At 74.6% G+C, this 55,807-nt stretch carries 53 protein-coding genes and 1 pseudogene (1 of these 54 only partly in view); 21 read left to right on the top strand and 33 right to left on the bottom strand.

Features of this window, described 5'->3' with window-relative positions; translation table 11 throughout:
* Positions 1-192: the 5' end (the start) of a DUF8017 domain-containing protein gene (locus AQJ66_RS07125; protein WP_061918138.1), read on the bottom strand. The gene continues 792 nt to the left of window position 1, outside the view; only the first 192 of its 984 coding nucleotides appear in the window; the start codon lies at positions 190-192; its stop codon lies beyond the left edge, outside the window.
* 71 nt (positions 193-263) lie between these two features.
* Between AQJ66_RS07125 and AQJ66_RS07120 the strand changes: the two genes are divergently transcribed.
* From AQJ66_RS07120 to AQJ66_RS07110, 3 genes are all read left to right on the top strand, one after another.
* On the top strand, positions 264-716 hold the full coding sequence (locus AQJ66_RS07120) for a DUF4442 domain-containing protein (RefSeq protein WP_208611294.1): 453 nt from the start codon (positions 264-266) through the stop codon (positions 714-716).
* Positions 717-1,050: 334 nt separating this feature from the next.
* Positions 1,051-2,304, top strand: coding sequence for a hypothetical protein (locus AQJ66_RS07115; RefSeq protein ID WP_061918134.1), 1,254 nt, complete (start codon positions 1,051-1,053; stop codon positions 2,302-2,304).
* A gap of 138 nt (positions 2,305-2,442) precedes the next feature.
* Complete coding sequence (locus AQJ66_RS07110) at positions 2,443-3,090, top strand: DedA family protein (RefSeq protein ID WP_061918132.1); 648 nt, start codon at positions 2,443-2,445, stop codon at positions 3,088-3,090.
* Positions 3,091-3,107: 17 nt separating this feature from the next.
* Here the strand turns inward: AQJ66_RS07110 and AQJ66_RS07105 are convergent, their stop codons facing one another.
* Positions 3,108-3,635: a gamma carbonic anhydrase family protein gene (locus tag AQJ66_RS07105; RefSeq protein ID WP_061918365.1), complete on the bottom strand. Its 528-nt coding sequence runs from the start codon at positions 3,633-3,635 to the stop codon at positions 3,108-3,110.
* Between the two features lie 108 nt (positions 3,636-3,743).
* Here AQJ66_RS07105 and AQJ66_RS07100 point away from each other — a divergent pair, with 108 nt between their 5' ends.
* Positions 3,744-4,508: an acyltransferase gene (locus AQJ66_RS07100; RefSeq protein ID WP_061918130.1), complete on the top strand. Its 765-nt coding sequence runs from the start codon at positions 3,744-3,746 to the stop codon at positions 4,506-4,508.
* A 2-nt stretch (positions 4,509-4,510) separates the two neighbouring features.
* Here the strand turns inward: AQJ66_RS07100 and AQJ66_RS07095 are convergent, their stop codons facing one another.
* A complete protein-coding gene (locus tag AQJ66_RS07095) occupies positions 4,511-5,368 on the bottom strand; it encodes a DMT family transporter (protein ID WP_061918128.1) in 858 nt (285 codons plus the stop codon).
* A 111-nt stretch (positions 5,369-5,479) separates the two neighbouring features.
* Between AQJ66_RS07095 and AQJ66_RS07090 the strand changes: the two genes are divergently transcribed.
* The gene (locus tag AQJ66_RS07090; RefSeq protein WP_061918126.1) at positions 5,480-6,052 is read left to right on the top strand and encodes a helix-turn-helix domain-containing protein; all 573 of its coding nucleotides are present in this window, start codon (positions 5,480-5,482) and stop codon (positions 6,050-6,052) included.
* A 32-nt stretch (positions 6,053-6,084) separates the two neighbouring features.
* The gene (locus AQJ66_RS07085; protein ID WP_061918124.1) at positions 6,085-6,642 is read left to right on the top strand and encodes a YbaK/EbsC family protein; all 558 of its coding nucleotides are present in this window, start codon (positions 6,085-6,087) and stop codon (positions 6,640-6,642) included.
* Between the two features lie 245 nt (positions 6,643-6,887).
* On the opposite strand, the gene AQJ66_RS07080 is transcribed toward AQJ66_RS07085, so the two are convergent.
* Positions 6,888-7,934 (bottom strand): cation diffusion facilitator family transporter, encoded by a 1,047-nt coding sequence (locus AQJ66_RS07080; protein WP_061918122.1) that lies wholly within the window; start codon positions 7,932-7,934, stop codon positions 6,888-6,890.
* Between the two features lie 58 nt (positions 7,935-7,992).
* Here AQJ66_RS07080 and AQJ66_RS07075 point away from each other — a divergent pair, with 58 nt between their 5' ends.
* On the top strand, positions 7,993-8,367 hold the full coding sequence (locus tag AQJ66_RS07075) for an ArsR/SmtB family transcription factor (RefSeq protein WP_061918120.1): 375 nt from the start codon (positions 7,993-7,995) through the stop codon (positions 8,365-8,367).
* Positions 8,368-8,431: 64 nt separating this feature from the next.
* On the opposite strand, the gene AQJ66_RS07070 is transcribed toward AQJ66_RS07075, so the two are convergent.
* Positions 8,432-10,069: an APC family permease gene (locus AQJ66_RS07070; RefSeq protein WP_061918118.1), complete on the bottom strand. Its 1,638-nt coding sequence runs from the start codon at positions 10,067-10,069 to the stop codon at positions 8,432-8,434.
* A gap of 202 nt (positions 10,070-10,271) precedes the next feature.
* A complete protein-coding gene (locus AQJ66_RS07065) occupies positions 10,272-10,691 on the bottom strand; it encodes a CoA-binding protein (RefSeq protein ID WP_061918116.1) in 420 nt (139 codons plus the stop codon).
* 144 nt (positions 10,692-10,835) lie between these two features.
* On the opposite strand from AQJ66_RS07065, the gene AQJ66_RS07060 reads away from it, so the two are divergent.
* The 5 genes from AQJ66_RS07060 (at position 10,836) to AQJ66_RS07040 (ending at position 17,096) form a co-directional block, all read left to right on the top strand.
* Positions 10,836-11,573 carry a hypothetical protein gene (locus AQJ66_RS07060; protein ID WP_061918363.1) on the top strand — a complete coding sequence of 246 codons (738 nt, stop codon included), beginning with the start codon at positions 10,836-10,838 and terminating at the stop codon, positions 11,571-11,573.
* The gene (locus AQJ66_RS07055; RefSeq protein WP_061918113.1) at positions 11,570-12,154 is read left to right on the top strand and encodes a SixA phosphatase family protein; all 585 of its coding nucleotides are present in this window, start codon (positions 11,570-11,572) and stop codon (positions 12,152-12,154) included. Before AQJ66_RS07060 ends, AQJ66_RS07055 begins: the two co-directional genes overlap by 4 nt.
* 35 nt (positions 12,155-12,189) lie before the next feature.
* Positions 12,190-12,816: a YigZ family protein gene (locus tag AQJ66_RS07050; RefSeq protein WP_061918111.1), complete on the top strand. Its 627-nt coding sequence runs from the start codon at positions 12,190-12,192 to the stop codon at positions 12,814-12,816.
* Positions 12,817-12,945: 129 nt separating this feature from the next.
* The gene (locus AQJ66_RS07045) at positions 12,946-14,109 is read left to right on the top strand and encodes an exonuclease SbcCD subunit D (RefSeq protein WP_061918109.1); all 1,164 of its coding nucleotides are present in this window, start codon (positions 12,946-12,948) and stop codon (positions 14,107-14,109) included.
* Positions 14,106-17,096, top strand: a complete 2,991-nt coding sequence (locus AQJ66_RS07040) for an AAA family ATPase (protein WP_061918107.1) — start codon at positions 14,106-14,108, stop codon at positions 17,094-17,096. The genes AQJ66_RS07045 and AQJ66_RS07040 overlap by 4 nt, the downstream gene beginning before the upstream one ends.
* Positions 17,097-17,103: 7 nt before the next feature.
* On the opposite strand, the gene AQJ66_RS07035 is transcribed toward AQJ66_RS07040, so the two are convergent.
* Positions 17,104-17,550 (bottom strand): Lrp/AsnC family transcriptional regulator, encoded by a 447-nt coding sequence (locus AQJ66_RS07035; RefSeq protein ID WP_061918105.1) that lies wholly within the window; start codon positions 17,548-17,550, stop codon positions 17,104-17,106.
* Positions 17,551-17,689: 139 nt separating this feature from the next.
* Between AQJ66_RS07035 and AQJ66_RS07030 the strand changes: the two genes are divergently transcribed.
* Positions 17,690-18,205, top strand: coding sequence for an immunity 21 family protein (locus AQJ66_RS07030; RefSeq protein ID WP_061918103.1), 516 nt, complete (start codon positions 17,690-17,692; stop codon positions 18,203-18,205).
* Positions 18,206-18,217: 12 nt separating this feature from the next.
* Here AQJ66_RS07030 and AQJ66_RS07025 read toward each other — a convergent pair whose 3' ends face one another.
* From AQJ66_RS07025 to AQJ66_RS07005, 5 genes are all read right to left on the bottom strand, one after another.
* Positions 18,218-19,456, bottom strand: a complete 1,239-nt coding sequence (locus AQJ66_RS07025) for a cytochrome P450 (protein ID WP_061918101.1) — start codon at positions 19,454-19,456, stop codon at positions 18,218-18,220.
* A 68-nt stretch (positions 19,457-19,524) separates the two neighbouring features.
* Positions 19,525-20,916: an NAD(P)/FAD-dependent oxidoreductase gene (locus AQJ66_RS07020; RefSeq protein WP_061918099.1), complete on the bottom strand. Its 1,392-nt coding sequence runs from the start codon at positions 20,914-20,916 to the stop codon at positions 19,525-19,527.
* Positions 20,906-21,151, bottom strand: a complete 246-nt coding sequence (locus tag AQJ66_RS07015) for a ferredoxin (RefSeq protein ID WP_061918097.1) — start codon at positions 21,149-21,151, stop codon at positions 20,906-20,908. The genes AQJ66_RS07020 and AQJ66_RS07015 overlap by 11 nt, the downstream gene beginning before the upstream one ends.
* 1,235 nt (positions 21,152-22,386) lie before the next feature.
* Positions 22,387-24,078: a DUF885 domain-containing protein gene (locus tag AQJ66_RS07010; protein WP_061918095.1), complete on the bottom strand. Its 1,692-nt coding sequence runs from the start codon at positions 24,076-24,078 to the stop codon at positions 22,387-22,389.
* 33 nt (positions 24,079-24,111) lie between these two features.
* The gene (locus tag AQJ66_RS07005) at positions 24,112-24,603 is read right to left on the bottom strand and encodes an Lrp/AsnC family transcriptional regulator (RefSeq protein ID WP_061918093.1); all 492 of its coding nucleotides are present in this window, start codon (positions 24,601-24,603) and stop codon (positions 24,112-24,114) included.
* A gap of 60 nt (positions 24,604-24,663) precedes the next feature.
* Here AQJ66_RS07005 and AQJ66_RS07000 point away from each other — a divergent pair, with 60 nt between their 5' ends.
* Positions 24,664-25,863: a trans-sulfuration enzyme family protein gene (locus tag AQJ66_RS07000; protein WP_061918091.1), complete on the top strand. Its 1,200-nt coding sequence runs from the start codon at positions 24,664-24,666 to the stop codon at positions 25,861-25,863.
* A 76-nt stretch (positions 25,864-25,939) separates the two neighbouring features.
* Here AQJ66_RS07000 and AQJ66_RS06995 read toward each other — a convergent pair whose 3' ends face one another.
* The 3 genes from AQJ66_RS06995 to pdxR form a co-directional block, all read right to left on the bottom strand.
* A complete protein-coding gene (locus tag AQJ66_RS06995) occupies positions 25,940-27,367 on the bottom strand; it encodes a GNAT family N-acetyltransferase (protein ID WP_061918089.1) in 1,428 nt (475 codons plus the stop codon).
* Positions 27,368-27,577: 210 nt separating this feature from the next.
* Positions 27,578-29,164: an alkaline phosphatase D family protein gene (locus AQJ66_RS06990; RefSeq protein ID WP_061918087.1), complete on the bottom strand. Its 1,587-nt coding sequence runs from the start codon at positions 29,162-29,164 to the stop codon at positions 27,578-27,580.
* A gap of 116 nt (positions 29,165-29,280) precedes the next feature.
* A complete protein-coding gene (pdxR, locus tag AQJ66_RS06985; protein ID WP_061918085.1) occupies positions 29,281-30,711 on the bottom strand; it encodes a MocR-like pyridoxine biosynthesis transcription factor PdxR in 1,431 nt (476 codons plus the stop codon).
* Positions 30,712-30,940: 229 nt separating this feature from the next.
* On the opposite strand from pdxR, the pseudogene AQJ66_RS36995 reads away from it, so the two are divergent.
* A pseudogene (locus AQJ66_RS36995) lies at positions 30,941-31,699 on the top strand (EamA family transporter); the annotation flags it as partial.
* Positions 31,700-31,786: 87 nt separating this feature from the next.
* Here AQJ66_RS36995 and AQJ66_RS06975 read toward each other — a convergent pair.
* Together AQJ66_RS06975 and AQJ66_RS06970 are read right to left on the bottom strand one after the other, a co-directional pair.
* Positions 31,787-32,617, bottom strand: a complete 831-nt coding sequence (locus tag AQJ66_RS06975) for an alpha/beta fold hydrolase (RefSeq protein WP_061918083.1) — start codon at positions 32,615-32,617, stop codon at positions 31,787-31,789.
* A 120-nt stretch (positions 32,618-32,737) separates the two neighbouring features.
* Positions 32,738-33,391, bottom strand: a complete 654-nt coding sequence (locus AQJ66_RS06970; protein ID WP_061918081.1) for an NADPH-dependent F420 reductase — start codon at positions 33,389-33,391, stop codon at positions 32,738-32,740.
* Between the two features lie 243 nt (positions 33,392-33,634).
* On the opposite strand from AQJ66_RS06970, the gene AQJ66_RS06965 reads away from it, so the two are divergent.
* Positions 33,635-34,396: a GntR family transcriptional regulator gene (locus AQJ66_RS06965; protein ID WP_061918079.1), complete on the top strand. Its 762-nt coding sequence runs from the start codon at positions 33,635-33,637 to the stop codon at positions 34,394-34,396.
* Between the two features lie 302 nt (positions 34,397-34,698).
* On the opposite strand, the gene AQJ66_RS06960 is transcribed toward AQJ66_RS06965, so the two are convergent.
* The gene (locus AQJ66_RS06960; protein ID WP_061918077.1) at positions 34,699-35,856 is read right to left on the bottom strand and encodes an ROK family transcriptional regulator; all 1,158 of its coding nucleotides are present in this window, start codon (positions 35,854-35,856) and stop codon (positions 34,699-34,701) included.
* 212 nt (positions 35,857-36,068) lie between these two features.
* On the opposite strand from AQJ66_RS06960, the gene AQJ66_RS06955 reads away from it, so the two are divergent.
* Entirely contained in the window at positions 36,069-36,506 is a 438-nt protein-coding gene (locus tag AQJ66_RS06955; protein WP_061918076.1) for a hypothetical protein, read from the top strand.
* A gap of 32 nt (positions 36,507-36,538) precedes the next feature.
* On the opposite strand, the gene mug is transcribed toward AQJ66_RS06955, so the two are convergent.
* The 9 genes from mug to AQJ66_RS06910 all read right to left on the bottom strand — a co-directional run bounded on the left by mug (position 36,539) and on the right by AQJ66_RS06910 (position 46,838).
* Positions 36,539-37,084, bottom strand: a complete 546-nt coding sequence (gene mug / locus AQJ66_RS06950; RefSeq protein ID WP_079060098.1) for a G/U mismatch-specific DNA glycosylase — start codon at positions 37,082-37,084, stop codon at positions 36,539-36,541.
* The gene (gene purB, locus AQJ66_RS06945) at positions 37,081-38,523 is read right to left on the bottom strand and encodes an adenylosuccinate lyase (RefSeq protein WP_061918072.1); all 1,443 of its coding nucleotides are present in this window, start codon (positions 38,521-38,523) and stop codon (positions 37,081-37,083) included. Before purB ends, mug begins: the two co-directional genes overlap by 4 nt.
* Positions 38,524-38,621: 98 nt before the next feature.
* Positions 38,622-39,410: an SGNH/GDSL hydrolase family protein gene (locus AQJ66_RS06940; RefSeq protein ID WP_061918070.1), complete on the bottom strand. Its 789-nt coding sequence runs from the start codon at positions 39,408-39,410 to the stop codon at positions 38,622-38,624.
* Between the two features lie 111 nt (positions 39,411-39,521).
* Positions 39,522-40,535, bottom strand: coding sequence for a hemolysin family protein (locus tag AQJ66_RS06935; protein WP_061918068.1), 1,014 nt, complete (start codon positions 40,533-40,535; stop codon positions 39,522-39,524).
* Positions 40,532-41,893 carry a hemolysin family protein gene (locus AQJ66_RS06930; RefSeq protein ID WP_061918066.1) on the bottom strand — a complete coding sequence of 454 codons (1,362 nt, stop codon included), beginning with the start codon at positions 41,891-41,893 and terminating at the stop codon, positions 40,532-40,534. The genes AQJ66_RS06935 and AQJ66_RS06930 overlap by 4 nt, the downstream gene beginning before the upstream one ends.
* A gap of 151 nt (positions 41,894-42,044) precedes the next feature.
* Positions 42,045-42,470, bottom strand: a complete 426-nt coding sequence (locus AQJ66_RS06925) for a GNAT family N-acetyltransferase (protein WP_061918064.1) — start codon at positions 42,468-42,470, stop codon at positions 42,045-42,047.
* Between the two features lie 44 nt (positions 42,471-42,514).
* Entirely contained in the window at positions 42,515-43,393 is an 879-nt protein-coding gene (locus AQJ66_RS06920; protein WP_061918062.1) for a TIGR03621 family F420-dependent LLM class oxidoreductase, read from the bottom strand.
* 60 nt (positions 43,394-43,453) lie between these two features.
* Entirely contained in the window at positions 43,454-46,021 is a 2,568-nt protein-coding gene (locus tag AQJ66_RS06915) for an ABC transporter permease (RefSeq protein WP_061918060.1), read from the bottom strand.
* A 4-nt stretch (positions 46,022-46,025) separates the two neighbouring features.
* The gene (locus AQJ66_RS06910) at positions 46,026-46,838 is read right to left on the bottom strand and encodes an ABC transporter ATP-binding protein (RefSeq protein WP_061918058.1); all 813 of its coding nucleotides are present in this window, start codon (positions 46,836-46,838) and stop codon (positions 46,026-46,028) included.
* Between the two features lie 150 nt (positions 46,839-46,988).
* On the opposite strand from AQJ66_RS06910, the gene AQJ66_RS06905 reads away from it, so the two are divergent.
* Positions 46,989-47,237, top strand: coding sequence for a toxin-antitoxin system, antitoxin component (locus tag AQJ66_RS06905; protein ID WP_061918056.1), 249 nt, complete (start codon positions 46,989-46,991; stop codon positions 47,235-47,237).
* Positions 47,238-47,241: 4 nt separating this feature from the next.
* Complete coding sequence (locus tag AQJ66_RS06900) at positions 47,242-47,616, top strand: hypothetical protein (RefSeq protein ID WP_061918054.1); 375 nt, start codon at positions 47,242-47,244, stop codon at positions 47,614-47,616.
* Between the two features lie 32 nt (positions 47,617-47,648).
* Here AQJ66_RS06900 and AQJ66_RS06895 read toward each other — a convergent pair whose 3' ends face one another.
* From AQJ66_RS06895 to bioB, 4 genes are all read right to left on the bottom strand, one after another.
* Positions 47,649-48,341, bottom strand: coding sequence for a class I SAM-dependent methyltransferase (locus AQJ66_RS06895; protein ID WP_061918052.1), 693 nt, complete (start codon positions 48,339-48,341; stop codon positions 47,649-47,651).
* Between the two features lie 530 nt (positions 48,342-48,871).
* Positions 48,872-49,597: a dethiobiotin synthase gene (gene bioD / locus AQJ66_RS06890; protein ID WP_061918050.1), complete on the bottom strand. Its 726-nt coding sequence runs from the start codon at positions 49,595-49,597 to the stop codon at positions 48,872-48,874.
* 1 nt (position 49,598) lies between these two features.
* Positions 49,599-50,879 (bottom strand): adenosylmethionine--8-amino-7-oxononanoate transaminase, encoded by a 1,281-nt coding sequence (locus AQJ66_RS06885; RefSeq protein ID WP_061918048.1) that lies wholly within the window; start codon positions 50,877-50,879, stop codon positions 49,599-49,601.
* Positions 50,872-52,107 carry a biotin synthase BioB gene (bioB, locus tag AQJ66_RS06880; protein ID WP_061918046.1) on the bottom strand — a complete coding sequence of 412 codons (1,236 nt, stop codon included), beginning with the start codon at positions 52,105-52,107 and terminating at the stop codon, positions 50,872-50,874. The genes AQJ66_RS06885 and bioB overlap by 8 nt, the downstream gene beginning before the upstream one ends.
* 148 nt (positions 52,108-52,255) lie before the next feature.
* On the opposite strand from bioB, the gene AQJ66_RS06875 reads away from it, so the two are divergent.
* On the top strand, positions 52,256-53,383 hold the full coding sequence (locus AQJ66_RS06875; RefSeq protein WP_061918044.1) for an 8-amino-7-oxononanoate synthase: 1,128 nt from the start codon (positions 52,256-52,258) through the stop codon (positions 53,381-53,383).
* Between the two features lie 52 nt (positions 53,384-53,435).
* Here the strand turns inward: AQJ66_RS06875 and AQJ66_RS06870 are convergent, their stop codons facing one another.
* Together AQJ66_RS06870 and AQJ66_RS06865 are read right to left on the bottom strand one after the other, a co-directional pair.
* Positions 53,436-53,660, bottom strand: coding sequence for a DUF397 domain-containing protein (locus AQJ66_RS06870; RefSeq protein WP_061918042.1), 225 nt, complete (start codon positions 53,658-53,660; stop codon positions 53,436-53,438).
* A gap of 9 nt (positions 53,661-53,669) precedes the next feature.
* The gene (locus tag AQJ66_RS06865; RefSeq protein ID WP_061918040.1) at positions 53,670-54,530 is read right to left on the bottom strand and encodes a helix-turn-helix domain-containing protein; all 861 of its coding nucleotides are present in this window, start codon (positions 54,528-54,530) and stop codon (positions 53,670-53,672) included.
* Between the two features lie 222 nt (positions 54,531-54,752).
* On the opposite strand from AQJ66_RS06865, the gene AQJ66_RS06860 reads away from it, so the two are divergent.
* Positions 54,753-55,211, top strand: a complete 459-nt coding sequence (locus AQJ66_RS06860) for an ATP-binding protein (RefSeq protein ID WP_061918038.1) — start codon at positions 54,753-54,755, stop codon at positions 55,209-55,211.
* Positions 55,212-55,807 lie beyond the last annotated feature (596 nt).

Below are 55,807 nucleotides of genomic sequence, written 5' to 3'. Positions count from 1 at the left end.
GCCGCCGCCCGGCCGCCGCGGCGGCACCGATGCGGGCCGGTCCCAAGGGGCGGGCTGCTGGTAGGGGTTCGGCTGCTGCGGGCCGGACGGCGCGGGACCGGGCTGCTGGTACGGGTTCGGCTGCTGGTAGCCGGGCTGCTGGTACGGATTGTGCTGCGGGCCGCTCCCCGGCGGCTGTTCCCCTGGCCACATGGGCCGAAACGATACAGCGGTGATCGGAGCGCACTGGCCACGCCTGCTACTGACAAGTAACATGCGGCCACATGAGCGCAGACCAGATGTCGATCGGCGAGATGCTCGCCGCCACCGTGCCGATGGCCCGGACGCTGAACCTGGAGTTCGTGGAGACCTCCGCGGACCGGGCCGTGGTGTCCCTGCCGGACCAGGGCGCGTACCACAACCACGTGGGCGGCCCGCACGCCGGAGCGATGTTCACGCTCGGGGAGTCGGCCAGCGGCGCCATCGTGCTGGCCGCGTTCGGAGACCAGCTCGCGCGCGCCGTGCCGCTCGCCGTCCGTGCCGAGATCGCCTACCGGAAGCTGGCGATGGGCGCCGTCACGGCGACCGCGACCCTGGGTCGTCCGGCCGCCGAGGTCGTGGCCGAACTGGACGCCGGGCAGCGTCCCGAGTTCCCGGTCTCCGTCGAGATCCGGCGCGCGGACGGCGCCGTGACGGGCGAGATGAGCGTCGTGTGGACGCTGCGCCCCAACGGCTAGGGAGTGACGGGGGGCGGGGGCCCGGTTCGGGCTCCTTCTTGGTGCCGGCCTGCTTGGTACGCGCACTAGTTGACCGCCGTACGACTTTTCACCTCGCGGACGATTCCGAATACCGACGGTAACTAGCTCTAATTCAGGCTGAGTTCCACCTGAGGCATTATCAGTTCTTGTTTCGCGCACGGACCCTGTGCGAGGGTGGGCCACTCCTCCGGGGGTACGGCCGAGCCGTCCGGTTCCGGCCTTTGCCCCTGCAGGTATGCACCAATCAGGCACTGCTTTCCGATGGGGCGCCTTTCGGATGCCGCCCTGTCGGCTGGAAAGGAATCGGTTTCCCGTGCAGTCCCCTCACCCCCCACGCCCGCCGTACCCGCCCCGCCCCGGCGCCCTGCCCGGGGAGTCCGACCGTGATCTCGTCGCCCTCCTGGGCGGCCCCCACGCCCGCCGGCACCACGCCGTCGCCCTGCTGCTGGACCGGCACTGGCGGGCCACCCGGGACTACGCCGTCGTCTGCCTGGCCGCCGCCGACACCTCCGCCCGGCTGGTGGCCACCGCCGCCTTCCACCAGGTGCTCGGCAGGCCGAACGGCGGGCCGGCAGCGGGCGCCCTGCGTCCGCACCTGCTGGTCGCCGTCCGCGAGACCGTCCGCACCTGGGCCGCGGACGAGAGCGCGTGCGTGGTCATGCCCGAACTGCGCAAGCCCACCGGGGGCCGGGGTCTACGCGCGGCGATGTCCGCGGCCCCCGAAAAGCGGCAGCTCGCCGAACACGCATTCCAGGCGCTTCCCGGCGCTGCGCAATGCCTTCTGTGGCATACGGAGGTGGAGGCGGAACCCATAAACGTACCGGCCGGTCTGCTGGGCGTCGACACGGCCACCGCCGCGACCGCCCTGGAACAGGCGCGGGAGCAATTCCGGGCCGGTTGCGTACGTGCCCACCGGGAACTCGCGCCCACCAGTGAATGCCGCTTCCACAACCGACTCCTGGATGTGCCCATGCGGCGCGGCGGCCCCCTGCTCCCCGATGCGCGGGGGCATCTGACGGCCTGCCGCCACTGCCGGCACGCGGCCGAACAGCTCGGTCGATTCGACGGCGGACTGGACGTCCTGCTCGCCGAGACCGTGCTCGGCTGGGGCGCGCGCCGCTATCTCGACTCCCGCCCGGCCCGCCGTGCCTCACAGGAGGCGCCGTCCGGGTCCGCCGGCGCGCGCCCGGCGGCACGTGCGCCGGGCGGACGGCACCGCACGGTGCCCGAAGGCCGGATCCGTGCGACGGCCGACGCGAGCAGGCGCCGTACGGCCCTGGCGGTGGGCGCCGGGCTCACCTCCCTCGCGCTGCTGGCCACGGTGCTCGTCGCGGAGGGATGGTCCGACGAGGGGAGCGGCTCGCGCGCCACCCCCGTCGGCCACTCCGCTCGCCCAGGCGCCGCCGCCCGGCCGGCGGGCGGCCCGCCACCGCCCCGCCGATGGCGCCCGCTCCGGTACACCGGACTGGTGGGCGCGGCCGTCCCACCGGGTGCGCCGCCGGTCTTCTCCCCGGTGACGCGCACCCTGGCCGCCGTGCCGACGGGCGCGAATCCGCTGCCGGGCTGAGCCCCGAAAGGCCCCGGGGGGCGTGGGCCGGGATCGCGCGACCGGGCGTGGTCACCCGGACCAGGTAGCCTTCCTTTGGGGCCGCTGACCACACGACGCCCCGGCAGGCCGAGGACAGCGACACGGGAGGAACCGGCGGTGCACGTCCAGGAATGGCTCGACACGGTGCCCGCTGCCGCCGTCTACGCCGTCGTCGCCCTGGTGATCGGTCTGGAGAGCCTGGGCATCCCGCTGCCGGGTGAGATCGTCCTGGTCTCCGCGGCGCTGATGTCCTCCCAGCACACCGGCATCAACCCGGTCGTCCTCGGCGCGTGCGCGACCGCGGGCGCCGTGATCGGCGACTCCGTCGGCTACGCGATCGGCCGCAAGGGCGGACGGCCGCTGCTCGCCTGGCTGGGCGCGAAGTTCCCCCGGCACTTCAGCGAGGGCCATGTCGCCACCGCCGAGCGCTCCTTCGAGAAGTGGGGCATGTGGGCCGTCTTCTTCGGCCGCTTCGTCGCCCTCCTGCGGATCTTCGCCGGCCCCCTCGCGGGCGTCCTCCACATGCCGTACTGGAAGTTCCTGATCGCCAACGTGCTCGGCGGCATCTGCTGGGCGGGCGGCACCACGGCCGTCGTCTACTACGTGGGCGTCGTCGCGGAGGGCTGGCTGAAGAAGTTCTCGTACGTGGGCCTGGCGGTGGCGGTCGCGATCGGCCTGGCCTCCCTGCTGATCGTCAAGCGCAGGGCGAAGAAGGCGCAGACGGCGGCGGACCGGGAAGCGGAACCGGTGGGCGCCGGGGAGTGACACTCCCCTTGCACGGCCTACTCGTGCACCTCGCGGTGCGCCCTGCCCAGGTCCGCGTACAGCGTGCCGTTGAGGGTGACGCCCTCGCGCTCCTCGGCGGAGAGTTCCCGCCTGACCTTGGCCGGCACCCCCGCCACCAGTGACCCGGGCGGCACCACCATCCCCTGCGGGACCAGGGCCTGCGCCGCGACCAGCGACCCCGCCCCGATCACGGCGCCGTTCAGCACGGTCGCCCCCATCCCGACGAGGCAGTCGTCCTCGACGGTCGCCCCGTGGACCACCGCGTTGTGCCCGATGGACACCCGCTCGCCGATCCGGACCGGGAACCCGGGGTCGGCGTGCAGCGTCACGTTGTCCTGCACGTTCGCGTCCGCCTCCACGGTGATCCGCTCCACGTCGCCGCGCACCACCGCCCCGTACCAGACACTGGCCCCCGCGTGCAGCGTGACGTCGCCGATCACCGACGCCGTGGGCGCCACGAACGCCCCCGGGTCCACCTGGGGCTCCTTGCCGCCGATGCCCACGATCAGCGCCTTGTGCGTCATCACCGTCTCCTCGAGTCCGTGGTACACCGCACGGTACGACACCGGCTGGGGTGAAGATCACAGCAGGCCGCCCTCCGCCGAGGGGCGACCGGTGAGTAACGTGAGCCCGTGCCGAAGCGCAAGAACACGTTCTCGTCCTGGCGACGCCAGCTGGTGCAGCGCGCCGTCCACTCGGGCTGGTCCTGGGTGCAGCGCACGGGTTCGGTGACGGCCCGGCAGCCCGGCCGGCTCCGCTTCGGCGCGATCGGCGAGGCCACCCGGCTGGCCTTCCCGCTCGGTACGGTCTTCGGCGAGCCCTGGATCCACCTCGGTTCCCACTGCATCATCGGCGAGCAGGTCACGCTCACCGCCGGCCTGATGCCCGACCTGGACCTCGGCCCCGACCCGATCCTGCGCATCGGCGACGGCGTCGTGCTCGGCCGGGGCAGCCACGTCATCGCCGACACCACCGTCACGATCGGCCGCGACTGCTACTTCGGCCCGTACGTCTACGTCACCTCCACCAACCACTCCTACGACGACCCGCACGAGCCCATCGGCAGGCAGTGGCCGCGGATGGAGCCGGTGGAGATCGGCCCGGGCTGCTGGATCGGCACCGGCGCGGTGATCCTGCCGGGCGCGCGGATCGGCCGGAACGTGGTCGTGGCGGCCGGCGCCGTGGTGCGCGGGACCGTGCCCGACCACGCGGTGGTCGCGGGGGCGCCGGCCCGGGTCGTACGGCGCTGGACACCCGCCGACGGGTGGCAGCCCCCGCTGCGGACCCCCGCGCCGGTCCCGCTCCCGGACGGGATCACCCCCGAGCAGCTGCGCGCCCTCGCCGAGCTCGACGAGGAGGGCGCCGAGCGGCTGGCCCGCCTCGACGCCGACGGCTGAGCTCAGCCCGTCGCCAGCAGCACGGTCCCCAGCAGGGCGAGGCCCGCCCCGGCCGCCTGGACGCCGCGCAGCCGCTCGCTCAGGAAGCCGCGCGCGGCCAGTGCGGTCACCACCGGATAGAGCGACGCCAGAACGGCCGCCACGGTGACCGGGCCGTGCCGGGCGGCGAGGGCGTACGTGCCGTTGGCCGCCACGTCCGCCAGACCGACGAAGGCCAGCGCCGGCAGCGCGGTGCCGCCGAGCCCCGCCTCCGGCAGCGCGGGCGTACCCCGCCGGACCGACGCGTACAGCGCGGCACCGCCCGCCACGACACTCGTCGCCCGCTGTACGAAGAGGGCCAGGAACAGGCCCGTGACATTCGTCGAGGCCTCCGTGATCAGCGCGAACAGCGTGCCGAAGCCCAGCGCGGAGGCCAGCGTGAGCAGGATCGTCCGGCGCTGCACGGGCGCGCCCCGCAGTTGCGGGCCGGCGGCGAGGACGACACCGGTGACGGCCACCGCGATGCCCGCGACCTGGACCAGCCCCGGCCGTTCGCCGAGGACCAGGGCCACGCCGACGGGCACGGCCACGCTGAGCGTGGCGAGCGGGGAGACGACCCCCATGGGTCCCAGCGCGAGCGCCTTGTAGAAGGCGAACAGGGCCGCCGGACCGGCCAGGCCCGCGCCGACCGCGAACCACAGGCGCGGGCCCGCCTCGCTCCAGCCGCCGGTCGCGACGACGACCGCGCCCAGCACGGCCGCCGCGATCGCCTGCGAGGCGACCACCACCGTCAGGGCGGGTGTGCGTCGGGTCAGCAGTCCGCCGCCGAAGTCGGCCAGCCCCCACAGGAGACTGGTGGTCAGCGCCAAGAATGCTGTCACGGGCCACCTCGCAGTACAGTGCGGTGAACGAACGGGTACACCTCACCGTAGTTCAACAAGAAAAACTTTGTCATTCAACATAGTGGACTCTGACGGAACCGTGGATGTGACGTGTCGGACCTCGACCTGCTGACCCAGTCCCTGGCGCGCAACGTCAAGCGCTGGCGCACCGAGCGCGGCTTCACGCTGGACGTGCTGGCCGCCCGTGCCGGGGTCAGCCGGGGCATGCTCATCCAGATCGAGCAGGCCCGCACCAACCCCAGCATCGGCACCGTCGTCAAGATCGGCGACGCCCTCGGGGTCAGCGTCACCACGCTGCTCGACTACGAGCAGGGCCCCAAGGTGCGTGTCGTCCCCGCCGACCAGGCCGTCCGGCTCTGGCACACCGAGGCGGGCAGCTACAGCCGGCTGCTGGCCGGCACCGAGGCCCCCGGCCCGCTGGAGATGTGGGAGTGGCGCCTGATGCCCGGCGAGCACAGCCCGTCCGACCCGCACCCGGCCGGAACGGCCGAACTCGTCCACGTCACCGCCGGCGTCCTCACCCTCACCGTGGACGGCGTGCCGCACCAGGTCCCGGCGGGCGCCAGCGCCACCTTCGAGGCCGACGCCCCCCACACCTACGGCAACGACGGCGGCGTACCGGTGGAGATGGTCATGGCCGTCTCGGTGCCGCCCGTGCGCTGAACGGCCGCCGCCGGTGCTGTTAGCGTGCGGGCATGCGCGCGCCCATCGGAGACTTCGACACCGCCGTACCCGCACCCGACTGCCTCGACGAGCTGACCGCCCCGGTCGCCCAGGCCGTCCGCCACTGGCGGGGCAGCGTCCCCGCCGACCGGATCGTCTACGTCGACACCGACCCGCGCTGGGCCGACACGGCCGTCTTCGTCGAGCACTACGGGCGCGACCTGCTGGAGCGGTCGGCGAACTGCGTGGTCGTCGCCGGCAAGCGGGGCGGCGAGACCACGCTCGCGGCCTGCCTGGTGCTCTCCACCACCCGGGTCGACGTCAACGGCGCCGTGCGCCGCCGGCTCGGCGCCCGCAAGGCCTCCTTCGCCTCGGCGGACACCGCGACCGGCGAGACCGGCATGGAGTACGGCGGCATCACCCCGGTCGGGCTGCCCGCCGGCTGGCCGATCCTGCTGGACCCGGCCGTGGTCGACCTGCCCTACGTCCTGGTCGGCAGCGGACGCCGGCGCGGCAAGCTCCTCGTGCCGGGCAAGGCCCTCGCCGAACTGCCCGGCGCCGAGGTGATCGAGGGGCTCGGGATCGCCTGAGCCCGGCCCGCCGTGTGGTGGGCCGGTGCCAGGTGCGGGTCCGTGTCGACCGGCACCGGCGCGGGGTCGGTGTGCGCCAGCGCGGCGTGCGGCAGGGGGTGTCCCGGCTTCGACGGCGATCACCGCCGGCTCGGCTCGCAGCGGGAGCCCGATCCACCGCGGCTCGCCCACGCCGCACACACCGGGCACCACCTGCTCGGCCCGGTCGGCGGCGGCTGGGGGTGGGGTGCGGGCGTCCGCGGAGGTCAGCCCGCCGTGTGGTGGGCCAGTGCCAGGTGCGGGTCCGTCTCGCCCGGCACCGGCGCGGGATCGGCGTGCACCAGCGCGGCCATGAGCCCCGGCACGGCGTGCAGCAGGGCGTGCTCGGCTTCGACGGCGATCGCGTGGGCCTCTCGGACCGTCGCCCCGCCGTCCACCACCACCGCCAGTTCGGCCCGCAGCCGGTGCCCGATCCACCGCAGCCGCAGCTCGCCCACGCCCCGCACCCCCGGCACCGCGCGCACCGCCTGCTCGGCCCGGTCCACCAGGGCCGGGTCGACGGCGTCCAGCACCCGCCGGAACACCTCCCGCGCCGCGTCCCGCAGCACCAGCGCGATCGCCGCCGTGATCGCCAGCCCCACCACGGGGTCGGCCAGGCGCCACCCGAGCGCCGAGCCGCCGGCACCCAGCAGCACGGCCAGCGAGGCGAAGCCGTCCGTGCGGGCGTGCAGCCCGTCGGCGACCAGCGCGGCCGAGCCGATCTCCCGGCCCACCCGCATCCGGTACCGGGCGACCCACTCGTTGCCCGCGAACCCCACCAGCGCGGCCACCGCGACCGCCGGCAGGTGCGCGACCGGACGCGGGTCGAGGAGCCGGCCGACCGCCGTCCAGGCGGCGAACGCCGCGGAGGCGGCGATGGTCAGCACGATCACCAGCCCCGCCAGGTCCTCGGCGCGCCCGTAGCCGTAGGTGAACCGGCGGGTGGCCGCGCGCCGGCCGAGGACGAAGGCGATGCCCAGCGGTACGGCCGTCAGCGCGTCCGCCGCGTTGTGCACCGTGTCCCCGAGCAGCGCCACCGACCCGGAGAGCGCGACCACCACCGCCTGCGCGAGCGCGGTCGCGCCGAGCACCGCCAGCGAGACCCACAGCGCCCGCATGCCCCGCGCCGAGGACTCCAGGGCGGGATCGAGCTTGTCCGCGGTCTCGTGCGAGTGCGGGGTCAGCAGATGGCCGAGGCGGTGGCGCAGGCCGGGGGAGGGGTGGGCATGGCCGTGCGGCGTCTCGTGGTGCCGATGGGTGTGCCGGTCGCTCACGGGGATCCCCTTCCGTACGGGAGTGGACGTGCGGCGCCCACGAGGCCATTATGTGCGTATGAGCGCACGCATGCACCTATCACCTGCGCATCATGAGCAGCAGCGCACCGCGGGCGACGAGCAGTTCGCCGTCGCGGCCGACCTCCTCGCCCTGCTCGGCGACCGCACCCGCCTCACCCTGCTGCACGTCCTGGCGGCGGGCGAGGCCGACGTCACCACGCTCACCGGGGCCTGCGGCGCCGCCCGGCCCGCCGTCAGCCAGCACCTGGCCCGGCTGCGGCTGGCCGGGCTGGTGACCACGCGCAAGGAGGGCCGCCGGGTGGTCTACGCGCTGCGCGACGGCCATCTGCGCCGGCTGGTCGACGAGGCGCTGAAGGTGGCCGACCACCGCCTCGCCGAACGCCTCACGAGTCCGCCGGACGCCCGGACATGACGGTGTCCCGTCAGCCGCGGCGGGGCTGCCGCCGGGCTGACGGGACACACGGGTCCGGGTGCGGTCAGTGCGCCGGGGCGTCCGTGACCACGACCTCGTCGATGCTGCGCTCGATCGCCTCGGGCTTCGACGCGGTGGCCTTGGCCCAGTAGTAGATGCCGAGCGAGAAGACGGCCACCACCAGGATGTCCCACCACAGTGCGATGTAGCCCCGGCCGCCGAAGCTGCCCAGCCAGGAGATCGCGCCCATGCCCAGCAGGTAGCCGGGCAGCCACTGCGCCGCCTTGAAGTCCAGCCGCGGGGCGTCCGGCAGGTTCTTGCGGATCGCGTACCAGGCGTAGGAGCCCAGCAGCACGTAGCCGAGCAGGATCGCGAAGCCGAGGCGCCACAGGGTGTCCCAGCCGGACCAGTAGATGATCAGGTCGGCGACCACGAACGACAGCGGCGCGACGATCTTGCCGGCGGGCAGCCGGTACGGACGCTCCATGTGCGGCAGACGGTCGCTGAAGACGCCGTACGCCAGCGGCGCGCCCGCGTACATCAGGACGCTGGCCGAGGTGATGAAGCCCACCAGCTCCTGCCAGCTCGGGAACGGCAGGAAGCAGATCACGCCGGTGACGAACGCGATGATCAGACCGAACCACGGCACGCCCCGGCTGTCCGTCTTGGCGAACAGCTTCGGCGCGTAGCCGTTCTTCGCGAGGCCGTAGGAGACGCGGGAGGTGGCGGTGGTGTAGATCAGGCCGGTGCCGCCGGGGGAGATGATCGCGTCGAGGTAGAGCACGAAGCCCAGCCAGCCGAGGCCGACCACGGTGGCCAGGCCCGCCCAGGGGCCGCTGATGCCGGGGAAGTCCAGCTTCGCCCAGCCGTGCGCGAAGGAGCTGTGCGGCAGCGCGACGATGAACACGACCTGCAGCAGGATGTAGATCACGGCGCCGATCGCGACCGAGCCGAGGGTGGCGCGCGGCAGGTCCCGCTTCGGGTCGCGGCTCTCGCCGGCCAGCTGGATCGCCTGCTCGAAGCCGAGCAGGGCGAAGATGATGCCGCTGGAGCTGATCGCGCCGAGCACGCCCTTGGCGCCGAACGGAGCGAAGCCCTCGGAGGTGAAGTTGCCCGGGTGGAAGTTGCCGATCGCGATGATGAAGATCGCCGCGAGGGGGACCGCGATCTTCCACCAGGTGGCGGCGCTGTTGGTGTGCGCGAGGGCGCGGACACCGAAGAAGTTGACGGCGACGAAGATCGCCATCAGGACGACCGCGGTGATGAAACCGCTGGTGGAAAGCGTGCCGTCGGCGTGCTGCAGGCCGTCGGCCCACTTCCAGTGCTTGGCGTACCCGATCATGGCCTCGACCTCGATCGGGGCCACGGTCGCCGCCTGGAGCCAGGAGAACCAGCCGAACGACATGCCGGCCAGGCCGCCGAACGCGTAGTGCGGGTAGCGGGCGGTGCCGCCCGCCACCGGGAACATGCCGCCGAGTTCGGCGTGCACCAGCGCCAGCAGCACGATGGCCACCGCGCCGATCACCCACGAGATGATCGCCGCGGGACCGGCCACCACGACCGCCTTCTCGGCGCCGAAGAGCCAACCGGACCCGATGATGGAGCCCACCGAGGCCCACATCAGTCCGATCAGCCCCACGTCCCGGCGCAGGCCGCCCGGGGCTTTCGTGGCAGCCGGCGCCGCATGGTCGACTTTCACCATGTCAAGTGGCCTCTCAGATCGTAAACGCAGGATTAACGAGCAAGGACGCCACAGGTTAGGAAGTCTTTCCGTGCCGACAGAAGAGCGGTTGCCAAAATTTGACCCGGGATCTTGCCCGTCTTGGGGAGAGCCTTGTCACAGGTCAGACCACGGGTCGAATGTCAATATTCAGCGGAGAATTGTGAGAAGACAGTGAGACAGGTCATGGCGTGGGTCGCGGCAGACGGGGAATTTCGATTGCCGGGCAGCGGTCCATGACCATGTCCAGACCCGCCGCCCGGGTCCGTTCGAAGGCCGCCTCGTCCACCACGCCCAGCTGGAACCAGACCGCCTTCGCCCCCTTCGCCACCGCCTCGCCGGCGACCGCACCGGCCAGCTCGCTGTTGACGAACACGTCGACCACGTCCACCTCGAACGGGATGTCCGCGAGCGAGGCGTACCCCTGCTCGCCGTGCACCGTCTCCGCCTTGGGGTGCACCGGCACGATCCGCTTGCCGAACCGCTGCAGGACCTGCGCCACCCCGTACGCGGCCCGGCCGCGGTTCGCGGACAGGCCGACCACCGCCCAGGTGTCGCCCAGTTCCGTCAGGATTTTGCGGACCGTCGCTTCGTCGCCGTACACACGCGCCTCCTCAAGGCCGCGGGGAAGATTCGTCCGGGCAACAGCGCCCGTCAGGGGCTGATTCCCGCGCCGGTACCCCGCCACAGCGCCCGGAATCGGCGCAAGGTGCCCGCGTACGGCCGCCCGCACGCCTACGCTCGGGCCGTGCTGCGCATCCTCGACGCCCGAACCGGTGAGCCCGTCGCCGCCGCGCCCGCCCGGCGCGGCCTGACCCGCATCGAGGCCCACGCCTCGGGCCTCGACCCGACGGCCCTGCGTGTCCTGCTCACCGCCGACCTCCTCGTCCGCGCCCTGGAGATCGGCGGCACCCCCGTCTGGGCGACCCTCAGCGCACCCCGTGACCAGGCCGAACTCCGCAGCGCCGCGACCACCCTCGCCATCCGCCCCTTCGAGGACGGCCGCGATCTGGCGACGGGCCTGGGGGAGGCCCAGGCGGTCCACGTCCTGGCGGAGGGCGACCGGGCGCCCGGGGCGGGGACGCTGCTGACGGTGGCTCCCGTGCTCTGGCCCGGGGGCCGGCCGCCGCTCGCGGCCCTCCTCTCCTCTCCCACCGCCCTGCGCCTCGCGCTGCTCTCCGTCCCGCGGAGCGAGCCGGTGCGGCTCGACGCCGGCGTGCTGGACGAGGCCGGACGCCGGCTCGCCCACTGGCGCCGGGCCGTGGCCGGCTGGGCGCGGCACCCCTCGCGGCCGGTGCCCGACCACGTGCGGGCGCGGCTGCGGGCCGCCTGGGAGGACGACCTCGACCTGCCCGCCGTGCTCCGCGTGCTGCGCGACGTGGAGAGCGCCCCGGACCTGCCGGACGGCGCCCGCTTCGAGACCTGCGCGCACGCCGACCGGTTGCTCGCCCTGGACCTCACGCGCGACATCGGGAGCCTGTCGTGATCGAGCGGGCGGGCGCCGGCCCGCTGCGGCGGCTGGTGGTCCTGCGGCATGCCAAGTCCGCCTGGCCGGAGGGCGTGGCGGACCACCGCCGCCCGCTCGCGCCGCGCGGCCTGCGGGACGCCCCGGCCGCCGGCCGGGCCCTCGCCGAGGCCGACTGCCTGCCGGACCTCGCCCTGTGCTCCACCGCCACCCGCGCCCGCCGCACCTGGGAACTGACCTCCGCCGAGTGGGGCACCCCGCCCCCGGTGCGGTACGACCGGCGGCTGTACGCGGCCGCCGCACCCGAGTTGCTCGAAGTGGTGCGCGAAACCCCGCGCGCTGTGGAGACGCTGCTGCTGGTCGGGCACAACCCGGGGGTGCAGGAACTGGTCCTGGCGCTGGCCGGGGACGGCCTCGACGACTCGCTCGACCAGGCGCGCGCGAAGTTCCCGACCTCCGCGATCGCCGTCCTGGCCTGGCGCGGCACCGGCTGGCAGGCCCTCGGCCCGGGCACGGCCCTGCTGACGTCGTTCACCGTGCCGCGCGGCGAGAAGGACCGGAAGAAGGAGAGGAAGGGGAAGAAGGGCGGGAGGAAGGGGTAGCGAGGGCGGTCCGGCGCGCCGCATAGGCTGGCGGGATGCAGGACGAGTACCGCACCGTCGCCCGCGCGGGCGTGCACGAGACCGAGATCAACCGCTCCCGCTTCCTGTGCGCGCTCGCCCCCGCCGCCACCGAGCAGGAGGCCCAGCGGTTCATCGCGGCCGTGCGCAAGGAGCACGCCGACGCCACGCACAACTGCTGGGCGTACGTCATCGGCGCCGACGCCTCCGTCCAGAAGGCCAGCGACGACGGCGAACCGGGCGGCACCGCCGGCGTCCCCATGCTCCAGATGCTGCTGCGCCGTGACATGCGGTACGTCGTCGCCGTCGTCACCCGCTACTACGGCGGCGTCAAGCTCGGCGCCGGCGGGCTCATCCGCGCCTACGGCGGAGCGGTCGGCGAGGCCCTCGACGTGCTCGGCACCCGCACCCGGCGCCGCTTCCGGCTGGCCACGGTGACCGTCGACCACCAGCGCGCGGGCAAGCTGCAGAACGACCTCAGGGCCACCGGACGCGAGGTGCGCGACGCCCGCTACGGCGAGGCCGTCACCCTCGGGATCGCGCTGCCGGACGCGGACGTGGACGCCTTCCGCGCGTGGCTGGCGGACGCGACGGCCGGCACGGCGGGCTTCGAACTGGGCGGGGAGGCGTACGGAGACGCATGACACACACCCTTGCAAAAAGCGGTATTTGTATCTAATCGGGCATAACGTTCCCGTGGGGGGCGGGGGATGACGGGCTGATACGGGAGTAACCGCCCGTGATGTCAGACCCGGCCGTTAGTCTCGGGGATCATGCGCATCCTGCACACGTCCGACTGGCACCTGGGCCGGTCCTTCCACCGGGTGAACATGCTCGGGGCCCAGGCCGGCTTCATCGGTCACCTGGTCGCCACCGTGCGCGAGCGCGCGGTGGACGCGGTGGTCGTGTCGGGGGACGTGTACGACCGGGCGGTGCCCCCGCTCGCCGCGGTCGAGCTGTTCGACGACGCCCTGCACCGCCTCGCCGCCCTCGGCGTGCCGACGGTGATGATCTCCGGCAACCACGACTCCGCCCGCCGCCTCGGCGTCGGCGCCGGGCTCATCGACCGCGCGGGCATCCACCTGCGCACCGAGCCGTCCGCGGCTGGCACCCCGGTGGTGCTGGCGGACGCCCACGGGGACGTGGCCTTCTACGGGCTGCCCTATCTCGAACCGGCGCTGGTCAAGGACGAGTTCGGCGTCGACCGGGCGGGTCACGAGGCCGTGCTGGCGGCCGCCATGGACCGGGTCCGCGCCGACCTCGCCACGCGCGCGCCCGGCACCCGGTCCGTCGTCCTCGCCCACGCCTTCGTCACCGGCGGCCGGGCCAGCGACAGCGAGCGGGACATCACCGTCGGCGGCGTGGCCGCCGTACCCGCGGGTGTCTTCGACGGCGTCGACTACGTGGCGCTCGGCCACCTGCACGGCTGCCAGACCCTCACCGAGCGCGTGCGTTACTCGGGCTCCCCGCTCGCCTACTCCTTCTCCGAGGCCGACCAGCGCAAGAGCATGTGGCTCGTCGACCTGGACGCCGGCGGCGCCGTCAGCGCCGAGCGCCTCGACTGCCCGGCGCCGCGCCCGCTGGCCCGCATCCGGGGCACCCTGGAGGACCTGCTCGCCGACCCGGCGCTGGCCCGCCACACGGACGCCTGGGTGGAGGCCACCCTCACCGACGCGGTCCGCCCGGCCGACCCCATGGCCCGGCTCACCGAGCGCTTCCCGCACACGCTCAGCCTCGTCTTCGCGCCCGAGCGGGCCCCGGACGACCCCGAGGTCTCCTACGCCCGGCGGCTCGCGGGCCGCAGCGACCAGCAGATCGCCGAGGACTTCGTCGCCCACGTCCGCGGGGCCGGGCCCGACGAACGGGAGGCGGCCGTGCTCCGCGACGCCTTCGACGCGGTGCGCGCCGACGCCGCCGTCCTGGAGGTCGCGCGATGAGGCTGCACCGGCTCGACATCACCGCCTTCGGGCCCTTCGGCGGCACCCAGAGCGTCGACTTCGACGCCCTGTCCGCCGCCGGGCTCTTCCTGCTGCACGGCCCGACCGGCGCCGGCAAGACCTCCGTCCTGGACGCCGTCTGCTACGCGCTCTACGGCTCCGTGCCCGGCGCCCGGCAGAGCGGCCAGGGCATGAACCTGCGCAGCGACCACGCCGAACCGGGCACCCGTACCGAGGTCCGGCTGGAACTGACGGTCGCCGGACGCCGGCTGGAGCTCACCCGGCAGCCGCCGTGGGAACGTCGCAAGCTGCGCGGCGCGGGCACGACCGTCGACAAGGCCCAGACCTGGCTGCGCGAGTACGACGCCCCGGCCGGCGCCTGGAAGGACCTCAGCCGCTCCCACCAGGAGATCGGTGAGGAGATCACCCAGCTCCTCGGCATGAGCCGCGAGCAGTTCTGCCAGGTCGTCCTGCTGCCCCAGGGCGACTTCGCCCGCTTCCTGCGCGCCGACGCCGAGGCCCGCGGCCGGCTGCTGGGCCGCCTCTTCGACACGCAGCGCTTCGCCGACGCGGAGAAACGGCTCGCCGAACGCCGGCGCGCGACCGAGGCGCGGGTACGGGAGGGCGACGCCGCGCTCCTCGCCGACGCGCACCGGATGCAGCAGGAGGCGGGCGACGCCATGGAGCTGCCCGAGCTGGCCCCCGGCGAACCGGGCCTCGCCGAGGCCGTGCTCGGCGCCGCCGCCGTCGCCCGCAGCACCGCCCGCGAACGCCTCGCCCTCGCCCACTGCCGCCTGGCCGGCGCCGAGTCCGCCCACGCCGCCGCCCGGCGCGCCCTGGAGGACGTGCGCGAACTCGCCCGGCTGCAGGGCCGGTTCGCCGAGGCCCGGCAGCGGGCCGAGCGCCTCCAGGAGCGGTCCGGCGCCCACCGCGAGGACGAGGAGCGCATGCGGCGGGCCCGCAAGGCGGAGGCGGTGGCGCCCGCGCTCGAGCTGCGGGAGGCCGCCGAGGCCGAGCACCTCGCGGCCGCCGGGGCCGAGGCACGCGCGCGTGCCGCGCTCCCCGGCTCCCGCGCCGGCGACGGCCCGGCCGGCCTCGCGGCCGCCGCCCGCCGCGCCGCCGAGGAACTGGGCGGCCTGGAGGCGGCCCGCCGCGCGGAGGCACGCCTCACCGCCCTGGTCGAGGAGCGGGCCGGGCTGGACCGGCAGGAGCGCGCCGACGAGGAGGCGTTGCGCGAGGCCGACACCTGGCTCGCCGAGTGGGACGGCCTGCGCACGGCGCTGCAGTCCCGCATCGAGTCCGCCCAGGAGGCCGCCACCCGCGCCGAGCAGCTCGCCGTCCGGCGCGAGCCCGCCCAGCGGCGCCTCACCGCGGCACGCACCCGCGACGCCCTCGCCGCGGACCTCGAGGCCGCCCGCCGCCGGGCGCTCGCCTCCGGGCAGCGCGCCCTCGACGCCCGCGCCCACTGGCTGGACCTCAAGGAGCGGCGCCTGAACGGCATCGCCGCCGAACTGGCCGCGCACCTGACCGACGGCGAGCCCTGCGCCGTCTGCGGAGCCACCGAACACCCCGCGCCCGCCCGCAAGGACGCCGGGCACGTCGGCCGCGCCGCCGAGGAACAGGCCCTGGCCGCCTCCCGCAGCGCCGAGGAGGAGCACACCGGGGACGAGCGGCGCCTCGGCGACCTCCGCGAGGCCCTGGCCGCCGCCACCGCCGAGGCCGGCGACATACCCACCGCCCAACTCGCGTCCGAAGCAGAGGCACTGGAGCAGGAGTACGCGCGCGCCCGCCGCGCCGCGTCCGCCCTGCACGCCGCGCACGAGGAGCTGCGCAAGGCCGAACGGGAACGCGAGCAGCGGCTGGACGCCCGCCAGCAGGCCGCCGTCCGCACCGCCTCCCGCGTCACCCGGCGCGACACCCTGGACCGCGAACGGGCCACTCTGGAGGAGGAGCTGGCACGGGCGCGCGGAACCGCCGCCAGTGTGGCCGCCCGCGCCGCCCAGCTGGAGCGGCGGGCCGCCCTGCTCACCGACGCCGCCGACGCCGCCCGCGCCGCCGAGGACGCCGCCCAGCGGCTCAAGGACGCCGATGCCCGCCTCGCCGACGCCGCCTACCGCGCGGGCTTCGACACCCCCCGGGACGCGGCCGCCGCCCTCCTCGACGACACGGCCCACCGCGAGCTCCAACGCCGCCTGGACGCCTGGCAGTCCGAGGAGGCGGCCGTCCGCGCCATGCTGGCCGAGACCGACGCCGCGGCCGCCGCCCAGCAGCCCCCCGCCGACCTCGCGGCGGCGCAGCGGACCGCGGCCGATGCCGAACGGCGGCTGCGGGAGGCCGCCTCCGCGCGCGACGCCGCGGCCCGCTGCTGCACCGAACTGGACCGCCTCTCCGCCCGCGCCACCGACGCCGTGCGCCGGCTCGGCCCGCTGCGCGAGGAGTACGACCGGGTGGCCCGCCTCGCCGCCCTCGCCGCGGGCACCTCCGCCGAGAACGAACGCCGCATGCGCCTGGAGTCCTACGTCCTCGCGGCCCGTCTGGAGCAGGTCGCCGCCGCCGCGACCGTACGCCTGCGGCGGATGTCCTCCGGCCGCTACACCCTGGTCCACTCCGACGACCGCACCGGGCGCGGCCGCAGCGGCCTCGGCCTCCACGTCGTCGACGCCTGGACCGGCCGCGAGCGGGACACCGCCAGCCTCTCCGGCGGCGAGACCTTCTTCGCCTCCCTCGCCCTCGCCCTCGGCCTCGCCGACGTCGTCACCGACGAGGCGGGCGGTGTCCGGCTGGACACCCTCTTCATCGACGAGGGCTTCGGCAGCCTCGACGACCAGACCCTGGACGAGGTCCTCGACGTCCTCGACTCCCTGCGCGAACACGACCGCAGCGTGGGCATCGTCAGCCACGTCCCCGACCTGCGCCGCCGCATCCACGCGCAACTGGAGGTCCTGAAGGGCAGATCGGGCTCCGCGCTGCGGCAGCGCGGCGTGTGACGCCTGGTCAGCGGCCGAGTGGCCGGCGCGGCAGGGGTGAGGAGTACACCACGCTCGTGGTGACCGAGCCCAGCGCGCCGATCCGGCCCGAGATCTCCTCCAGATGCGGCATCGACCGCGCGGCGACCTTGATGACGAAGCAGTCGTCCCCGGTCACGTGGTGGGCCTCGAGGATCTCCGGGGTCGCCGCCACCAGGTCGTGGAACGGCTTGTAGTTGCCGTTCGGGTACCGCAGGCGCACGAACGCGAGGATCGCCAGGCCCAGGCGCTCGGGGTCGACGACCGCCGCGTACCCCCGGATGACACCGGCCTCCTCCAGGCGGCGCACCCGCTCGGTGACCGCGCTCGGGGACATGGAGACGGCCCGGGCCAGCTCGGCGTAGCTCACCCGGCCGTCGCGCTGCAGGACGTCCAGGATGTGCCAGTCGGTGCTGTCCGGGGAATACACGGTCATGCGCGATGGATAGCAGGGGATCCCGCGGCCGGGCAAGACGGGGGCCGGGGATCGCGGGTCCAGTCGTCCGGAGACGGCCCGGGGGAGGGACCCGGCAGGGCCCCCGGCGGGCCGCGTGGCGTGCGTGTAGGTTCTGCCCATGGCTCGATACGCGGAACCAGGCGCGCTGGAGTGGGTGGAGTCGGGCGGTGGCCCCCTCATAGCCGTGCCGGAGACGGTGCTGCCGTTCTGGGCGGGCGCCGACAGCGAGGAACTCGACACGGACTACGACCGCGCGTGCGAGGTCGACGGGTACGTCGGCCTGCTCCCCGTGGGCGACAGCGCCGCCCTCGTCCTCGGCGACGAACCCGCCTCCACCGCCTACCTGCCCGAGCACGCGACCTTCGTCCGCTGGTCCGCCGGCCACTCCGAGGGCGAACTGCTGGCCCAGGTCCCCGCCGCGCTCGAGGCGGCCGTGTGGGAGCACGAGGTCCACTGGCGCGTGCCGGGACCCGTGGTGCTGTTCGACTCCGCCTGGCCGGGCGGCGAGGCGGGACACCAGGAGCACCTGCGCATCCCCCTCGACGCCGGCCGGTACACCGTGCGCGCCGCCTACGCCCAGCCCGCCCCGGAGACCTGGTTCGGCCTGGTCCAGCTCCGGCGCCTCGCGCACTGAGCCGCCGGGCGGTCAGCGCAGGCCGTCGAAGGCGATCTCCAGGTGGCGCGGGCCGCGCAGCACCGCGTTGCGCCGGTACGGCGGCGGGTCCTGGACCAGCCGTGGGTTGTCGAGCCGCCGGGCCAGCTCCGCCAGCGCGATCTGCGCCTCCAGCCGGGCAAGCGGAGCGCCGAAGCAGCTGTGGATGCCGCTGCCGAAGCCGAGGTGCTGGATGTCCCCGCGGTCCGGGTCGAAGCGCCCGGGGTCGGGGAAGCGCTCCGGGTCCCGGTTGCCCGCGGCGAGGACCAGCCAGATCCGCGAGCCCTTGGGGATCGTGACGCCCCGCACCTCGATGTCGGCGATGCAGGTGCGCTGCGGCACCATCTGCACCGGAGGCTCGTACCGCAGCAGCTCCTCCACGACGTTGACCGCCAGGCGCGGGTCCTCCCGCAGCCGCCGCAGGATCTCCGGGTGGCGCAGCAGGGTGAGCATGCCGTTGGCGATGAGGTTGACCGTCGTCTCGTGCCCGGCGATCAGCAGCAGCACCGCGGTGCTCAGCACCTCCATCATCGTCATGGCACCGTCCGGGCCGCGGCTGTGCACCAGGTCGGACAGCAGGTCGCCGCGCGGCTCCCGGGTGCGCTGCTCGACCAGCCCGGCCAGGTACATGCCCAGCTGGGTGCGGGCCTCCTGCGCGGACTTGGCGAAGTCGGCGCCCGCCTCCTCGCGCGTCTCGGGGTCCAGGCTGGCGACCAGCGGGTCGACCCAGGCCCGGAAGCGCGGCTCGTCCTCGCGGGGCACGCCGAGCAGCCGGCAGATCACGGTCACCGGGAAGGGGTAGGCGAACCGGTCGACCAGGTCGATCCGGCGCGCGTCCCCGAAACCGTCGATCAGGCCGGTGACGATCGCGGCCAGCTCGCCGCGCATGTCGTCCACCCGGCGCGGGGTGTGCGGCGGCCCGAAGGCGCTGTTGGCGATGCGCCGCAGCCGGTCGTGCGCCGGCGGGTCGAGCCGGATGAACGAGGGCGGCAGCCCGGTGTTCTCCGCCTGGGACAGCTCGTCGGCCCCGGCGGCGGCCAGGTTGGCGGCGTCGGAGCTGATCCGCGGGTCGTGCAGCAGGGCCTCGATGTCGTAGTACGAGCTGATGACGTACGGACCGCCCTCCTCCTCGTGCAGCACCGGCGTCCTGCGGAGCTCCTCGTACAGCGGGTACGGGTCGGCACGATGGGCGAAGTCGGTGATCTGGCGCACCAGCGAGGCTTGCGTCGTCATGACAGGTCCTTGGAGCGTCGGGGCCGGGCGGAGGTCGGTGCGGGCGGCAGGTCGGTGCCGGCAGGAGTTCAGTGCCGGGCCGGGGTGAAGACCAGCTGGCGGTCGGCCGGCGAGTAGCCGCTGAGGGTCACCGTGGGGCCGTGGGTCGGCAGGGAGGGGTCGGGGAAGTCCGCCGGGACGGGCTGCCGGCCCTCGGGACGGCGGTCCACCGTGGGGAACTCCACCGGGAACGGGGCGCCCTGCTCGATCTGACGCTGGTAGAACTCCAGCCAGCGGGCGTTGTCGAAGGTCACCGCCGCCACCGTCCGGCCCTGGTGGCCGTAGACCCCGACGAACCGGCGCTCCGCCAGCGACCCCTGAGTGATCATCAGCTGCTCGCCCATCGGGGGCACGCCGACCGACTTGATGTTCACGCCGAACTGCGACGACCAGAACGCGGGCATCCACAGGTGCGGCCGCCGGTCGGCGCCGTGACAGATCATGTTGTGCGCGGCCGTCTCCGCCTGGGCGACGGCGTTGCCCCAGTGCTCCAGCGACAGGAACTGGTAGCCGAACAGCGCGTGCGGGGACCGCGCCACATCCCCAGCGACGAAGACGTCGTCGGTGACGATGCCCCGGAAGTCGAAGGCCCGGCAGCCCGCGTCGCAGGCGACCCCGCGGGGCCCGGCGCCCAGCCCCGACCCGGTCAGCCACTCGGTGTTGCGCTGCGACCCCAGCGAGACGACGACCACGTCCGCCTCGACGACGCTCTCGTCGGACAGGTGGACCGCCCGCACCCTGCCGATCGCGTCGCCCTCCAGCGCGGTCACCGTGACACGGGTGCGCAGGTCCACCCCGTTCTCGAGCTGCAGGTCGGCGGCGACCGCGCCGATCGCCCCGCCGAGCGCGCCCACCAGCGGGGCGCCCGCACGCTCCGCCACGGTGACGGGGATCCCCTTCTCCCGGCAGGCCGAGGCGACCTCCGACCCGGCGAACCCGGCGCCGATGACGACCACCCGGCGCGGCCCCGACCTCAGCCGCTGGTACAGCCGGGCCGCGTCGTCCCGGGTGCGCAGCACGCAGACGCCGTCCAGCCGGGCCTCCTCCTCCTTCGGCCAGGGCCGGGCGCGGACCCCGGTCGCGATGAGCAGCCGGTCGTACTCCACCTCGTCCCCGTCGGCCAGCCGGACCCGTTTGGCGGTCAGGTCCAGGCCCGTCGCGGCGACGCCCAGCCGCCACTTCGCGTCGATCTCCCGGCGGTGGGGGAGTTCGGTGTGGCGCGCGGAGGCCCTGCCCAGCAGGACCGCCTTCGACAGCGGGGGCCGGTCGTACGGCTCGTACGGCTCGTCGCCGATCAGGGTGAGCGACCCGGCGAAGCCCTCCGCGCGCAGGGTCTCGGCGGCGCGCAGGCCGGCCAGCGAGGCCCCCACGATCACGATCCGCCCCTCGCGCCGGAGCCGTTCGAGGTAGTCAGCGACCACCGGATTCCCCCTGCCCGGCCTCAGCCGTCGCGCCGCCGGCGCCGTCCAGTCCGTCGGCCGTGATCGCCTGCACCGGGCAGGCTGCGACGGCACGTGCCAGCCGCTCCCGCTGTTCCTCCGCGGCCCGCGGGTCGTACAGCAGCGCCTCCTCGCCGTGCAGGGCGAAGACGTCGGGCGCGAGGAACGCGCACTGCGCGTACCCCTGACACTTGTTGAGATCGACGACGAGCCTCATCGACGCGGCGCCCCTTCCGGTGGCCAGGTCCGGTGGCGCACCACCCGTCGCGTGCGGCGCCTCCGGACGGCGGTCATGTCCCGCTCGCCAGCATGGAAGCCCCGGCGGGGTCACCGCGCGCCGGAGAAGCCGTCCGGGTGACCGCCGCACGGCGGCGCGCCGCGGGCCGCGCATCGGACGGCGCCCGGCCCTCGGACGGCGCCCGGCCCTCGGACGGAGCCCGCGCATCGGGCGGGGCCCTGCATCGCAGGGGAGCCCGCGTGCCTTGCAGGGAGCTCGCGCATGGCAAGTAGCCCGCGGATCGGATGGAGCCCGCGGATCGGGCGGGGCTCTGCATCGCAGGGGAGCCCGCGTGCATTGCAGGGAGCTCGCGCATGGCAAGTGGCCCGCGGATCGGATGGAGCCCGCGGATCGGGCGGGGCCCTGCATCGCAGGGGAGCCCGCGTGCATTGCAGGGAGCTCGCGCATGGCAAGTGGCCCGCGGATCGGATGGAGCCCGCGGATCGGGCCGGGCTCTGCATCGCAGGGGAGCCCGCGTGCATTGCAGGGAGCTCGCGCATGGCAAGTAGCCCGCGGATCGGATGGAGCCCGCGGATCGGGCGGGGCTCTGCATCGCAGGGGAGCCCGCGTGCATTGCAGGGAGCTCGCGCATGGCAAGTAGCCCGCGGACCGGAGGGAGCCCGCGGATCGGGCGGGGCCCTGCATCGCAGGGGAGCCCGCGTGCATAGCAGGGAGCCCGCGCATCGGGCGGGGCCCTGCATCGCACGGAACCCGCGCGCATCGCAGGGAGCTCGCGCATGGCAAGTAGCCCGCGGACCGGATGGAGCCCGCGCATCACAGGGAGCCCGCGCACCGCATAGAGCCCGCGCACCGCACGGAACCCGCGCATCGCATAGAGCCCGCGCATCGCACGGAGGTGTCACGGGGCGCCCCGGCGGCGGCTCACCGCCCGGTGCCGCCCGGGACCGGGCGCCGGTTCGCGACCCGGCCTCCCGCTTCCGTCCACCGCCGGCCCGCCGCCGGGCAGCGACGGCGGGCGCACAGTGGTGATCACTCCGGGGTGGGACATCGCGAGCGGCCTGCCGGGGCAGATCGCCCGAGCGCCGCAGCCGCCCGCCGTCGACCGCCGTCGCCGGACACGGGACCGCGGTGAACACCGTGGACCCGGTCCGGCGCCGACTCGCATGAGCTTGTCAACTCCCGGATCACTCACCGGTATGGACAGCCCGGGCAGCTCACAGCCGGGACAGTTCGTCCTCCAGGTCGTCCAGGCCCAGCGAACCCTGCGAGAGGGCCGCCATGTGCCAGGCCTTCAGGTCGAACGCGGCGCCGTGCCGCCTGCGCGCGTTCTCGCGGCCCCGCAGCCAGGCCCGCTCGCCGAGCTTGTAGCCGATCGCCTGACCCGGGATCGTCAGGTACCGGGTCAGCTCGCTCTCCACGAAGTCCGCCGGACGGCTGCTGTGCGAACCGAAGAACTCCTGCGCCAGTTCGGGCGTCCAGCGCTCACCCGGGTGGAACGGCGAGTCCGCCGGGATCTCCAGCTCCAGGTGCATGCCGATGTCGACGATCACCCGGGCCGCCCGCATCATCTGCGCGTCCAGGTAGCCGAGCCGCTCCTCCGGGTCCGTCAGGTAGCCCAGCTCGTCCATCAGCCGCTCCGCGTACAGCGCCCACCCCTCCGCGTTGGCGCTGACCCCGCCGACCGTGGCCTGGTAGCGGGACAGGTCCGCGGCCACGTGCGCCCACTGGGCGAGCTGCAGATGGTGCCCGGGCACGCCCTCGTGGTACCAGGTCGACACCAGGTCGTACACCGGGAACCGGGTCAGCCCCATGGTCGGCAGCCAGGTCCGGCCCGGGCGCGAGAAGTCCTCCGACGGAGCGGTGTAGTACGGGGCGGCGGCACCGCCGGGCGGGGCGATGCACGACTCCACCTTCCGCACCCGCTCGGCGAGTTCGAAGTGCGTGCCGTCCAGGTCCGCGATGGCCCGGTCCATCAGGCCCTGCAGCCACCCGCGGACCTCGTCGACGCCCTCGATGTGCCGGCCGTGCTCGTCCAGGTGCGCGAGCGCCACCCACGGCGTCTCGGCGCCGGGCAGGATCTTCTCCGCCTCCTGCCTCATCTCCCCGAGGATGCGGTGGAACTCCGACCAGCCGTACGCGTACGCCTCGTCCAGGTCCAGGTCGGTGCCGTTGAAGTAGCGCGCCCAGCGGGCGTACCGTTCGCGGCCCACCGTGTTCGGCGCGCCCTCGACGGCCGGCGCGTACACGTCCCGCAGCCAGTCCCGCAGCTCCACCAGCGCGGCGGTCGCCGTGCGGGCCGCCTCGTCCAGCTCCGCGCGCAGCGCGTCGGGCCCGGCGGAGGCGAAGTCCTCGTACCAGCCGCGCCCCTTGCCGTCGGTGTCCGTCCACTCGGTGAGCTGCTCGATGTACGTGGCGGTCGGCCGGGGCGCCGCGTACAGCTTCCGGTCCAGGCCCAGCGCGAGGGACTCCCGGTAGCCCGCGACGGCGGCCGGCACCGCGCGCAGCCGCTCGGCGATGGCCGCCCAGTCCTCCTCGGTCTGCGCGGGCGTCACGGTGAAGATCTCCCGCACGGAGTGCCCGGGCGTGCTCATGTTGCCGACCGCGCGCAGGTGCTCGTCGGCCTCGTGCACGGCCAGTTCGGCGGTCAGCCGCTCGCGCAGCAGCCGCCCGCAGCGGCGCTCCACGTCACTGTCCGCGCCGGGCTGCCGCTCCGCCTCGTCGAGCTTCCCGAGAGTGACCCGCGCCAGGTCCGCCAGGGCCTCCTGGCCGGCGGGCGAGTAGTCGGGCAGCCTGCTCGAACTCTCCCTGACACCGAGGTAGGTGCCGGTGACCGGGTCGAGGGCGATGAGGTCGTCGACGTATGCGTCGGCGACCTGACGGGGCAGCGAGATCTGGATGTCGGACATGCCGCCCATCCTCATACGCGGACCGTGCCCGCGTCACCCATGCCTCCCGGATTCAGCCGGGGGCAGAAGCGGCCCGCACTCCCACTGCTGGAAGATCAGCCGCGTCTCCACCCGGGCCACCTCCCGATGGGCGGTGAACTCGTCCAGGACCAGCCGCTGCAGATCGGCCATGTCCGCCACGGCCACGTGCACCAGGTAGTCGTCCGGACCGGTCAGGTGGAACACCGTCCGCGACTCCGGCAGCGCGCGGATCCGCTCCACGAACGGCCCCACCAGCTCCCGCCGATGCGGCCTGACCTGCACCGACAGCAGCGCTTCCAGGCCGCGGCCGAGCTTGGCGGGGTCGAGGCGCAGCTGATGGCCGAGGATCACGCCCGAGCGGCGCAGCCGGGTCACCCGGTCCAGGCAGGTGGACGGTGCCACCCCCACCTGCGCGGCGAGGTCCCGGTAGGTCGTCCGGGCGTCGTTCTGCAACAGCCGCAGCAGATGAAGGTCCACCGGATCCAGTACGAGAGATTCGGCCATGCGCCGAACGTAACACGGGATCCTGGCGCACCGACCCGTCCGGTGTTCACCCTTCCGCCCATGGACTCAAGCCGCACCGGTGCCTACGACGGCGTACGCACCCCATCGAGAGCGCTGGCCACCGAGGCCGTGCACGCCGGCCGCGACGACCTCGCCCGCCAGGGCCTGCACGCCCCGCCGATCGACCTGTCGACCACCTACCCCTCCCACGACAGCCGCGCCGAGGCCGCCCGCATCGACGCCTTCGCCGCCGACGGCGCCGACCCGGTCGGCCCGCCGGTCTACGGCCGGCTCGGCAACCCGACCGTCGCCCGCTTCGAGACCGCCCTCGCCCGGCTGGAGGGCACCGAGTCCGCCGTCGCCTTCGCCAGCGGCATGGCGGCCCTCAGCGCCGTCCTCCTCGCCCGGTCGGCCATGGGCCTGCGCCACGTGGTCGCGGTCCGCCCGCTGTACGGCTGCAGCGACCACCTGCTGACCGCCGGGCTGCTCGGCACCGAGGTCACCTGGACGGACCCGGCCGGCATCACCGACGCGCTGCGCCCGGACACCGGCCTGGTGATGGTCGAGTCCCCGGCCAACCCCACCCTCGCCGAGGTCGACCTGCGGGCCGTCGCCCACGCCTGCGGCTCGGTCCCGCTGCTCGCCGACAACACGTTCGCCACGCCCGTCCTGCAGCGCCCGGCCGAACACGGCGCGCGGCTGGTCCTGCACAGCGCCACCAAGTACCTCGGCGGGCACGGCGACGTCCTGGCCGGTGTGGTGGCCTGCGACGAGGAGTTCGCGGGACGGCTGCGGCAGATTCGTTTCGCCACCGGGGGTGTGCTGCACCCGCTGGCCGGCTATCTGCTGCTCAGGGGCCTGTCCACACTGCCGGTGCGGGTACGGGCCGCCTCCGCGACCGCCGCCGAGCTGGCCGGGCGGCTCGCCGCCGACCCGCGGGTGGCCCGTGTCCACTATCCGAAGCTGGGCGGCGCGATGGTCGCCTTCGAGGTGCACGGCGACCCGCACGAGGTGATCTCCCGCGTCCGGCTGGTCACCCCGGCGGTGAGCCTGGGCAGCGTGGACACGCTCATCCAGCATCCCGCGTCGATCAGCCACCGCATCGTCGACGCCGACGACCGGCGCGGCGCCGGGGTGAGCGACCGCCTGCTGCGGATGTCGGTGGGCCTGGAGGACGTCGACGACCTGTGGGCGGACCTCGACCAGGCCCTCGGAGAGTACGCGCCGAAGGCGGTGCCGCTGCGCGAGGCGGTGCGCTGACCGCACGCCGCGCGGATCCGCGACGCGGGCGGCCCGGCCGGAACGCCGGGCCGCCCGCGGGTGCCTGCGGGGGGAGTCAGTCGCGGCGGGCCGCCCGGTCGAGCCGCGCCTCGCCGGTCCCGTGCGGCGGCCGGGCGGCGGACGGGGCGGTGTCGAGGCGGGCCGTGATGACCAGGGTGCCCTCCTCGATCTGGTAATCCAGCGGCAGCCCGAGGTTGCGCATCGCGGCGACCATGCCGGTGTTGGAGGACCGGGTCACGGCGTACACGCTCTCGCAGCCCGCCTCCGCCGCCATCCCCACCAGCCGGCCGAGCAGTTCGGCGCCGATGCCGCGCCGCTGCCAGTCGTCCTCGACCAGCAGCGCGACCTCGGTCTCGTCACCGTCCCAGAGCAGGTGCCCGAGGCCGACGACGCGGCCGGAGGCGGTCTGGGCGGCCAGGGTCCGCCCGTAGCGCGGGCTGAGCAGGTGGTTCAGATAGCGGTCCGCGTCCCCGACCGGGCCGTGGTAGCGCAGCGCGAGGGTGCGCGGCGAGCACCGCTCGTGCATCGCCCGGGCCGCCGGGAGGTCACCGGTGTCCACGCGCCGCACGGTGATGTCGTTGCCCTCGGGCAGGGTCAGGACGTCGCGGCCCTCCGGGATGCGCGGGCCGAGCCGGCTGTCCAGCTCCACCAGCGCCCTGGCCCGCGCGAACTCGGCCGGCGTGAACGGCAGGTACGGCCGCTCCACGGTGATCACTCCGCCCTCCGGCGCCCGAAGCCGCATGACCGTGTCCTCCAGGACCCCCTCGACCGGCAGCCCCTCCGGGTCGCGGCCCGGGCCGGCCGGGGTGGCGGGCAGCGACCGGATCGTGCACCGGCCGAGCAACTGCCGCAGTGCCAGCGGCAGTTCCGCCGCGTCCAGCGCGGTGCGCACCGCCAGGCCGAGCACCCGGGTGGGAGCGTCCACCAGGTCGTGGGCGTCGGCCCGCTCGATCCACGTGGACGCGCCGCCGGCCAGCGACACCGCCCGGGTGATCTCGGACGCGGACAGCTCCCCGGGCGCCCGCAGCAGGAATTCGTCCACCGTGCCCTCGGCCAGCGGGTGCGTCTGCAGGCTCAGGATGTCGACCCGCTGCCCGGCCAGCGCGGTGCACAGCGCGGCCAGCGAGCCGGGCTCGTCCCGCACCGTCGTCCGCATCCGCCACAGCACGCTCGCCCCCGGCACGCCGTCCGCCGTCGCGTCGTCCTCCGCGGGCCCGGCCGGCCGGGCGCCGGTATCACCGGTCGGCGGCGCGTGCCCGTGGCGCCTGGCCCACCAGGTGTGGAAGGCGACCGTGGCGCCCAGTACCAGGGCCGAGACCACCAGCAGCGCCGGGCCGCCGGGCCCGTGCCCGATCAGGTTCGCCACCGCGTCGGCCACCGCGACGGCCGTGAACAGCGCGGCGAGTTCCACGAGGTCCCGCCGCCAGTGGTGTACCGGCCGTCCGTGCTTCGTCCGGGTCGCGTGAGAGATGTCTGGAGTCATGCATCCACTGTGAAGGAACGGTGTTGCGTGATCACGAACGCATTGTGACCGATGGGTAAAAGCGTACTTCCGTCCGTTTTTGTTGCATTCTTTACTGTCGCGGTGGGGCGGGTCCGTCGGCGGGGCCGAAACACCGCGCCGCGCACCGGGGGATGACGCCGGTGCGCGGCACGGTTCCGAGCGTACGGGACGGGACGGTCCCCCGGGGTGCTACTGGCCGACCCGGCCCGGCTGCAGCGTCCGCGTGAACAGCACGGTGCCGTCCTGCTCGCGCAGACGCACCGTCAGCTCGCCGCTGCCGCCGTCGATGTCGACCTCGCCGAAGAACTGGTAGCCGCCGGCGGGCGAGACGTTCGACGCGGTGGGCGCCTTCACGAACACCCGCTCGGGACCGAAGGTGCCGTCCAGCGCGCTGGCCGGGAACGCGCCGGCGTTCAGCGGCCCGGAGACGAACTCCCAGAACGGCTCGAAGTCGGTGAACGCGGCCCGCGACGGCTGGTAGTGCTGGGCCGAGGTGTGGTGCACGTCCGCCGTCAGCCACACCGTGCCGGTGATCCGGCGGTGCTTGATGAACCGCAGCAGCTCCGCGATCTGCAGCTCCCGGCCGAGCGGGGCTCCCGGGTCGCCCTGCGCGACCGCCTCGAAGTTCGGCTTGTTCTCCGTCGAGTCGGGCACCACGAGCCCGAGCGGCATGTCCGCGGCGATCACCTTCCACACCGCCCGCGACCGGGCCAGCTCCCGCTTGAGCCACTCCAGCTGCTCCCGGCCGAGGATGCCCTGCGGGTCCGTGGTCTGGTCGTCGGGCGAGTTGGCGTCGCGGTAGGACCGCATGTCCAGGACGAACACGTCCAGCAGCGGGCCCTGGCGCAGCACCCGGTGGACGCGCCCGTCCCGGGCGCCCGGGCGGAGTGTGGAGACGGGGAAGTACTCGCTGAACGCCCGCCGGGCGCGCGCCGCCAGGACGTCGATGCTCTTCTCGGTGTACCGGCTGTCGGTGGAGGCGATCACCTCACCCGGGTACCAGTTGTTGCGCACCTCGTGGTCGTCCCACTGGACGATGGACGGCACCTGGGCGTTGAACCGCCGCAGGTTGGCGTCCAGCAGGTTGTAGCGGAAGTTGCCCCGGAACTCGGCGAGGGTCTCCGCGACCTTCGCCTTCTCCTCGGTGGTGACGTTGCGCCAGGTGCTGCCGTCCGGCAGGGCCTGGGTGGCGGAGATGGGGCCGTCGGCGTAGATGTTGTCGCCGCTGCACAGGAAGAAGTCCGGGTCCAGCTTCGCCATCGCGTCGTAGATCCGGTAGCCGCCGCGGTCGGGGTTGATGCCCCAGCCCTGTCCGGCCAGGTCGCCCGACCACAGGAACCGCACCCCGTCCCGGCGGCGCCGGGAGACGGTGCGGAAGGTGCCGGTCACCGGCTCGCCGGTGCGGCGCGGGTCGTCGGGGTCGGCGAGCAGCACGCGGTAGTGGATCTGCTCACCCGCGGGCAGGCCGTGCAGCCGGGTGGTGCCGGTGAAGTCCGTGCCGGCGCCGAGCAGCGGACCCTGCCACCGGCGCGGGTCGCGGAACGACTCGGTGGCCGAGGTCTCCACGATCATCCGGGCCGGGCGGTCCGCACGCACCCAGACCAGCCCGGAGTCGGTGCCCACGTCGCCCGTCTGCACGCCCCACTGCGCCTCGGGGCGCCCGGACAGGGCGAACGCCGGCGCCTCGCCGACGCCCGCGGGCAGGGTCAGGGCCGCCGACGCGGCGACGGAGCCGCGCAGAACGCTGCGGCGGCCCGGGAACGGACGGTGGGACATGGCTGCGCCTCCAGGGACGGGATCCGGCCGGTGTGCAGAGCCACACCTACTGGTGCGCCGCGGCGCGCACGCGAACCGCGGGTGAACAACGGGCCCCGCGCGCCCGGCCCGCCCGGTCACCTCCCGAGCGCCTCGGCCATCAGCCCCACGCCCGCGCGGATGCGGGCCGGAGACAGGTGCGCGTACCCGAGCACCAGACGCACCCGGCCGTCACCGGTACGCGTGTGCGTGCAGGCCCCGAGCGAGCGTACCGCCACCCCCGCGGCCGCGAGCCGCTCCGGCAAGTCCTCCTCCGGGCCGTACCGTTCGGGAAGTTCCGCGATGGCGTGCAGCCCCGCCGCGATCCCCGACACCCGCGCCCCGGGGAAGTGCCCGGCCAGCGCGGCCACCAGGGCGTCGCGCCGCTCCCGGTAGGCGCGCTGGCAGCGGCGCAGCTGCCGGTCGTAGTCGCCGCGCTCCACGTACCGGGCGAACACCGCCTGGTCGAGGGAGGGATGGCCGAGGTCCATGGTCCGCTTGCGCTCGACGACCTCCTCCGCCAGGGCGCCGGGCACCAGCAGCCAGCCCAGCCGCAGCCCCGGCGCCAGCGACTTGCTGACCGAGCCCAGGTAGGCGACGCGCTCGGGGTCCAGGCCCTGCAGGGCGCCCACCGGCGCGCGGTCGTAGCGGAAGTCCCCGTCGTAGTCGTCCTCCAGGACCAGGCCGTCCACCGCCCGCGCCCAGTCCAGGAGTTCGGTGCGCCGCCGCGCGGAGTACGCGATGCCGGTCGGGTACTGGTGCGCCGGCGTCGTCATGACGGCCCGCACGCCCGAGTCGCACAGCGGGCCGAGCGCCAGGCCGTCCCCGTCCAGCGGCAGCGGTACGGCGGCGAGGCCGGCCGCCGCGTACAGGGTGCCGTGCTGCGGGCTGCCCGGTTCCTCCACGCCGATGGTGCGCATCCCGCGCGCGTGGAGCACGGAACCGAGCAGCGCGGTCGCCTGGGCGACACCGGAGACGACCACCAGCCGCTCGGGGTCGGCGACCACTCCCCGGCGGCGGGCGAGCAGCCCCGCGAGCGCCGTGCGCAGCCGGGGCAGCCCGCGCGGGTCCGGGTAGCCGAGCTCGTGGTGCGGCGCCTCGGCCAGCACCGTGCGGTGCACGGCGGCCCAGGCCGCCCGCGGGAACAGCGACAGGTCCGGTGTCCCGGGGACGAAGTCGGCGCGGGTGCCGGGGGAGCGGGGAGCGAGGTCACGCGCGCGCGGGCGGGCGGCCCGCACCGCGTCGCCCACCCAGGTCCCCGCGCCCCGGCCGCTGCGCAGGTAGCCCTCGGCCGTGAGCTGCTCGTACGCCTCCGTGACCAGGCCCCGCGACACGCCGAGGTCGGCGGACAGGTCCCGGCTGGACGGCAGGCGGGTGCCGGGGGCGAGCCGGCCCGCGCGGATCGCCGCGCGCAACGCCTCCTGCAGGGCGCGGCCCCGGGTGCGCGGCGGTGCCGAGGCGGCGGGCAGCAGCAGCTCCCAGGCCGCGGAACCCGCGAGCGAGCCCCGAGTGGTCCCCGATGACGTCATGGAAGTGGACCTTAAACCGGACCGCTCGCCTTCCTACCGTCGCCGTCATGAACGCCACGACCACAGCCTCAGCCACGACCACAGCCTCAGCCACGACCACAGCCTCAGCCACGACCACAGCCTCAGCCACGGCCGGAGCCGTTGACACGGCTCCGGCCCCAGCCGCTGCCACCGCCCGCACCGACACCCGCACACCCGCGTGAACGCCGCCACCCACCACGGCGCCTTCATGGCCGCGCTCGCCTGCGTGCTCGTCGGCGCATCCTTCACCGCCAACAGCGTCCTGGGCCACTACCCCTACGCCGGCGGCCAGTTCCTGCGCTACGGACTGGCCTGCCTGCTCCTCGCCCCGCTCGCCGGGCGGGACGCGGGCCGGCGGCTGCGCGGGCTCGGACCCCGCCAGTGGGCCCGCCTGGCCCTGCTCGCGGCCGTCGGCATGGTCGGCTTCAACCTGGCCGTCCTCGCCGCCGAACGCAGCGCCGAGCCCGCCGTCCCGGGGGTGTTCGTGGGCTGCGCGCCGGTCGTGGTGGCCGTGCTCGTCCCGGTCCTGGACGGGCGCCGTCCGCAGCGCGCGGTGCTGCGGGGCGCGCTGCTCGTCGCCGCCGGCGCGTTCACCGTGCAGGGCTGGGGTCGTACGGACGGGCCCGGCCTCGCCCTCTCGGCCTGCGCGCTGGGCGGCGAGGTGGGGTTCGCGGTCCTCGCCGCGCCCGTGCTGCGCCCGCTCGGGCCGCGGCTGCTGTCCGCCGTGGTGTGCGGCGTCGCCGCGGCCGAGTCCGCGCTCACCGGCGCCCTCCTCGACGGCGGTGCCTGGCTGCGCCGCCCCGGCGCCACCGAGACCGCCGCGCTGCTGTGGCAGGCCGCGGTCGTCACCGTCGTCGGCTTCGTCTGCTGGTACCGGGGGATGCAGCGGCTCGGCGCTGAGCGCGCCACGCTCTTCTCCGGGCTCATCCCGGTGGCCGCCGCCTGCACCGCCCCGCTCGTCGGCACGGGCACCTACGGGCTCGCGCAGGCCGCGGGCAGCGCCCTGGTGGGCGCCGGGGTCGCCCTGGGCTCCGGTGCGCTCCGCGGACGCGGGTCAGCGGCTGCCGTCGAGGATGACGCGCGCGACCAGCGCCGGGTCGTCGTTCATCGGGCAGTGCCCGCACCCGGGGAGCCGCACCAGCCGGGCGTGCGGGATCATCGTCTTGGCGCGCACGCCCTGGCGGCGCACCAGGAGCCGGTCCCGGGTGCCCCAGGCCACGGTGACCGGCAGGCCCGCGAGGCCGTCGGTGAACCGGACGGTGGTGCCCGCCCGCAGGGTCGCCTCGAAGCCGGTGGCCCCCGCGAGCGCGAGCGTCTCGGCGACCACGGCCTCGGGTGAACGCCGGGCGGGGCGGCCGTAGATGGTGCTGGTCAGCGCCGTGCGGCCGGCCGCGCTGCGGGACAGCCGCTCCACCAGGGGCAGCGGGAGCCGCTGGGAGATGCCCCGCATGGCGAGCAGCACCGCGAAGGCGTAGCGCCGCTCGGCCTCGCTCCAGAAGCCAGCCGGCGACAGGGCGGTGACGGACCGCACGCGCCTCTCGCGGCCCAGCTCCAGGGCCAGCAGGCCGCCCAGGGAGTTGCCGGCCACGTGCGGGCGGTCCAGGTCCAGCGCCTCGAACAGGGCGCCGAGCACGGAGTCGGTCGTGGCCAGGTCGTAGGACAGGCCGGCCGGCAGGCCCGGGGACGCGCCGAAGCCCGGCAGATCCGGGACGATCACCTCGCGCTCCGTGGCGAGGATGTCCACCACCGGGTCCCACGCCTGCCGGTGGTGGCCGATGCCGTGCAGCAGGACCAGCGGTTCACCGCGCCCCACGCGCGCGTAGGACACGGTCACGTCCCGCGGGCCGTGCGCGGTGGGGACCGGGAAGGAGACGGTGGCGGACATGGGGGTGCTCCTCGTCTGGGGGTGCCGACGGACGCCGTAGACAGCTTGTCAGCAATTACTACCCGTCGGTAGCCCCCGGCCGGTTCGCGGGTCACCGCCGCCCGGTCCCCGTGCGCCCCGCTAACGCGCGCGGCGCACCTCGACGTTGAAGTCCGCGTGCCCGAACCGCCCGAAGAGGGTGATCCACAGCGGCAGCAGCATCTCCACGGCCCGCGCCGCGCGGATGCCGCCCAGGTCCAGCACGCGCTCCGCCGGCCAGCCGAACTCGCCGAGCAGCTCGCGCACCTGGTCCTTGGCGCCGTCGTCCTCGCCGCACACGAACAGGTTGTGCTCGCCCGGCACCCGGCCCGGATCCACCATCACCCTGCAGTTGACGGTGTTCAGCGTCTTCACCACGCGCGCGTGCGGGAACTCCCGCTGGATCCGCTCGCCCACGCTGTCGGACTCCACCGGGTCCAGGCGCACCTCGCCCTCCTCGACCGCCAGCGGGTTGGAGACGTCCACCAGGACCTTGCCGTCCAGGTTCTCCGCACCCGCCGCCCGCAGCGCCGCGAGGGCCACCCGGCCGCCCACCGCGTTCACGACCACGTCGGCCGCGGCGGCCGCCTCCGCGAACGTCCCCGCGTGCGCCCGCCCGCCCGCGACCGTGGCCCACTCCCGGGCCACCGGGTTGTCCTTCGCGCGCGCACCGAGGGTCACCTCGTACCCCAGCTCGACGAGCCTGCCCGCCAGCGTGCGGCCCACCTCGCCCGTGCCCGGCACCGCGTACCGCATCGGTCACCTCCCGGACCCCGGCCGCCGGCGGTCCGCCGACATTGTGTTCCGGTCCGTCCCTGGACGAGCCCATTCCGCCCGGCCGCCCCGGGGTGTGTCGGCAGGGCCCCGGTCACCGGCCGGGGACCGGGGATTGGTCTTGACCAAGGGGTACGGCCGTCCTATGGTCGCGTATAAGTGCAACAACCTTTAATAAACAAGGGCGCCAAAAACCGCCGGACCACGGCTCATGCGGAGGACAGGGTGGGGACCACGCAGCTGGAATCGGTGCCGGAACCGAAGTACTGGCATCTCAAGACCGTGCTCAGTGAGGCACTGGACTCCGAGTTCTCGGTCGGTGAGATCCTGCCCAACGAGCGCGATCTCGCCGCCCGCTTCGGGGTGGCCCGGGCCACGCTCCGCCAGGCCCTCGAACAGCTCGAACTGGAGGGCCGGCTGCAGCGCCGCCGCGGCGTCGGCACGACCGTCGCGCCGCCGCGCGTGGGCGTGGCCGTCGGCACCCGCCGGCACGTCTGGCCGGGGGCCGCCGACGACGCCTGGCAGCTCGTGGACTGCGTCCAGGCCGCGCCGCCCGCGGCCGTCGCCGCCGCCCTGGAGACCGGCGCCGGTGAGACCGTGCACACGGTGCGCCGCTCCCGGACGTCCCACGGCCAGCTCGTCGCCACCGAACTGCTCTACGTCCCGGCCGCCTCCGTGCCGGACCTCACCGCGATCGACGCCCCGAACGGCCCGGCACGCGCGCGTGCGGTGCTGCGTGAACTGCAGCGCCTGGACCTGGAGGGCCAGGACCGCGCCGTCGAGCTGGGTTCGGCCCGCGCGGACGACGCGAAGGACCTCGACCGGCTGCCCGGCGCCCCCGTCCTGGTCGTCACCACCCGCTTCCACGCCGAGGGCCGCACCGCCGCCCTCTCCGTGGCCACCTACCGCGCGGACACCTGCCGCCTCACCTTCGGCGACTCACCCGACGTGGAGATACACCACGATCCGGAGCAGCGGGCGTCCTGAACCCGCCCCGCCCCACCGCGCCCCGGGAACTCCACCGGGGCGCGAGGTGTTTCGGCCCCGGCCCGGCTGACTCGGTCCACCCCTGCCCGGTCCTGCACCCCTTCGCCGTCCCGGCCGGCCGCGCGGCACCGCCCTTTCTCGACCCCGCCGTTCAGGCGGTACCCGGCCTCCGTGACCGGTTGCGCGGGGAAGCAGCGGCCGGGCAGGGCAGGCCGGCGGTGGCAGGCGCCGGACGGGCCGCGTCGGTGTGCACCCCGTCCGCGGCGGCGCACCGGCGCGGGTGGTCGCCGGGGCCGGCCCGCTCAGCGGCGTGCCGTCACCGTGCCCTCCACCGCGAAGAGTTGCTCCTCCACGTGGTCGAGGGCCAGCCGGAGCGCGCCGGTCGGCACGGCCGCCTCACCGAGCAGGGACAGCGCGACGCGGGGCGGCCGGAGGCAGTAGCGGGCGAGTTCGCGGCGCAGCGGCTCCAGCACGCCGTCCAGCCCGGCCGCCCAGCCGCCGATCACGACCAGCTCCGGATCGAGCGCGAGCACCAGCGCGGCCACGTCGTGGACGAGTCGCTGGATGAACCGCTCGACGGCCGCCCGGGCCCGCTGGTCGCCCTCCCGGGCGAGCGCGAACACCTCGGCGACGGCCTGCTCGTCCAGCGGGTGCAGCGGCTCGTCGGTGGTGGACAGCAGCGTCTCCGGTGTCGCCTCCCGGCCCAGCAGGTGCAGCGCGCCGATCTCGCCGGCCGCCCCGCCGTACCCCCGGTGCAGCCGCCCGCCGATCAGCGCACCCGCGCCCGGGCTGAGCCCGGCCAGCACGAACACCACGTCGTCGGTCTCCGTCGCCGCGCCCTTCCAGTGCTCGGCGACGGCCGCCGCGTTGGCGTCGTTCTCCACCAGCACCGGGCACTTGAAGGAGCGGCTGAGCCGTTCCCCGAGGCGCAGGCCGGTCCACTCCGGCAGCGCGGTGCCCAGCCGGACCGTTCCGTCGGCCTCCACGATGCCCGGCGTCCCCACCCCGACCGCCCGCAGGGAGTCGCGCGCGATCCCGGCCCGGCGCAGCAGTTCCGCGACCGCGCCGCGCAGCCGGTCCAGCCGCTCGTCCGCCGGTGCGGTCTCGTCGACCTCCTTTGCCTGCGCGCCCAGCACCCGGCCGTCCAGGTCGGACAGCAGCGCGGCCACCCGGTGCGCGCCGATCTCCAGACCGAGCAGGTGCCCGGCCTCCGCCCGGAACCGGAACCGGCGGGCGGGCCGGCCCTGACGGCGTGCGGTGCCCTCCTCGGCGGCCTTCTCCACCACGAGCCCGGCCTCGATGAGCCCTTCCACGACCCCCTCGACGGTCGGCCGGGACAGTCCGGTGACCCGGGTGATCTCGGTGAGCGTCGCGCAGTCCGTGGCACGCAGCGCGTGCAGCACCACCGCCGAGTTGATCCTCCGCAGCAGCGAGGGATCGCCACCGGTCAGCTGCCCCACGGTCCGTCCTCCCAGCTCGCGGGCGTGTTGGGCGGATCGTACTCGGCCCGCGCCACCCCGGCGAGCGCCGGACGGGCGGGATCCCCGGCGGCGGCCGGCACCGGGGAGCCGGGCGGCGCGGCGGCGGGCCTGCTCGCGGGTGCGCGGGCCCTGCCGCGAAAGGGCGCCTGACGGGCCGCCAATTGTCAGTGGGTCCCGCTTTACTGGATCACATGGACATCGCGAACTGTCTTGCCGTGATCGACCGGCTTTGCGCCCGCGAGTTGCCGGCGGAGCACGGCAGGACGGACGTCGGCACGGGCGGGCCCGGCTACCTGACGGCCGCGCTGGAGACCAGCGGCGACTTCCACGAGGACGACGGCACCGAGCGGGAGGAGACGGAGGCGCAGTTCGAGGCCGATCGGGACGCGCTGGGGGAGCGGCTGGCCGAGCGATGGGGGCCGGCGGCCGCGTTCGGCCTGGCCGGGGTGTTCCTGCGCACGATGGCGGGGGAGGAGATACCGGAGCCCTGGGGCACGCTCGCCTCGCACGTCCCGGACGTGCAGGTGTGGCGGGCCGCGGACCGCTGGATAGCCCTGGGCGTGTCCCAGTGGGACGGCGAACTGCCCTTCCAGTTGCTGGCGGTGGTCACCTCCACGGACCCGCCCTGAGCGCGAGCGCGACCCGCTCCAGCCGGAACGCTCTACGTGAGCGCCGCTTCCCGCAGCCGGGCGAACTCCTCCGCCATCGTCGCCGCCGTCCAGTGCGCGTTCAGACCGCTGGGGTTGGGCAGCACCCACACCCGGCTCTCCCCGATGACCCGTTCCTGCGGCCCCACTTGCGCCCTGCGGTCCCCGAACGCGGTCCGGTACGCGGTCACCCCGACCACCGCCAGCCACCTCGGCCGCCGCAGCGCCACCTTGGCCGCCAGCAGCCGCCCGCCCTCGAGGTACTCCTCGGCGGTCAGCTCGTCGGCCCGCGCGGTGGCCCGCGCCACCACGTTCGTGATGCCCAGGCCGTAGGCGAGCAGCTCGTGCTGCTCCGCGGGCTTCAGCAGCCTCGGGGTGAAGCCGGACAGGTGCAGCACCGGCCAGAACCGGTTGCCCGGCCGCGCGAAGTGGTGGCCCGTGGCCGCCGTCAGCAGACCGGGGTTGATGCCGCTGAACAGCACCTGGAGACCGTCCGCGATGACGTCCGGGACGAGCCGGTCGCGGGCGGCCTCCAGGTCGGCCTTGGTGAAGCGGGTCAGAGGATCGCTCCGGGGGTGTAGCCGGCGGCCTCCGGGCGCTGCTTGACGATCTCCTCGATCCGGCCGGCGACCGCACCGACCTGGCCCGCGGCCGCGCCGGTGAAGGACAGCTTGTCCGCCATCAGGGCCGCCAGCTGCTCGCGGTCGAGCGGGAGGCGCTCGTCGGCGGCCAGCTTGTCGAGCAGGTCGTTGCGCTCGGCGCCCTGCTCGCGCATCGCGAGCGCGGTGGCGACGGCGTTCTCCTTGATCGCCTCGTGCGCGACCTCACGGCCCACACCCGCCCGCACGGCGCCCATGAGCACCTTGGTCGTGGCGAGGAACGGCAGGTACCGGTCCAGCTCGCGGGCGACGACGGCCGGGAACGCGCCGAACTCGTCGAGCACCGTCAGGAACGTCTCCAGCAGGCCGTCCAGCGCGAAGAACGCGTCGGGCAGCGCGACCCGGCGCACCACCGAGCAGGACACGTCGCCCTCGTTCCACTGGTCGCCCGCCAGCTCGCCGGTCATGGAGGCGTACCCGCGCAGGATGACCATGAGGCCGTTGACGCGCTCGCAGGAGCGGGTGTTCATCTTGTGCGGCATCGCCGAGGAGCCCACCTGGCCCGGCTTGAAGCCCTCGGTGACCAGCTCGTGCCCGGCCATCAGCCGGATCGTCTTGGCCAGCGAGGACGGCGCCGCCGCCAGCTGCACCAGCGCGGTGACGACCTCGTAGTCCAGCGAGCGCGGGTAGACCTGGCCGACCGAGGTGAACGCCTGCGAGAAGCCCAGGTGCCGCGCGATGCGGTCCTCCAGCTCGGCGAGCCGGGACGCGTCCCCGCCGAGCAGGTCCAGCATGTCCTGCGCCGTGCCCACCGGACCCTTGATGCCGCGCAGCGGGTAGCGGTCCAGCAGCTCCTCGACCCGGCCGTACGCCACCAGCAGCTCGTCGGCGGCGGTCGCGAAGCGCTTGCCGAGGGTGGTGGCCTGCGCGGCGACGTTGTGCGAGCGGCCGGCCATGACCAGCTCGGCGTACTCGCCCGCGAGCCGGCCCAGCCGCGCCAGTACGGCCACCGTGCGGTCGCGCACCAGCTCCAGCGACAGCCGGATCTGCAGCTGCTCGACGTTCTCGGTGAGGTCGCGGGAGGTCATGCCCTTGTGCACGTGCTCGTGCCCGGCGAGGTCGTTGAACTCCTCGATCCGCGCCTTCACGTCGTGCCGGGTGACCTTCTCGCGCTCGGCGATCGAGGCCAGGTCGACGGTGTCGAGGACCCGCTCGTAGTCGGCGATGGCCTCGTCCGGCACCTCGATGCCGAGGTCCTTCTGGGCCCGCAGCACGGCGAGCCAGAGCTGCCGCTCCAGCTTCACCTTCTGCTCGGGCGACCAGAGCGTGGCGAGCTCGGGCGAGGCGTAGCGTCCGGCGAGGACGTTGGGGATGCGGGGCTTGGCGGGCGCAGAAGTCACGTGTCCAGAGTCTACTGGCGGTTCGTGCAGGCCAGCGCCACGGTCCCGTTCGGCGGAAGTTACGAGACCCGCGTCACCCTGCCGCGCTGGCGAGGGTGCTACGCCCCGCCCTCGTACGGCAGCAGGTCGGGCCGCTTCGGGGGCAGGCCGTCGCCGGAGGAGCGGCCGGTCAGGCGGCGGCCTATCCAGGGCAGCAGGTGCTGCCGGGCGAACCGGGCGTCCGCGACCCGGCGGGTCAGCCAGCCCGGCGGCAGCGTGGCCGGCATCGGCGTGTGCCAGTCGGCGTCCTCGGGGTCGTAGCCGAGTGCCTGCCACACCGCCTCGGCGACCCGGCGGTGCCCCTCGGCCGTCAGGTGCAGCCGGTCCACGTCCCACAGGCGCGGGTCGGCGAGCGACGGCGCCCCGTACAGGTCGACCACCAGGGCGCCGTGCTTCCCGGCCAGCTCGTCGACGCAGGCGAACAGCTCCTCCATGCGCGGCCGGAACCGCTCCAGCACCGGCCCCTGCCGGCCCGGGCTGCGCATCAGCACCAGCTGACCGCACGACGGGGCGAGCCGCTCCACCGCCTCGGTCAGCAGGCCCTTCACCCGGCCCATGTCGCACTTGGGGCGCAGCGTGTCGTTGAGGCCGCCGACGAGCGTGACGACGTCGGCCTTCATCGCGGCCGCCACGTCCACCTGCTCGTCGACGATCTGCCGGATCAGCTTCCCGCGCACGGCGAGGTTGGCGTACCGGAAGCCGGGGGTGCGGGCCGCCATCCGGGCGGCGAGGAGGTCGGCCCAGCCCCGGTAGGAGCCGTCGGGGAGCAGGTCCGACATGCCCTCGGTGAAGGAGTCGCCGACCGCGACCAGGCTGGTGTGGGCGGGAGATGCGGGATTCGTCTGCATGGCGACAGCGATGGTAACCCGGCTCCATACCCGCCGGTCGGTCGCCCTCGGGCGGCCGGTGACCCCCCGCCCCGTCACGCCCGTGACGGGGCCGGCGGCGGTCCGCACGCCTCAGGCCGGCTGCCCGAACAGCTGCCGCAGCACGTCCTCCATGGTCACCAGTCCCGCCAGGCGGCCGTCCTCGCCGAGCACGGCCGCCAGGTGGGTGCGGCTGCCCCGCATGGCGGTGAGCACGTCGTCCAGCGGGGTGCCCGCGCGGACGCGCGCGATGGAGCGCATGTCCCGCAGCCGGAACGGCGCGTCCCGGGCGGTGGCGTCGAGCGCGTCCTTGACGTGCAGGTAGCCCACGATCCGGCGGCCCACGTCGACCACCGGGAACCGGGAGAAGCCCGACTCGGCCGACAGCCGCTCCAGCTGTTCCGGGGTGACGCCCACGCGCGCGTAGACCACCCGCTCCAGCGGTACGACCACGTCGCGCACCGGCCGGCTGCCCAGCTCCAGCGCGTCGTGCAGCCGCTCCTGCGCCCGTTCGTCGATGAGGCCGGCCTCGCTGGCGTCCTTGACGATCTCGGCGAGTTCGGTGTCCGTGAAGGTCGCCGCGACCTCGTCCCGCGTCTCCACCCCGAGCAGCTTCAGCAGCCCGTTGGCGAAGGCGTTGACCGTGAAGATCACCGGGCGCAGCGCCCGGGAGAGCGCCACCAGCGGGGGGCCCAGGAAGAGTGCGCTGCGCACCGGTTCGGCGAGCGCGATGTTCTTGGGCACCATCTCGCCCAGCAGCATGTGCAGATAGGTCGCCAGGGCCAGCGCGATCACGAAGGACACCGCGTGCCCCGCGCCCGTGGACACGCCGACCGCGTGGAACACCGGTTCCAGCAGGTGCGCGATGGCCGGCTCGGCGACCACGCCCAGGACCAGTGTGCACAGCGTGATGCCCAGCTGGGCGGCGGCCAGCAGCGCGGAGACGTGCTCCAGGCCCCACAGCACGGCCTTCGCCCGACGGTCGCCCTCCTGGGCGAGCGGGTCGATCTGGGAGCGGCGCACGGAGATCAGCGCGAACTCGGCGCCCACGAAGAAGGCGTTGACGACCAGCGTCGACAGACCGATGAGCAGCTGAACGGCGGTCATCGCGCCCCCTCCGTCCGCTCGTGCCGCCCGGCGGGCCCGGCGGCCTCCTCGTCCGTCAGCGGCGCGCGCAGCAGCACGCGGGCCGCCCGGCGCCCGGAGGCGTCCACGACCTCCAGCCGCCAGCCGGCCACCTCCAGGGTGTCGCCGACCGCGGGTATGCGGCCGAGTTCGGTGGCGACGAGGCCGGCGAGGGTCTCGTACGGCCCCTCGGGCACGCGGAGGCCCACGCGGGCGAGCTGGTCCGTGCGGGCGGCGCCGTCCGCGGCGTACAGCGCCCGGCCGGTGTCGTCGGCGCCCGCCGGGGCGAGGTCGGGCGTCTCGTGCGGGTCGTGCTCGTCGCGCACCTCGCCGACGACCTCCTCGACGATGTCCTCCAGGGTCGCCACCCCGGCCGTGCCGCCGTACTCGTCGATGACGACGGCCATGGTCTGCCTGCCGGACAGCCGGTCCAGGAGCCGGTCGACGGTGAGGGACTGGGGCACCAGCAGCGGCTCGCGCATCACCTGGACGACCCCGCGGCGCGGCCGCTGATCGGCGGGCACCGCCAGGACGTCCTTGATGTGGGCGACGCCGACGACCGAGTCGAGGTTGCCGCGGTAGACCGGGAACCGGGACAGGCCGGTCGCCCGGGTCGCGTTCGCCACGTCCTCGCAGGTCGCCTGGGTGTCCAGGGCGAGGACCTGGACGCGCGGCGTCATCACGTTCGCGGCGGTGAGATCGGCCAGGTTCAGCGTCCGCACGAACAGCTCGGCGGTGTCCGCCTCCAGCGCGCCCGCCTTGGCGGAGTGCCGGGCGAGGGCGGCCAGCTCCTGCGGCCCGCGCGCGGAGGCCAGCTCCTCGGCGGGCTCCACGCCGATCCGGCGCACCACCCGGTTGGCCATGTTGTTCAGGTGCGTGATGAAGGGCCGGAAGGTGGCGCTGAACCAGCGCTGCGCGCTTCCCACCCGCCGGGCCATCGTCAGCGGCGACGAGATCGCCCAGTTCTTCGGCACCAGCTCGCCGACGACCATCAGGAACACCGTCGACAGTGCCGTGCCCAGCACCAGGGCCACCGAACTCGCCGTGGTCGGGGACATCCCGAGCGCCTGGAACGGCCCGGACAGCAGCTTGGCGATCGACGGCTCGGCGAGCATGCCGACCACCAGGTTGGTGACGGTGATGCCGAGCTGCGCGCCGGAGAGCTGGAAGGTCAGGTTCCGTACGGCCTTCAGGGCGCCCTGCGCGCCCCGCTCGCCGCGTTCGGCGGCCCGCTCCAGCTCACCCCGCTCGACCGTGGTCAGCGAGAACTCCGCCGCCACGAAGGCACCGCAGGCGAGCGAGAGCAGGACCGCCACCAGGAGCAGCAGCACTTCGGTCATCGGGTCACCCCCGTCCCATGATCGGGCAGGGCGGGGCGCAACGCGCGGTGTCGCGGACGGGGAGGATCGCCCATGGGCGGACGCTCACAACCTTTCATGCAGGGCCGAGTGCTCCCTCAAGGGTAAAGGATCAGCAAAGAAGTGTGGGGATTCACTCGGCGAGCGGCTTCACCCAGCGCCGCCACCGCTCCTCGGGCGCGTACCCGGCCGCCCGCCAGGCGTGGTGCGCCCGCTCGTTGCCCACCAGCACCATCGCGTCCCCGCGCCGCCCGCCGAGCCGTGCGAACCGCTCCTCGGCGGCGGCCAGCAGTGCCGAGCCGATGCCCTGCCGCCGGTGCTCCGGGTGCACCGCGAGCCGGTACAGGTGGCAGCGCCAGCCGTCGAAGCCCGCGATCACCGTCCCGGCCAGCTCGCCGCCGCGCTCGGCGAGGAGCAGCGCCCCGGGGTCGCGGGCGACCAGCCGCTCCACGCCGTCGCGGTCGTCGCTGATGCTGGTGCCCTCGGCGGCCTTCCGCCAGAAGGCGAGAACGGTGCCGAGATCGGCCGGGCGGGCGGGACGTATGCGCAGTTCGCTCATGCCGCCAGCCCATCACGGGGCCGCGGCCCCGCCCGGGAATTCCATCATGCGGACTCCTCCCGCAGCCGCTCCATGACCGGCGCGAAGGCCTCCATGCACGGCTCCAGGACGGTCAGGTAGGTGAAGCCGAACCGTGCGCGCAGAGCCCGCACCCGCGCGACGAGGTCGTCGAGGGGGCCGGCCAGCACGACGGGCAGGTCCAGGGCCTGGTCGAGGGTCAGCCGCGGCTGCCGTTCCAGCAGGGGCCCGAGCGCGGTCTCCGGGTCGTCGGTGACGGCCACCAGCTGGATCAGCAGGTTCAGCTCGGCGGGCTGCGCCCGGCCGGCCGCCAGTTCCCGGTAGCGGGCCACGCGCTCGGCCACCCCCTCGGCGCCGACCGGTTCCAGCTTCCCGGTGGTGCTGCCCGGCACCAGCCGTGCCCCCGTGAAGCCGACGACGTCCGCGCGCTCGGCGGCCAGCCGCAGCATCCGGTCGCCGTTGCCGCCGAGCAGCAGCGGCACCCGGCGCCCGTGCCCCGCCGCCGCGAGCAGCCGGTCCAGTTCCCCGACCGTGAGCCGGAGGTGATCCACCCGCTCACGCGCGGAGCCGAACGGCAGCCCGGCCGCGTCGTGCTCGGCCCGTACGTAGCCCGTACCGAGCCCCAGTTCCAGGCGGCCGCCGGTCAGCGCGTCGGTGGTGGCGACCTCGCGCGCCAGCAGCGCCGGATTCCAGAAGCCCGCGTTGAGCACCAGCGTGCCCAGCCGGGGCCGCTCGGTCGCCCCGGCGGCCGCCACCAGCGCCGGGAACGGCGCGACCATGCCGAGGTGGTCGGGGACCAGGATCACGTCGTACCCCAGCTCCTCGGCGCGGCGGCACCTGTCCCGCCACTCGGCGGCGGGCGCGGGTGTGAGCAGGTTGACCCCGAAGCGGAACGGGCGCGGCATGAAATCTCCTTCGGAGCAAGGGACTTGGTGCGCGATCGGGTCACGTCCCGCGGCAGGTTCTCACTCGTGCGCGATCGCCGCCAGCACGTTCATCCGGGACGCCCGCAGCGCCGGCAGCAGCGCCGCCACGATGCCCACCACCGCCGAGCCGATCACGACCGCGACGATCGTGCCCCAGGGGATCGCCAGCGCGGTCAGGCCCCGCAGCGCCAGCACCCGCTGCGCGCACACCCCCCACACCAGGCCGAGCCCCAGCCCCAGGACCGCGCCGAACACCGCGATCACCACCGACTCCAGCCGGATCATGCGGCGCAGCTGGCGCCGCCCGAGGCCGATGGCGCGCAGCAGTCCGATCTCCCGGGTGCGCTCCACCACCGACAGCGCGAGGGTGTTGACCACGCCGAGCACGGCGATGACGATCGCCAGCCCGAGCAGCGCGTACACCAGGTACAGCAGCACGGCGATCTGGTCGTGGACGAGCTTCTTGTAGTCGCCCTGGTCGCGCACCTGGACCTGCGGATAGGGCCGCAGTGCCCGCTCCAGGCGGGGGCGCAGCTCCTTGGCGCCGGTGCCGTCGGCCGCGTTGACGTACAGCGCGGAGTCCTGCCCGTCCGGCGCGTACCTCTCCAGGGTCGCCAGGCCGAAGAAGATGCCGCCCTGGGTGCCGAAGCCCTCGCCGGTGTCCATGTCGGTGAGCGCCCCCACGGTCAGGCGCGCCCGGTGTCCGCCCGGGAACTCCACCGGGAGCACGCTGCCGGTCCGCACGCCGTGGTCCGCGGCGAAACCGGCGTCCATGGCGAGGTGCCCGGCGGCCAGCGCGGCGGCCGAGCCGCCCCGCGCGTAGGTGATGTGGGCGACCTCGTCGAGCCCGGGGCCGTACCCGGCGGCCGCCGTTTGCACGCGCCTGCCGTCCGGCAGCCCCACGGCGACCGGGGTGATCCGCTGGCGTACGACCAGCCCGACGCCGCGCGTCGCGGCCACCGTCCGCGCGACCTCCGGGGTGAACGGCGTGAAGTTGGCGTTCTGGACGGTGAAGTCGGCGCCCAGCGTCCTGTCGATCCGCCGGTCGAAGGACGCGGACATCGAGGCGCTCGCCACCGACATCCCGCCGACCAGCGCGAGCCCCACCATGAGCGCGGCGGCGGTCGCCCCCGTGCGGCGCGGGTTGCGCAGGGCGTTGCGCTGGCTCATCCGGCCGACCGAGCCGAACAGCGCGGGGAACGCGCCCCCGAGGACCCGGATCACCGGCCGGACCAGCAGGGGCCCGGCGACGACGGTCGCGATCAGCGTCAGGACCACGCCGAGACCCAGCAGCGCGGCCGCCGGGGCGGTCTTCGAGGCGGCCGCGCAGCCGGCCAGCGCCGCCGCCCCGGCCACCCCGACCACGCCCCCGGCGATCGCCCGGGCCTTCAGCGGCTTGCCCACCCCGGCGACCTCGGCGTCCGCGAGCGCCGCCATCGGCGAGACGGCCGCCGCGCGCCGGGCGGGCAGGTAGGCGGCCACGAAGGTGACGCCCACGCCCACGGCGTACGCCGCCACGGGCGTCCCCCAGCCGATGACCATCTCGGTCGCCTTCAGGTTCATGCCGAAGGCGCCCATCAGGCGGATCAGCCCGAGCGCCAGGCCGATGCCGGCCGCGAGGCCGAGCGTGGAGCCGGCCACGCCGAGCAGGAGCGCCTCGGTGAGCACGGAGCGCCGCACCTGCCGCCGGTCGGCCCCCAGCGCCCGCAGCAGGCCGAGTTCCCGGGTGCGCTGGGCGATCAGCATCGAGAAGGTGTTGACGATCAGGAAGACGCCGACCAGGACCGCGATGCCGGCGAAGCCCAGCATCACGTACTTGATCACGTCCAGGAAGGTGCCGAGGTCGGCCGCCGCCGACTTGGCCTGCTCGCCGGCGGTCCTCAGGTCGTAGGCGCTCGTGCCGAGCGCCGCACGGACGCGGCGTTTGAGCTGTGCGTCGCTCACCCCCGGGGCCGCGTCCACCGAGATGCTCGTCGCCCGGGCGGCGGAGCCGAGCAGCTCGCGGCCGGCCACCGCCGGGTCGAGCCAGACGCGGGCCGAGCCCGGGTTGGTGGTGGTGAACGCGGCGATGCCGACGACCCGCACCCGGAACGTGCCCGGCCGCGCCTGGACCGTCAGCGGGTCGCCGATCCGTACGTGCTTCCGGGCGGCGGTGTCCGCGTCGAGCAGCGCCTCTCCCGCGCCGTGCGGGGCGTGGCCCGAGGTGAGCCGCACCGGGCTGCGGCGGGTGACGTACCAGGAGCCGGCCAGGGTGGGCGCGCCGTTGGGCGGACCGACCGACGTCTGATGGCGGTCGACCACCACGATGTTGCGCACCGACACGTCCGCGCGGGCCGCCGCGACCCCGCGGGCCTTCAGCACGCGGTCCCGGAGGGCCGCGGGCACGGTCTGCACCGCGCCGGTCGGCACGGGCGACCTCAGGTCCTGCTTCGCCTCGACCGTCACGTCGGCGGCGGTCGAGGCGAACAGCCGGTCGAAGGTGCGGGACACGGTGTCGGAGAAGATCAGGCTGCCCGCGACGAACGCCACCGACAGCACGACGGCCAGCGCCGACAGCGCCAGCCGGCCCTTGTGCGCGAGGAAGCTCCGCAAGGTCGCTCTGAGCACGGGGTCAGTCCTCCAGGACGGGGCCGCCGTCGCCGAGCCGTCCGCGCACCGCGTCGAACGCCTTCATGCGCTCCAGGACGGTCTCCGCCGTCGGCCGTTCCATCTCGTCCACGATCCGCCCGTCGGCGAGGAAGAGCACCAGGTCGGAGTGGGCGGCGGCGCCCGGGTCGTGGGTGACCATCACCACGGTCTGCCCGAGGTCGTCCACGGCGCCCCGCAGGAAGCCCAGCACCTCCAGGCCCGCCCGCGAGTCCAGGTTGCCCGTCGGCTCGTCGGCGAAGATCAGCTCGGGCCGGGACACCAGCGCCCGCGCGCAGGCGACCCGCTGCTGCTGACCGCCGGAGAGCTGCGCCGGGCGGTGGGTCAGCCGGTCGCGCAGCCCGAGGGTGTCGACGACCTGGTCCAGCCACCGCGGATCCGGTCTGCGGCCCGCGATGTCCATGGGCAGGGTGATGTTCTCGGCCGCGTTCAGCGTCGGGATCAGGTTGAACGACTGGAACATGAAGCCGATCCGGTCCCGCCTGAGCCGGGTCAGTTCACCGTCCTTCAGACCGGTGATCTCCGTGTCACCGAGCCACACCCGGCCGGCCGAGACGCTGTCCAGGCCCGCCAGGCAGTGCATCAGCGTCGACTTCCCCGAGCCGGAGGGGCCCATCACGGCGGTGAACCGGCCGCGCGCGATGTCCACGTCCACCGAGTCCAGGGCGAGCACGGCCGTCTCGCCCGAGCCGTAGGCCTTGGTCAGCCCCCGCGCGCGGGCCGCGGTCCCGGCGTCCGGCGCCCGGCCCGGCGCGTGTTCCGCAGCTGGTGTGGACAAGGCGGCCTCCCGGTCGTCGACTCCCTCGTGTCTGCCTCGCTCCGGCCGAGCCTAGTGTGACCCGCCCCACAGCAGGAACGCCTCCCCGCGCCGGCGGCGCGCCCCCGGGCGCCCTTGCCGCTGCTAGCAGGCGAGCGCTAGCGTCGAGGTATGGCGAAGACCCAGCTGAACGTGCGCGTGGACGAGGACACCGCCCGCGCGGCCCGCGAGCGCGCGCTGGCGCGCGGCCTGAGCGTCAACCGCTACATCGAGGAGCTGGTCAGACAGGACGCCGGGGAGGCCGGCCGCACCTTCGTGGACGCCGCCGCCGACTTCATGAAGCAGTACGAGTCCGTGTTCGCCGAGGAGTTCGCCGAGACACGCGGCACCGGCACCGGTTCCGGCGAGGCCCGCAGCTGATCCCTTGAACGATCTCAGCATCGACCTCGCCTGGCTGCTCATGCTCGCCGAACAGAAGACGCCCGGGGACCCGCAGGTCGCCGACTGGGGCGCGCTCGTCGCCGCCGTCGCCCGCCACCAGGCCGAGATATTCGGCGTGCCCGTCTACGACGGCCCGCACGCGCGCGCCGCCGCGCTGCTCCAGCTCCTCATCCGCGTGCCGGCGCTGGAGCGCTCCAACGCCCTGTTCGCCTCCGCCGTCGCCTACGGCTACCTGGTCGCCTGCGGCCTGAAGATCGCCGTCACGCCCGAGCAGGTCCGCGACCTGGCCCGGCTGGTGCACAGCGGTGGCGCGAGCGTCGACGACATCGCCCAGGAGCTGCGCCGCTGGAGCCTCTGACTGCCCGGAGCCGGCACATCACCGCCCGCGGATCACCGCGCCTCCGGCTCGTCGGGCCGCCAGGCCGTGCCGAACGCGCAGTAGGAGGCGGGCAGTGCCGGGCCCCGCTCCGGCAGCACCATCCGCCGCAGCGGGCCGAGCGCGAAGCCGGCCTCGCGCAGGGCGGCCACCGGGTCCCGGGACAGGTGACAGCCGCCGCTCAGCGCCGGCCACAGCGTGCGGTCCAGGGCGCGCTGGGTCAGCCTCATCGCCCGGCCGCCGCCCCGCCCGTGCTCGAAGAACCGCACCTCGCCGCCGGGCCGGAGCACCCGCCGCACCTCGCCCAGCGCCCGCTCCACGTCCCGCACGCTGCACAGCACCAGCGACAGCACGACCGCGTCGAAGGCCTCGCTCTTCACCGGCAGCGCCTCCGCCGTCCCGGGCACCACGTCGACCGGCACCCGGGCGCGCAGCGCCGCCTCCAGCGCCAGCCGCCTGAGCAGCGGTTCCGGTTCGATCGCCACGACCTCCGCGACCGTCCCCGGGTAGTGGCCGAAGTTCAGCCCGTTGCCCGCGCCGATCTCGATCACCCGCCCGGACAGTCCCACGAGCAGCCGCTCGCGCACCCCCGCCAGGCCCAGCCCGGTCTCCGCGCGCACACTGGCGCGGGCGTAGCAGCGGGCGAACAGCGGGTGATGGACAGGACTTCGCGCCACCTTGCCGGAACCGGCCGACGACAGCCGCATGGCAACCTCCCGGGGGACGGGCCTACGGGAATTGTCCCCCGGGAAACCCCACCGCACCCCCGCCGAACACGCCACGCCCGCAGACCCACCGCGAAGGCCCCCGGGATGCGAAACGCCTCCGCGCGCCGGATGCCGGTCGAGCGAGGCCGGTCAACCTGGCTCGGGGGCGCGGGAGTCGACGGGGGCGGCCTGTCGTGGTCGGCGGGCAGCGGGCGCTGGTGGCCTTGGGCAGGACCGTTTGATCGGGTCCCGCAGGGCGCTGCGGCGTCTTCGCTGCCGGAGTCGCACCGCCCGTCGCGGCGCCCATGATCCCTGCGGCGCCACGCGGGTCTGGAAGGCTTCCGCGCGCCAGACGCCGGTCAGCCGCGGGCCGACGGCCGCCCCGACCTGCCGGCGTGGGAGTCGGTGGGGCGGCCTGTCGTGGTCGGCGGCCAGCGGGCGCTGGTCGCCTTGTGCAGGGCCATGGCGCTCGGGTCCGGCAGGGCGCCGGGGCGTCGTCGCTGCCCGAGCCGGACCGCGCGTCGCGGGGCTCACGGCCCCTGCGGCGCCTCGCGGATTGCGAACGCCTGGGCGTCCCAGGTGCCGTCCAGGCGCGGGCTCAGCCAACCGGGCGCCGCCGCCCGGAAGTCGGCCGGTGGCAGTGTTCCGGCGCCGGCGGGCAGGGCGCCGAGCAGCGGGGTGCCGGACACCTCCGGCAGGTCGGCGACGTTGCAGCGGCAGGCGAGGTCGGGGTCGCTCGGCCAGCTGCCGATCACCACCCCGGCCGGCTCCAGGCCCCGCGCGCGCAGCTCACGTGCCGTCAGCTCCGTGCTGTTGAGCGTGCCCAGGCCGGCGGGGGCGACCACCAGCACCGGCGCGTCCAGCAGCCGGGCGACGTCCGCCAGCGTGCCGCCCTCCGCGTCGAACCGTACGAGCAGCCCGCCCGCCCCCTCGACCAGCACCAGATCGTGCTCGGTGGCCAGCTTGGCCGCCGCCTCGGCCACCTCCTGCGGGCGCACCGGGGGCATCCCGGCCCGCCGGGCCGCCGTCCCCGGCGCCAACGGCTCGGGGAAGCGGGCCATCTCCGCGGCCGTCAAAGGGCCCGCGAGACGCGCGACCTCGTCCGCGTCCCCGCGCTCGTCCGGCCGTACACCCGTCTGGGCCGCCTTCAGCACGGCCACCGACCGCCCGGCCGCGAGCGCCGCCGCGGCGACGGCCGCGGTCGTGACCGTCTTGCCGACCTCCGTGCCCGTCCCCGTGATCACCAGTACCGGCATGTCATCCCTCCCGCGCCGCGGCGCACACCGCGCGCGCGATCCGTGCCACGTCCTCGTCCGAGGTGACGTACGGCGGCATCGTGTAGACCAGGTCGCGGAACGGGCGCAGCCACACGCCCTCCCGCACGGCGGCCCGGGTGGCCGCGGCCATGTCCACCTCGTGGTCGAGCTGGACCACCCCGATGGCGCCCAGGACCCGCACGTCCTTCACGCCCGGCAGACCGGCCGCGGGCGCCAGCCCCGCCCGCAGGCCCGCCTCGATCCGCCCGACCTCCGCCCGCCAGTCCTGGCCGAGCAGCAGCTCCACCGAGGCACAGGCCACGGCCGCCGCCAGCGGATTGCCCATGAACGTCGGGCCGTGCGCGAGCACCGGCACCGCGCCGCGCGAGATGCCGTCGGCCACCCGTGCGGTGCACAACGTGGCCGCCATGGTGAGGTAACCGCCGGTCAGCGCCTTGCCCACGCACATCACATCGGGCGTGACGCCGGCGTGGCCGGCCGCGAACAGCTCGCCGGTCCGCCCGAACCCGGTGGCGATCTCGTCGAACACCAGCAGCACGTCGTGCGCGTCGCACGCCTCGCGCAGCACCCGCAGGTACGCGGGGGAGTGGAACCGCATGCCGCCCGCGCCCTGCACCACCGGCTCCACGATCACGGCGGCGAGTTCGCCGGCGTGCCGCTCGACCGCCGAGCGCAACTGCTCCGCGTACGCCTCGTCGTAGTCCGCCGGCGGCGCGTCCACGAACGCCTGCCGGGGCAGGACCCCGCTCCACAGCTCGTGCATCCCGCCCTCGGGGTCGCACACCGACATCGGGTGCCAGGTGTCGCCGTGGTAACCGCCCCGCCAGGTCAGCAGCCGCTGCTTCGCGGGCCGGCCGAGGGAACGCCAGTACTGCAGGCACATCTTCGCCGCCACCTCGACCGACACGGAGCCCGAGTCGGCGAGGAACACGTGCTCCAGGCCTTCGGGCGACATGTCGACAAGGAGCTTCGCCAGCCGTACGGCGGGCTCGTGCGTGAGGCCGCCGAACATGACGTGGCTCATCCGCCCGAGCTGCCGGTGCGCCGCCTCGTTGAGGACGGGGTGGTTGTAGCCGTGGATGGCCGACCACCACGAGGACATGCCGTCGACCAGTTCACCCGAGCCGTCCGCGAGCCGCAGCCGGACCCCGCTCGCCGACTCCACGACGAGCGGTTCGGCACGCCCCGGCATCGGGCCGTACGGATGCCACACGTGCCGCCGGTCCAGCTCGAGCAGCTCGGGCACGCCCAGCTCAGGCATTGGGCGCGAGGTCCGTTCCGGCACCCCGGCGGCGGACGGCGACGAGATCGGTGCGCGGCTGGTCCGCGGCGGCCGCGGGCGCGGACGCGGCGGCGGCCGCCGTACCGCAGACACCGCCGCCCTCGTGCGCCCCGCAGCCGGCCTCGGCGTGCGTGCCGCACTCCGCCTCGCCGTGCGAACCGCAGCCCGTCCGCGCGTGCGAGCCGCAGCCGCTGCCCGCCGCCGCGCGGTGCTCCGGCAGGGTCACCTCGCCGGCGCCCTCCACCTCGAACCCGGCGTCCGCGATCATCTCCAGGTCGGCCTTGCCCGCCTGGCCCTCGCTCGTGAGGTAGTCCCCGAGGAAGATCGAGTTGGCCAGGTGCAGCGCGAGCGGCTGCATCGTGCGCAGGTGGACCTCGCGGCCGCCCGCGATGCGCACCTCGACGTCCGGGCAGACGAACCGCACCATCGCCAGGATGCGCAGGCAGCGCTGCGGGGTGAGGTTCCACTCCTTGGCGAGCGGGGTGCCCTCGAACGGGATCAGGAAGTTCACCGGGACGGAGTCGGGGTCCAGCTCGCGCAGCGAGAACACCACGTCCACCAGGTCCTCGTCGCTCTCGCCCATGCCGGCGATGAGACCGGAGCAGGCGGACAGCCCGGCGGCGTGCGCCTTGTGCACCGTGTCCACCCGGTCGGCGTACGTGTGGGTGCTGGTGATGTCCCCGTACGTGGCCTCGGAGGTGTTCAGGTTGTGGTTGTAGGCGTCCGCGCCCGCCTCGCGCAGCCGCTCGGCCTGGCCGTCGGAGAGCAGGCCCAGGCAGGCGCACACCTCGACGCCCTCGTTCTGGTCCTTGATGGCCTTGATGGTCTCGGAGACCCGGTCCACGTCCCGGTCCGTCGGGCCGCGCCCGGACGCCACCAGGCAGACCCGCTTGGCGCCGCCGGCCAGGCCCGCCGCGGCGGCGTCCGAGGCCTCCTCGGGCTTGAGCCAGGTGTACTTCAGGATGCCGGCCGTGGAGCCCAGCCGCTGCGAGCAGTAGGAGCAGTCCTCCGGGCACAGACCGGACTTGAGGTTGACCAGGTAGTTGAGTTTCACGCGCCGGCCGAACCAGTGCCGGCGCACCTTGCCGGCCGCGGCCACCACATCGAGCAGATCGTCGTCGGAGGTGGCGAGCACGGCGAGTGCTTCCTCGCGGGTCGGCAGCTCGCGCCGAAGCCCCTTGTCCACCAGCGTGTTCAGCAGGTCCATGAGCCCTGATCCTGTCCTACGGGACCGCCCCGGGCCAAGGAGGGTCCGGACAACAGCGGGCGGTTCGCCGTGTGGGTATTGCCACACCATGGGTGGGCGGCCGTGCCGCTATGGTCTGTCCGCTACCTACAAAAGCACCGGAGGACCCATGGCGTTCGGCTGGATCGACGGGCAGGCCGAAGCGCGGCGGCGCGCCGGGCTCGTACGGACCCTGCGCCCGCGCCCCGCCGACTCACCCCTGCTGGACCTGGCGAGCAACGACTACCTGGGCCTCGCCCACCATCCCGAGACCGCCGAGGGGGCCGCCCGGGCCGCCCGGACCTGGGGCGGCGGCGCCACCGGCTCCCGGCTGGTCACCGGCACCACCGAGCTGCACACCGAGCTCGAGCGCGAACTCGCGGACTTCTGCGGCGTCGAGGCGGCCCTGGTGTTCTCCTCCGGCTACGCCGCCAACCTGGCCGCGGTCACGGCGCTCGGGCCGCACGGCTCGCTCGTCGTCTCCGACGCGGGCAACCACGCCTCGCTCATCGACGGCTGCCGGCTCGCCCGGGGCACCACCCAGGTCGTGGGACACGCCGACCCGGACGCCGTGCGCAAGGCGCTCGGCACCCACGAAGGAGCGGCGGTCGTCGTCTCCGACACCGTCTTCTCCGTCGACGGGGACGCGGCTCCGCTGGCCGCACTGGCCGCGGTGTGCCGGGAGTACGGGGCCGGGCTCGTCGTGGACGACGCCCACGGGCTCGGGGTCCTCGGCGACGGCGGCCGGGGCGCGCCCCACGCGGCCGGGCTGGCGGGCGCCGGCGACGTGGTCGTCACCGCCACGCTGTCCAAGTCGCTGGGCAGCCAGGGCGGGGTGGTGCTCGGTCCGGCGCGGGTGATCGACCATCTGGTCAACGAGGCCCGGACGTTCATCTTCGACACGGGCCTGGCACCGGCGGCGGTGGGCGCGGCACTCGCCGCCCTGCGCCTGCTGCGCCGCGAGCCGCAGCGGGCGGCCCGGGCCCGGCAGGTCGCCGCCGAGCTGCACGCACGGCTGACCGCCGCGGGCCTGGAGGCGGTACGACCGGACGCCGCGGTGGTCTCCGTGCGGGCACCGTCCCCGGAACAGGCCGTGCGCTGGGCGGCCGACTGCCGTACCGCGGGGCTGGCCGTGGGCTGCTTCCGCCCACCTTCCGTACCCGACGGCATCTCACGGCTGCGGCTGACCGCCCGCGCCGACCTGTCCGGGGCCGAGATCGAACGCGCTGTACGAGTGATCGGCGAGACTCGACCATGAGTCGGCGTGACACGGCCGGGCATCGCGCGAAGAACGACCGGAACTGATCAGTTCATCCGAGCAGGGCCAGGAACCCCGCCCAGCTCCCGGGGGAGAAGAGCAGCGCGGGTCCGGCCGGGTCCTTGGAGTCGCGCACGGCGAGCAGTCCGGCCCCGGGGCCGGAGCGCGGCCGGGCCGTCTCCACGCAGTTGTTGGCTCCCGTGCTGTAGCTGCTGCGCAGCCAGCGCACGTCGTGCAGATCGGTACTGGCAGGGACGTTCCGAGGCAGTGCGGTCATGGTGCCTCCTTACGCGCCGTCACCTATCCCGGCGATGTAATCCAACGAGTCCGCAGGGGAAAGGGCGTGGATCCGAAGGGTGTCGAAGGCCTCCGAGTAGGCCTTGAGGTCTTCTTTCCGTTCGAGATAGAGGCTACTCGTCAACTGGTCGACAACAACCACGTCCAGATCAGAAGTGCTCGGAAATGAGAAGATAACGAAAGGCCCGGTGAGACCGACATGTGCTCCCGCGGCGAACGGCAGCACCTGGAGCCGCACCTGCGGCAGCCGCGCGGCCTCCAGGAGCCGTTCCAGCTGGCGCGCCATCACCTTCGGCCCGCCCACCTCCCGCCGCAGCACGGCCTCGTCCAGGACGGCGCTCAGCTCCAGCGGCGGATCCGAGCGCAGCACGTCCTGCCTGGCCAGCCGGACCTCCACCAGCGCGTCCAGCCGCTCCTCGTCGACGCCCTCCACGGCCGCCCGGGTCACCGCGCGCGCGTACTCGGGCGTCTGCAGCAGGCCGGGCACCACCGTGGTCTCCAGGGTGCGCATCGCGCTCGCCTGCGACTCCAGGCTGATGAAGTCCCGGTACGTGGGCGGCAGGATCCCCCGGTAGGCGTGCCACCAGCGGCTGCGGCCGCCCGCGCCCTCCGACCCCGCCAGCATCAGCAGCAGCTCGCGCAGCTGGCGGTCCCGCACGTCGTAGGCGTCCAGGAGTAACCGCACATCGGCCGGCTTCGCGCCACTGGCGCCGGTCTCGATACGGCTGACCTTCGACTGGTGCCAGCCCACCAGACGGGCCGCATCGCCACTGGTGAGTCCCGCTCCGGTGCGCAGCGTACGCAGTTCCGCACCCAGTTTGCGGCGGCGTACTGCCGGCCCGTTCTGCATGGGCTTCTCCTTACTCCTGACGGGCCACCCAAATACGGTTACGCGTCGCAGAGTTCACCGCTTTGAGCGACAGATATATGCATATCCCGGTGGAACGCTCCCCTGACCGGTCCGCTGATGGCAGTCTGACGAGCAAGCACCAGTCCGGGACCGTACTCGAACCATCCGCTCTTCGTCGGACTGCGGTCGACTGCGGTCCCGTGGGAAAGGGACGACGTCGCCATGGCAGACCATCTGGAAGCATCCGTCACTCTGCCGAGCGATCCCGCCTCGGTCTCCGCCGCCCGCTCCTACGTGGTGTGCACCCTCGCGGAGTGGGGCCTGCCGTCCGACACCGACACGGCCGACACCGTGCGGCTCATCGTCTCCGAACTCGCCACCAACGCCGTACAGCACACTTTCGGGCAGTCACCCACCTTCACGGTGGACATCGCGCTGGACCGTGACGAACACTTGCGCATCGGCGTCACGGACAGCCATCCCCGCTTCCCGAAGCGGCTGCCCGCCGCGGTCCAGCAGGACAACGGCCGCGGCATGGTCATCATCCGCTGGCTCACCGCGGAGTGCGGCGGCAGACTCCACATCCGCCCCACCCGCGAAGGCGGCAAGACGGTCTCCATCGAGCTGCCCTGGACGTTAGCGGCGGGGGTGGTCGGCGCGGCGGGCCGGGAGAATCCCTAGCCCTCTACGGGGGGGAGAGAGGGGAGGACAGACAGGGCGGGAGTGCCGGGGGGTGGGGAACCGGGGCATCCGCCTGGGAGCCCCCCAAAGGCGGGAGCGCCGCGTGACGACGACCGTGGCGGCGACGGGAGTGGCGCGGGTCGCGGCCGGGAGGGCGGGAAACCCGGGCATCGGTCTGCGAGCTTCTCAAGGGCGGGGGCAGTGCGGGCAGTGCGGGACGACGAGCGTGACGGCAACGCTCGCGGCGCGGGCGGGGGACCGGGCAGACGCCGGTGAGCTTCGCAAGGACGAGGCGCTGCGGGACGATGACCGCGGCGGCAACGCGCACGGCGGCCGGACCGGCGGGCCGTGGCAGATCGCACGGGGCCGGTAGACGAGCTGGGGGGACAGCTACGCGTGAGCCCTCCAAGGGCGAAGGCGCCGTGTGACGACGGCCGATGCGGCACGCCGGCGGCGGACGGCGCCTGGACGGGCGGGTCGTGACAGATCTCGCCGGGGCCGGTGGGCGCGATGCCGGGACACCTGTGCGTGCGCCCTTCAAGGGTGAAGGCGCCGTGTGACGACGGCCGATGCGGCACGCCGGCGGCGGACGGCGC

The organism is Streptomyces bungoensis, from assembly GCF_001514215.1.
In the GTDB taxonomy this organism is placed as follows: domain Bacteria; phylum Actinomycetota; class Actinomycetes; order Streptomycetales; family Streptomycetaceae; genus Streptomyces; species Streptomyces bungoensis.
This window is presented reverse-complemented; position numbering and strand designations above follow the sequence as displayed.

Bases quoted from the DNA above. Each gene is read 5' to 3' on its own strand.
- AQJ66_RS07120 (WP_208611294.1), top strand. From the start codon at position 264: ATGAGCGCAGACCAGATGTCGATCGGCGAGATGCTCGCCGCCACCGTG.
- AQJ66_RS07105 (WP_061918365.1), bottom strand. From the start codon at position 3,635: ATGACGCACAAGGCGCTGATCGTGGGCATCGGCGGCAAGGAGCCCCAG.
- AQJ66_RS07085 (WP_061918124.1), top strand. From the start codon at position 6,085: ATGCGCGCGCCCATCGGAGACTTCGACACCGCCGTACCCGCACCCGAC.
- AQJ66_RS07075 (WP_061918120.1), top strand. From the start codon at position 7,993: ATGAGCGCACGCATGCACCTATCACCTGCGCATCATGAGCAGCAGCGC.
- AQJ66_RS07070 (WP_061918118.1), bottom strand. From the start codon at position 10,069: ATGGTGAAAGTCGACCATGCGGCGCCGGCTGCCACGAAAGCCCCGGGC.
- AQJ66_RS07050 (WP_061918111.1), top strand. From the start codon at position 12,190: ATGCAGGACGAGTACCGCACCGTCGCCCGCGCGGGCGTGCACGAGACC.
- AQJ66_RS07045 (WP_061918109.1), top strand. From the start codon at position 12,946: ATGCGCATCCTGCACACGTCCGACTGGCACCTGGGCCGGTCCTTCCAC.
- AQJ66_RS07040 (WP_061918107.1), top strand. From the start codon at position 14,106: ATGAGGCTGCACCGGCTCGACATCACCGCCTTCGGGCCCTTCGGCGGC.
- AQJ66_RS07035 (WP_061918105.1), bottom strand. From the start codon at position 17,550: ATGACCGTGTATTCCCCGGACAGCACCGACTGGCACATCCTGGACGTC.
- AQJ66_RS07030 (WP_061918103.1), top strand. From the start codon at position 17,690: ATGGCTCGATACGCGGAACCAGGCGCGCTGGAGTGGGTGGAGTCGGGC.
- AQJ66_RS07025 (WP_061918101.1), bottom strand. From the start codon at position 19,456: ATGACGACGCAAGCCTCGCTGGTGCGCCAGATCACCGACTTCGCCCAT.
- AQJ66_RS07015 (WP_061918097.1), bottom strand. From the start codon at position 21,151: ATGAGGCTCGTCGTCGATCTCAACAAGTGTCAGGGGTACGCGCAGTGC.
- AQJ66_RS07010 (WP_061918095.1), bottom strand. From the start codon at position 24,078: ATGTCCGACATCCAGATCTCGCTGCCCCGTCAGGTCGCCGACGCATAC.
- AQJ66_RS07005 (WP_061918093.1), bottom strand. From the start codon at position 24,603: ATGGCCGAATCTCTCGTACTGGATCCGGTGGACCTTCATCTGCTGCGG.
- AQJ66_RS07000 (WP_061918091.1), top strand. From the start codon at position 24,664: ATGGACTCAAGCCGCACCGGTGCCTACGACGGCGTACGCACCCCATCG.
- AQJ66_RS06995 (WP_061918089.1), bottom strand. From the start codon at position 27,367: ATGACTCCAGACATCTCTCACGCGACCCGGACGAAGCACGGACGGCCG.
- AQJ66_RS06990 (WP_061918087.1), bottom strand. From the start codon at position 29,164: ATGTCCCACCGTCCGTTCCCGGGCCGCCGCAGCGTTCTGCGCGGCTCC.
- pdxR (WP_061918085.1), bottom strand. From the start codon at position 30,711: ATGACGTCATCGGGGACCACTCGGGGCTCGCTCGCGGGTTCCGCGGCC.
- AQJ66_RS06975 (WP_061918083.1), bottom strand. From the start codon at position 32,617: ATGTCCGCCACCGTCTCCTTCCCGGTCCCCACCGCGCACGGCCCGCGG.
- AQJ66_RS06970 (WP_061918081.1), bottom strand. From the start codon at position 33,391: ATGCGGTACGCGGTGCCGGGCACGGGCGAGGTGGGCCGCACGCTGGCG.
- AQJ66_RS06955 (WP_061918076.1), top strand. From the start codon at position 36,069: ATGGACATCGCGAACTGTCTTGCCGTGATCGACCGGCTTTGCGCCCGC.
- AQJ66_RS06940 (WP_061918070.1), bottom strand. From the start codon at position 39,410: ATGCAGACGAATCCCGCATCTCCCGCCCACACCAGCCTGGTCGCGGTC.
- AQJ66_RS06935 (WP_061918068.1), bottom strand. From the start codon at position 40,535: ATGACCGCCGTTCAGCTGCTCATCGGTCTGTCGACGCTGGTCGTCAAC.
- AQJ66_RS06930 (WP_061918066.1), bottom strand. From the start codon at position 41,893: ATGACCGAAGTGCTGCTGCTCCTGGTGGCGGTCCTGCTCTCGCTCGCC.
- AQJ66_RS06925 (WP_061918064.1), bottom strand. From the start codon at position 42,470: ATGAGCGAACTGCGCATACGTCCCGCCCGCCCGGCCGATCTCGGCACC.
- AQJ66_RS06920 (WP_061918062.1), bottom strand. From the start codon at position 43,393: ATGCCGCGCCCGTTCCGCTTCGGGGTCAACCTGCTCACACCCGCGCCC.
- AQJ66_RS06905 (WP_061918056.1), top strand. From the start codon at position 46,989: ATGGCGAAGACCCAGCTGAACGTGCGCGTGGACGAGGACACCGCCCGC.
- AQJ66_RS06895 (WP_061918052.1), bottom strand. From the start codon at position 48,341: ATGCGGCTGTCGTCGGCCGGTTCCGGCAAGGTGGCGCGAAGTCCTGTC.
- bioD (WP_061918050.1), bottom strand. From the start codon at position 49,597: ATGCCGGTACTGGTGATCACGGGGACGGGCACGGAGGTCGGCAAGACG.
- AQJ66_RS06885 (WP_061918048.1), bottom strand. From the start codon at position 50,879: ATGCCTGAGCTGGGCGTGCCCGAGCTGCTCGAGCTGGACCGGCGGCAC.
- bioB (WP_061918046.1), bottom strand. From the start codon at position 52,107: ATGGACCTGCTGAACACGCTGGTGGACAAGGGGCTTCGGCGCGAGCTG.
- AQJ66_RS06875 (WP_061918044.1), top strand. From the start codon at position 52,256: ATGGCGTTCGGCTGGATCGACGGGCAGGCCGAAGCGCGGCGGCGCGCC.
- AQJ66_RS06870 (WP_061918042.1), bottom strand. From the start codon at position 53,660: ATGACCGCACTGCCTCGGAACGTCCCTGCCAGTACCGATCTGCACGAC.
- AQJ66_RS06865 (WP_061918040.1), bottom strand. From the start codon at position 54,530: ATGCAGAACGGGCCGGCAGTACGCCGCCGCAAACTGGGTGCGGAACTG.
- AQJ66_RS06860 (WP_061918038.1), top strand. From the start codon at position 54,753: ATGGCAGACCATCTGGAAGCATCCGTCACTCTGCCGAGCGATCCCGCC.